General features: G+C 71.3%; 44 protein-coding genes (1 of these 44 running past the window's edge). 26 read left to right on the top strand and 18 right to left on the bottom strand.

Features of this window, described 5'->3' with window-relative positions; all coding sequences use genetic code 11:
- Together ABZ930_RS22645 and ABZ930_RS22640 are read left to right on the top strand one after the other, a co-directional pair.
- Nucleotides 1–190, top strand: partial view of an EamA family transporter gene (locus ABZ930_RS22645; protein ID WP_361550549.1) — the 3' end only. The gene continues 761 nt to the left of window position 1, outside the view; 190 of the gene's 951 nt are visible here — the last part of the coding sequence; its start codon lies off the left edge, out of view; it ends in the stop codon at nt 188–190.
- A gap of 69 nt (nt 191–259) precedes the next feature.
- Complete coding sequence (locus tag ABZ930_RS22640) at nt 260–937, top strand: HAD family hydrolase (protein WP_361550458.1); 678 nt, start codon at nt 260–262, stop codon at nt 935–937.
- 171 nt (nt 938–1,108) lie between these two features.
- Here ABZ930_RS22640 and ABZ930_RS22635 read toward each other — a convergent pair whose 3' ends face one another.
- From ABZ930_RS22635 to ABZ930_RS22620, 4 genes are read right to left on the bottom strand one after another with little or no spacing between them, the layout of a single operon-like run.
- On the bottom strand, nt 1,109–1,567 hold the full coding sequence (locus tag ABZ930_RS22635; protein WP_361550456.1) for a MaoC family dehydratase: 459 nt from the start codon (nt 1,565–1,567) through the stop codon (nt 1,109–1,111).
- Entirely contained in the window at nt 1,564–3,117 is a 1,554-nt protein-coding gene (locus ABZ930_RS22630; protein ID WP_361550454.1) for a long-chain fatty acid--CoA ligase, read from the bottom strand. Before ABZ930_RS22630 ends, ABZ930_RS22635 begins: the two co-directional genes overlap by 4 nt.
- Nucleotides 3,118–3,127: 10 nt before the next feature.
- Nucleotides 3,128–4,015, bottom strand: coding sequence for an amidohydrolase family protein (locus ABZ930_RS22625; RefSeq protein ID WP_361550452.1), 888 nt, complete (start codon nt 4,013–4,015; stop codon nt 3,128–3,130).
- A 1-nt stretch (nt 4,016) separates the two neighbouring features.
- On the bottom strand, nt 4,017–4,946 hold the full coding sequence (locus tag ABZ930_RS22620; protein ID WP_361550450.1) for an SDR family NAD(P)-dependent oxidoreductase: 930 nt from the start codon (nt 4,944–4,946) through the stop codon (nt 4,017–4,019).
- 109 nt (nt 4,947–5,055) lie between these two features.
- Between ABZ930_RS22620 and ABZ930_RS22615 the strand changes: the two genes are divergently transcribed.
- Nucleotides 5,056–5,916, top strand: a complete 861-nt coding sequence (locus ABZ930_RS22615) for a PaaX family transcriptional regulator C-terminal domain-containing protein (RefSeq protein WP_361550448.1) — start codon at nt 5,056–5,058, stop codon at nt 5,914–5,916.
- A gap of 42 nt (nt 5,917–5,958) precedes the next feature.
- On the opposite strand, the gene ABZ930_RS22610 is transcribed toward ABZ930_RS22615, so the two are convergent.
- Complete coding sequence (locus ABZ930_RS22610) at nt 5,959–7,416, bottom strand: amidase (RefSeq protein ID WP_361550446.1); 1,458 nt, start codon at nt 7,414–7,416, stop codon at nt 5,959–5,961.
- A gap of 187 nt (nt 7,417–7,603) precedes the next feature.
- Nucleotides 7,604–8,191, bottom strand: coding sequence for a TetR/AcrR family transcriptional regulator (locus ABZ930_RS22605; RefSeq protein ID WP_361550444.1), 588 nt, complete (start codon nt 8,189–8,191; stop codon nt 7,604–7,606).
- A 105-nt stretch (nt 8,192–8,296) separates the two neighbouring features.
- On the opposite strand from ABZ930_RS22605, the gene ABZ930_RS22600 reads away from it, so the two are divergent.
- The 7 genes from ABZ930_RS22600 (at nt 8,297) to ABZ930_RS22570 (ending at nt 15,865) form a co-directional block, all read left to right on the top strand.
- Nucleotides 8,297–9,997 (top strand): CocE/NonD family hydrolase, encoded by a 1,701-nt coding sequence (locus tag ABZ930_RS22600; protein ID WP_361550442.1) that lies wholly within the window; start codon nt 8,297–8,299, stop codon nt 9,995–9,997.
- 75 nt (nt 9,998–10,072) lie between these two features.
- Nucleotides 10,073–11,731, top strand: coding sequence for an ABC transporter substrate-binding protein (locus ABZ930_RS22595; RefSeq protein WP_361550440.1), 1,659 nt, complete (start codon nt 10,073–10,075; stop codon nt 11,729–11,731).
- Nucleotides 11,728–12,678, top strand: coding sequence for an ABC transporter permease (locus ABZ930_RS22590; protein ID WP_361550438.1), 951 nt, complete (start codon nt 11,728–11,730; stop codon nt 12,676–12,678). The genes ABZ930_RS22595 and ABZ930_RS22590 overlap by 4 nt, the downstream gene beginning before the upstream one ends.
- Nucleotides 12,675–13,550 (top strand): ABC transporter permease, encoded by an 876-nt coding sequence (locus tag ABZ930_RS22585; protein WP_361550436.1) that lies wholly within the window; start codon nt 12,675–12,677, stop codon nt 13,548–13,550. The genes ABZ930_RS22590 and ABZ930_RS22585 overlap by 4 nt, the downstream gene beginning before the upstream one ends.
- Complete coding sequence (locus ABZ930_RS22580; protein WP_361550434.1) at nt 13,547–14,554, top strand: ABC transporter ATP-binding protein; 1,008 nt, start codon at nt 13,547–13,549, stop codon at nt 14,552–14,554. The genes ABZ930_RS22585 and ABZ930_RS22580 overlap by 4 nt, the downstream gene beginning before the upstream one ends.
- Entirely contained in the window at nt 14,547–15,341 is a 795-nt protein-coding gene (locus ABZ930_RS22575; protein ID WP_361550432.1) for an ATP-binding cassette domain-containing protein, read from the top strand. The genes ABZ930_RS22580 and ABZ930_RS22575 overlap by 8 nt, the downstream gene beginning before the upstream one ends.
- Nucleotides 15,342–15,403: 62 nt before the next feature.
- The gene (locus ABZ930_RS22570) at nt 15,404–15,865 is read left to right on the top strand and encodes a DUF3237 domain-containing protein (RefSeq protein ID WP_361550430.1); all 462 of its coding nucleotides are present in this window, start codon (nt 15,404–15,406) and stop codon (nt 15,863–15,865) included.
- Between the two features lie 27 nt (nt 15,866–15,892).
- Here the strand turns inward: ABZ930_RS22570 and ABZ930_RS22565 are convergent, their stop codons facing one another.
- On the bottom strand, nt 15,893–16,888 hold the full coding sequence (locus ABZ930_RS22565) for an amidohydrolase family protein (protein ID WP_361550428.1): 996 nt from the start codon (nt 16,886–16,888) through the stop codon (nt 15,893–15,895).
- A gap of 6 nt (nt 16,889–16,894) precedes the next feature.
- Entirely contained in the window at nt 16,895–17,494 is a 600-nt protein-coding gene (locus ABZ930_RS22560; RefSeq protein ID WP_361550426.1) for a nuclear transport factor 2 family protein, read from the bottom strand.
- A 91-nt stretch (nt 17,495–17,585) separates the two neighbouring features.
- On the opposite strand from ABZ930_RS22560, the gene ABZ930_RS22555 reads away from it, so the two are divergent.
- Nucleotides 17,586–18,464 carry a LysR substrate-binding domain-containing protein gene (locus ABZ930_RS22555; RefSeq protein WP_361550424.1) on the top strand — a complete coding sequence of 293 codons (879 nt, stop codon included), beginning with the start codon at nt 17,586–17,588 and terminating at the stop codon, nt 18,462–18,464.
- Nucleotides 18,465–18,663: 199 nt separating this feature from the next.
- Here the strand turns inward: ABZ930_RS22555 and ABZ930_RS22550 are convergent, their stop codons facing one another.
- Entirely contained in the window at nt 18,664–19,629 is a 966-nt protein-coding gene (locus ABZ930_RS22550) for a pirin family protein (protein ID WP_361550422.1), read from the bottom strand.
- 189 nt (nt 19,630–19,818) lie between these two features.
- Between ABZ930_RS22550 and ABZ930_RS22545 the strand changes: the two genes are divergently transcribed.
- The 4 genes from ABZ930_RS22545 (at nt 19,819) to ABZ930_RS22530 (ending at nt 23,394) form a co-directional block, all read left to right on the top strand.
- On the top strand, nt 19,819–20,502 hold the full coding sequence (locus ABZ930_RS22545) for an ABC transporter permease (protein ID WP_361550547.1): 684 nt from the start codon (nt 19,819–19,821) through the stop codon (nt 20,500–20,502).
- Nucleotides 20,499–21,173: an ABC transporter permease gene (locus ABZ930_RS22540; protein ID WP_361550420.1), complete on the top strand. Its 675-nt coding sequence runs from the start codon at nt 20,499–20,501 to the stop codon at nt 21,171–21,173. The genes ABZ930_RS22545 and ABZ930_RS22540 overlap by 4 nt, the downstream gene beginning before the upstream one ends.
- The gene (locus ABZ930_RS22535; RefSeq protein ID WP_361550419.1) at nt 21,170–22,117 is read left to right on the top strand and encodes an ABC transporter substrate-binding protein; all 948 of its coding nucleotides are present in this window, start codon (nt 21,170–21,172) and stop codon (nt 22,115–22,117) included. Before ABZ930_RS22540 ends, ABZ930_RS22535 begins: the two co-directional genes overlap by 4 nt.
- A gap of 89 nt (nt 22,118–22,206) precedes the next feature.
- Entirely contained in the window at nt 22,207–23,394 is a 1,188-nt protein-coding gene (locus ABZ930_RS22530) for an FAD-binding oxidoreductase (protein ID WP_361550417.1), read from the top strand.
- 49 nt (nt 23,395–23,443) lie between these two features.
- Here the strand turns inward: ABZ930_RS22530 and ABZ930_RS22525 are convergent, their stop codons facing one another.
- The 7 genes from ABZ930_RS22525 to rhaI all read right to left on the bottom strand — a co-directional run bounded on the left by ABZ930_RS22525 (nt 23,444) and on the right by rhaI (nt 32,524).
- On the bottom strand, nt 23,444–24,607 hold the full coding sequence (locus tag ABZ930_RS22525; RefSeq protein WP_361550415.1) for a betaine/proline/choline family ABC transporter ATP-binding protein: 1,164 nt from the start codon (nt 24,605–24,607) through the stop codon (nt 23,444–23,446).
- 22 nt (nt 24,608–24,629) lie between these two features.
- Nucleotides 24,630–25,280, bottom strand: a complete 651-nt coding sequence (locus ABZ930_RS22520) for an LUD domain-containing protein (protein ID WP_361550413.1) — start codon at nt 25,278–25,280, stop codon at nt 24,630–24,632.
- Nucleotides 25,277–26,755 (bottom strand): lactate utilization protein B, encoded by a 1,479-nt coding sequence (locus tag ABZ930_RS22515; protein WP_361550411.1) that lies wholly within the window; start codon nt 26,753–26,755, stop codon nt 25,277–25,279. The genes ABZ930_RS22520 and ABZ930_RS22515 overlap by 4 nt, the downstream gene beginning before the upstream one ends.
- Nucleotides 26,752–27,525 carry a (Fe-S)-binding protein gene (locus ABZ930_RS22510; RefSeq protein ID WP_361550409.1) on the bottom strand — a complete coding sequence of 258 codons (774 nt, stop codon included), beginning with the start codon at nt 27,523–27,525 and terminating at the stop codon, nt 26,752–26,754. Before ABZ930_RS22510 ends, ABZ930_RS22515 begins: the two co-directional genes overlap by 4 nt.
- Before the next feature lie 84 nt (nt 27,526–27,609).
- Nucleotides 27,610–29,052: a rhamnulokinase family protein gene (locus ABZ930_RS22505; RefSeq protein ID WP_361550407.1), complete on the bottom strand. Its 1,443-nt coding sequence runs from the start codon at nt 29,050–29,052 to the stop codon at nt 27,610–27,612.
- A gap of 199 nt (nt 29,053–29,251) precedes the next feature.
- Nucleotides 29,252–31,291: a bifunctional aldolase/short-chain dehydrogenase gene (locus ABZ930_RS22500; protein ID WP_361550405.1), complete on the bottom strand. Its 2,040-nt coding sequence runs from the start codon at nt 31,289–31,291 to the stop codon at nt 29,252–29,254.
- Nucleotides 31,292–31,357: 66 nt separating this feature from the next.
- On the bottom strand, nt 31,358–32,524 hold the full coding sequence (gene rhaI, locus ABZ930_RS22495; protein ID WP_361550404.1) for an L-rhamnose isomerase: 1,167 nt from the start codon (nt 32,522–32,524) through the stop codon (nt 31,358–31,360).
- 365 nt (nt 32,525–32,889) lie between these two features.
- On the opposite strand from rhaI, the gene ABZ930_RS22490 reads away from it, so the two are divergent.
- From ABZ930_RS22490 to ABZ930_RS22465, 6 genes are all read left to right on the top strand, one after another.
- A complete protein-coding gene (locus ABZ930_RS22490; RefSeq protein WP_361550402.1) occupies nt 32,890–34,401 on the top strand; it encodes a sugar ABC transporter ATP-binding protein in 1,512 nt (503 codons plus the stop codon).
- Between the two features lie 109 nt (nt 34,402–34,510).
- Entirely contained in the window at nt 34,511–35,566 is a 1,056-nt protein-coding gene (locus ABZ930_RS22485) for an ABC transporter permease (protein WP_361550400.1), read from the top strand.
- The gene (locus ABZ930_RS22480) at nt 35,559–36,578 is read left to right on the top strand and encodes an ABC transporter permease (RefSeq protein WP_361550398.1); all 1,020 of its coding nucleotides are present in this window, start codon (nt 35,559–35,561) and stop codon (nt 36,576–36,578) included. The genes ABZ930_RS22485 and ABZ930_RS22480 overlap by 8 nt, the downstream gene beginning before the upstream one ends.
- 60 nt (nt 36,579–36,638) lie before the next feature.
- Nucleotides 36,639–37,724 (top strand): rhamnose ABC transporter substrate-binding protein, encoded by a 1,086-nt coding sequence (gene rhaS, locus ABZ930_RS22475; protein ID WP_361550396.1) that lies wholly within the window; start codon nt 36,639–36,641, stop codon nt 37,722–37,724.
- Between the two features lie 9 nt (nt 37,725–37,733).
- Nucleotides 37,734–38,054: an L-rhamnose mutarotase gene (locus ABZ930_RS22470; protein ID WP_361550394.1), complete on the top strand. Its 321-nt coding sequence runs from the start codon at nt 37,734–37,736 to the stop codon at nt 38,052–38,054.
- On the top strand, nt 38,047–39,084 hold the full coding sequence (locus ABZ930_RS22465) for a LacI family DNA-binding transcriptional regulator (RefSeq protein ID WP_361550392.1): 1,038 nt from the start codon (nt 38,047–38,049) through the stop codon (nt 39,082–39,084). Before ABZ930_RS22470 ends, ABZ930_RS22465 begins: the two co-directional genes overlap by 8 nt.
- Before the next feature lie 173 nt (nt 39,085–39,257).
- Here the strand turns inward: ABZ930_RS22465 and ABZ930_RS22460 are convergent, their stop codons facing one another.
- The gene (locus tag ABZ930_RS22460) at nt 39,258–42,359 is read right to left on the bottom strand and encodes a family 78 glycoside hydrolase catalytic domain (RefSeq protein WP_361550390.1); all 3,102 of its coding nucleotides are present in this window, start codon (nt 42,357–42,359) and stop codon (nt 39,258–39,260) included.
- A gap of 105 nt (nt 42,360–42,464) precedes the next feature.
- Nucleotides 42,465–45,416 (bottom strand): glycosyl hydrolase, encoded by a 2,952-nt coding sequence (locus ABZ930_RS22455; protein ID WP_361550388.1) that lies wholly within the window; start codon nt 45,414–45,416, stop codon nt 42,465–42,467.
- A gap of 342 nt (nt 45,417–45,758) precedes the next feature.
- Here ABZ930_RS22455 and ABZ930_RS22450 point away from each other — a divergent pair, with 342 nt between their 5' ends.
- The 5 genes from ABZ930_RS22450 to ABZ930_RS22430 all read left to right on the top strand — a co-directional run bounded on the left by ABZ930_RS22450 (nt 45,759) and on the right by ABZ930_RS22430 (nt 57,560).
- Entirely contained in the window at nt 45,759–48,326 is a 2,568-nt protein-coding gene (locus ABZ930_RS22450; protein ID WP_361550386.1) for a beta-L-arabinofuranosidase domain-containing protein, read from the top strand.
- Nucleotides 48,327–48,448: 122 nt separating this feature from the next.
- Nucleotides 48,449–51,814 (top strand): glycosylhydrolase-like jelly roll fold domain-containing protein, encoded by a 3,366-nt coding sequence (locus tag ABZ930_RS22445; RefSeq protein WP_361550384.1) that lies wholly within the window; start codon nt 48,449–48,451, stop codon nt 51,812–51,814.
- A gap of 14 nt (nt 51,815–51,828) precedes the next feature.
- Nucleotides 51,829–55,014 (top strand): family 78 glycoside hydrolase catalytic domain, encoded by a 3,186-nt coding sequence (locus tag ABZ930_RS22440; RefSeq protein ID WP_361550382.1) that lies wholly within the window; start codon nt 51,829–51,831, stop codon nt 55,012–55,014.
- Nucleotides 55,015–55,136: 122 nt separating this feature from the next.
- Nucleotides 55,137–56,165, top strand: coding sequence for a LacI family DNA-binding transcriptional regulator (locus ABZ930_RS22435; RefSeq protein ID WP_361550380.1), 1,029 nt, complete (start codon nt 55,137–55,139; stop codon nt 56,163–56,165).
- A gap of 42 nt (nt 56,166–56,207) precedes the next feature.
- The gene (locus ABZ930_RS22430; RefSeq protein WP_361550378.1) at nt 56,208–57,560 is read left to right on the top strand and encodes an alpha/beta fold hydrolase; all 1,353 of its coding nucleotides are present in this window, start codon (nt 56,208–56,210) and stop codon (nt 57,558–57,560) included.
- Nucleotides 57,561–57,671 lie beyond the last annotated feature (111 nt).

The raw sequence follows: 57,671 nt of genomic DNA, 5'->3' as shown, positions 1-57,671 counted from the left end.
GGTCCTCGCCGTGCTGGTCGTCGGGGAGCGGCTTCCGGCCTTCGGCTGGATCGGGATCGCTCTCGTGGGCTGCTGCCTGGCCGTCTTGATCACGCCCGCGCGCTCCGGCCGACGGCTGCGCGCCGGGAGGGCGACGCCCCCAGAAATGACGCACACGGAAGTGACACCCACAGAAGTGACGCCCACATGAGGCAGGGAGCCGCTGTGGCGCACGAGCTGCGGCAAACCATGTCCTCTTTCTGAAGAGCAGGAGAGTTCGATGAGCGAGAAGCGTTGGGTCACCTTCGACTGTTTCGGCACCCTCGTGGACTGGCGCCACGGCATCGCCACCGGCATCGAGCTGGTCGCCCCCGGCAGGGGCTGGGAGCTGTTGGACGTCTACAACCGTCACGAACCGCAGGTGCAGAGCGAGTTCCCCGCCATGCGCTACGGCGACGTCCTCACGGAGGCGCTGAAGCGGACGGCCGCCGAGGCGAAGCTCGACCTGGTGGAGGACGACTTCCGGTCCCTGACGGCAGGCATCCCCTTCTGGCCGGTCTTTCCGGGAACCCGGCAAGCCCTGCGCGAGCTGCAGGAGTCGGGCTGGAACCTCGCACTCCTCACGAACTGCGACCGCGTCATCATCGGCGAGACCCAGCGCCGTCTGCAGGTCCGGTTCGACGCGGTCGTCACCGCGGAGGACGTGGGTGCCTACAAGCCGGCCCACAACCACTTCGACCACTTCGAGAGATCCCTCGGTGTCACCCGTGACCGCTGGGTGCATGTCGCGGCGAGCTACTTCTACGACATGGTGCCCGCTAGCGAGTTGAACGTCACCCGCGTGTGGATCAACCGCCTCGACGAGGACAGGGATCCCTCCATCGCACAGGCCGTCCGCCCCGACCTCAGCGACCTGACGGCCACCGTCGACGAGGTCCATCGGACGTTCAACGGCTGACCCGCGGCCACCACCTCCTCGAGCCGGGCGCCGCCCCGCCTCCGCGGCATGGTTGTTCGCGAGTGTTGAAGCACGGGGCGAATACGGGCTCTTCGGCACCGAACTCGTCGGCGCGCAGGTGCCGTAGGGCAAGGGCGCGCATCGCGGACTTGCGCGCACCGCTCGAGTCGGTCAGGCGTAGTGGCGGTAGACGGCCTGTGCCACGCACGCCGGCTTCTGGCTGCCGTCGACCTCGACGGTGAAGGTGAGCTGCATCTGGACGCCGTTGCCCTTGACCTCCTCCACGGAGTCGACGACCGCGCCGAGACGGATCCGGGAGCCGACCGGCACGGGACTGGGAAAACGGGTCTTCTCCAGGCCGTAGTTGACGCTCATGGACGTGCCGGTGATCTCCAGCAGTTCGTTGAAGAGCGGGATGATGAGGCTCAGGGTGAGGTACCCGTGGGCGATGGTGGTGCCGAAGGGACCGCTCTTGGCTCTCTCGGGGTCGGTGTGGATCCACTGGTGGTCGCCGGTGGCGTCGGCGAAGGTGTCCACCCGGTCCTGGGTGATCTCCAGCCAACCGGTGCGGCCGAGGTCCTTGCCGGTCAATGCCTTGAGTTCGTCGAGGCCGTTCGTGGTGATGGTCATGACTGAAGGTCCCTTCGGGCGGGCGGAGTTGTGGGCGCGTAGGTGGTGCGGATGACGGGTTTGACGAGCTTGCCGGAGGCGGTGCGGGGCAGGTTCTCGGCGAAGACCACGGACTTGGGCACCTTGTACTTCGCGAGCCTGCCGTGGAGGTGCGCGAGGATGGCGGCTTCGTCGGCGTGGGTGCCCGGGGTGAGAACGACGACAGCACGTCCTACCTCGCCCCATGTGGCGTCGGGGACGCCGACGACCGCGCACTCGGCCACGGCGGGGTGCTGGAGGATCGCGCCCTCGACCTCGGCGGGATAGACGTTCTCACCGCCGGAGATGAACATGTCCTTCACCCGGTCGACGACGTACGCGTACCCGTCCTCGTCGAGCCGGGCGATGTCCCCGGAGCGCAGCCACTGGCCGTCCGTGGTGAAGGCGTCCGCCGTCGGCCCGGGCAGACCCCAGTAGCCCGTCATCACGTGGGGTCCGGAGACGAGGATCTCGCCCTTCTCTCCGGGGGCGGCGTCGCTGCCGTCGGGCAGGACGACGCGGATGTCGGTGAAGAAGTGCGGCACCCCGGCGGAGCCGGCCTTGGCCGTGGTCTGTTCCCGGTCCAGGTAGAGGATCCCGGGGGAGGCCTCGGTCATGCCGTAGCCCTGGCCGAAGGCGAGGCCGCGCGCCAGATAGGCGGCGATGGTGCGCTCGGGTACGGGCGCGCCGCCGCAGTTGAGGGTGCGCAGGCTGGAGAGGTCCGCGCTCGCCCAGCGCGGGCTGGCGGCCATGGCGTCGTACATGGTTGGGACGCCGAACATGTACGTCACGTGGTGCGCCGCGATGAGGTCGAGGACACGGTCGGGGTCGAAGGCGCCGAGGAGGACGACGCGGCCGCCCTTGAGGAGGGTGGGCAGGCAGGTCATGTTCAGGCCCGCCGTGTGGAACAACGGAGCGGTCACCAGTGTCACTTCGTCGGCGGCCAGATCGACGTCGATCAGGACGTTGACGCTGTTCCAGGTGATGTTCGCGTGGGTGAGGACGGCGCCCTTGGCGCGGCCCGTGGTCCCCGAGGTGTACATGATCATGCAGGGGTCGTCGGGGGAGACCGGCTCGTCGAGCCGCGCCGTGTGCTCGGCGGCGAGGAGTGTCTCGTAGTCCAGGGCGTTGTCGATGGGTTCGGCCAGCGCGATGCGGCGCACTGTGGAGCTCGGGTCGGCCGCGGAGGCGACATCGGTCAGCTCCGCGGCGTGGATCAGGACGGTGCTGCCTGAGTCGGTGACCTGGTGGGCCAGTTCGGGCGCGGCGAGGCGGGTGTTGAGAGGGACGAAGACCGCGCCGAGTGCTCCGGCGGCGAACAGTGTCTCCAGGAAGGTCGGGTGGTTGGGGCCCAGGTAGGCGACGCGGTCGCCCTTGCGGATGCCCAGTGCGCGCAGGGCGTGGGCGAGTCGCAGCACCCGTTCGTGCAACTCCTCGTAGGTCCACTGCTGGTCCTCGTGGACGATGGCGACGCGCTTCGGTGTCTTGCGAGCCCTGCGCGCGGGCCAGGGTCCGATGCCTTGGTTGCGCACGGTGTCCCTCTCATCCTTTGGTGAGTCCTAGCAGGCGGGCCGCGTTGTCCTTGAGGATCTTCGGGCGGACCTCGGGCTTGATGTCGAGTGCGGCGAAGTCCGCGAGCCAGCGGTCCGGGGTGATCACGGGGTAGTCGGAGCCGAAGAGGACCTTGTCCTGGAGCAGCGAGTTGGCGTAGCGCACGAGTTGGGGCGGGAAGTACTTCGGCGACCAGCCCGACAGGTCGATGTACACATGCGGTTTGTGGGTCGCCACCGCGAGGGCCTCGTCCTGCCAGGGGAAGGACGGGTGCGCCAGGATGATGCGCAGCTCGGGGAAGTCGACCGCCACGTCGTCGACCAGCATGGGGTTGGAGTACTTCAGCCGGATCCCGCCGCCTCCGGGAACACCGGCGCCGATTCCGGTCTGGCCGGTGTGGAACAGCGCGGGCACGCCGAGTTCCTCGATGGCCTCGTAGAGCGGGTAGGCGAGCCGGTCGTCCGGGGAGAAGGCCTGGATGCTGGGGTGGAACTTGAAGCCGCGTACGCCGTGCTCGGTCACCAGGCGGCGTGCCTCGCGGACGCCGGCGCGCCCCTTGTGCGGGTCGACGGAGGCGAACGGGATCAGCGCGTCGGAGTGGGCGGCGCAGCTCTCGGCGACTTCTTCGTTGGAGATACGCGGGTGTCCCGTGGCGTGCTCGGCGTCGACGGTGAACACCACGGCGGCCATGCGGCGTTCGCGGTAGTGGTCGGCCATCTCGTCGATGGTCGGGCGGCGGTGGCCGTGCGCCTTGAAGTACTTCTCGGAGGCGCCGAACAGTTCGGGGCTGAGGGAGTTGTGTCCGTCTTCGGAGACCTCGGCGTGGGTGTGCACGTCGATCGCCGTGAGCGCGTCCAGGTCGAGTATGCGGTCGGGCATGTCAGGCTCCCGGTACCGCGGGGGCAGGGATGCCGTAGGTCTCGGGTTCCGCGCCGACCTCGCCGTGCCAGCGTTCCGCGATGCTCTCGGCGCTCCAGCCTTTGTCGGCGTAGGCGACGGTCTTCTCCGTGGGGTGGGCCCACAGCGCGAGACGGTCGCCGCCGATGCCGATGGCCTGTCCGGTGATGTCCCCGGAGGCGTCGGAGGCGAGGAAGGTGATCAGGCCGGACACGTCCTCGACGGTGCCCAGGCCCTCGTCCTCGCGCATCCACGCGGGGAGCGGGGAGCCGGTGCGTTCGGCCTCCTCGATGGCGTGGGCGAACGCCGGGATGGTCCTGGTCATCTCGGTGGCCGCGACCGGCACCACCGCGTTGACGGTGACGGCGGACCTGGCGAGCTCCATGGCCCAGGTACGGGCCATGGCCACGATGCCGGCCTTGGCCGCGGCGTAGTTGGTCTGCCCGAAGTTGCCGCGCTGACCGGCCGGCGAGCCGATGAGGATCAGGCGGCCGCCCTCGCCCTGTTCCCGCATCCGTACGGCGGCCGCGCGGGCGCAGGTGAACGTGCCGCGCAGATGCACCTCGACGACGGCGTCGAAGTCGTCGTCGGTCATCTTCCACAGCACGCGGTCGCGGAGGATGCCCGCGTTGGTGACCATGACGTCGAGTCGGCCGAAGCTCTCCACCGCCCGGGAGACCAGAAGTTCGGCGGTGTCCGTCTCGCCGACGGGGGCGGTCACGCCGATCGCGCGGCCACCGGTCTCCGCGATCCCGGCCACCGCCTGCTCCAGTGTTTCGGGATCGACGTCGTTGACGACGACGGCCGCTCCCGCTGCGGCCAGGGCACGGGAGTAGGCAAGTCCGAGGCCGCGTCCGCTGCCGGTGACGACGGCGACCTTGCCGCTGAGATCCACGGGGTTCGACAGATTCATGATGAGTGCGTCCTTGCCTCGGGGTGCGGTGATCCCGCATGACGTTAGGCATTCTGGTGACGGCGGTCAATGTATTGCCGAATATTGCTGGTTGCCTAGACTGAAGGGCGTGACCAGCACGCAGACAGAGCCCGGGGCGGGCGAGGAGAGCGGCGCGGCGACGCCGCGGCCGCAATCGCTGATGCTGAGCTTCCTGGGGCTGTACGTCCTCAAGGGTGGCGGCGCGGTGTATTCGGGCAGCGTCATCGACGTGTTCTCACGCGTCGGTGTCTCCGAGGAGGCCGTGCGCTCCACGCTGGCCCGGATGGTGAAACGTGATCTGCTGGCCCGTCATCGCGCCGGCCGCCGCATGTACTTCGCGCTGACCGAGCGGGCGTACGACGTGCTGCGCGACGGGCACGAGCGCGTGTGGCGCGAGGGTGCGGTCAACCGGGACGGGGACGGCCGGTGGACCTGGGTGGGCTTCTCGCTGCCCGAGGCCTGGCGCAGCCGACGGCACGAGCTGCGCTCGCGGCTGGAGTGGGCCGGTTTCGGTCCGCTGCACAACGGGCTGTGGATCGCGCCGGGGCGCGTCGACGTGCCGGCCGTGATCGACGGCCTGGAGCTGGACGAGCACGTCAGCGTGCTGTGCGGGCAGGCGGCGCAGCCGACCGAAGCGGCCCAACTGGTCCGGCGGGCCTTCGACACGGACGGCATCGCCGCCCGCTACCGCGTCTTCCTGGACCGGTGGGGCCACTCGGATCCGCTGCCCGACGCCGTGGACGACCTGGCGCGGCAGCTGCTGCTGCACACCGACTGGCTGCAGTTGGTGCGCTCGGATCCCCGCCTGCCGGCGGAGCACCTGCCCGCCGAGTGGCCCGCCATCCCGGCCGAGCAGATCTTCCGGACGCTGTCGGCCCGCTACGACACTCCGGCCCGGCGCCTGGCGGACGAGGTGCTGGAGACCATTCCGGTCGGCACGGAGCCGTGATGCGGGTCATCTCGCCTCTGCGTAAGCTATTTTGACGGTTACTCAGAAGCTGGGCGCAAGGCGTGGTGCGCCGTCCTCGATGACCTGGGCGGCGTCCAGTGCCAGCTCCTCGGCGAACCGTCCGGCGATGAGCTGGACGCCTACCGGCAGCCCCTCCGTGTGGACCGCCGGCACGCTCACGGCCGGGAAGCCGAGGATCGGCACCGCTGCCATGGGCCACATCGCCGCGAGCATCTCGGACGCGCGCTCGGGGCCCTTCAAGTCGGCGTCCTGCTCGAAAGGCAGCTCGGCGGCGACGGGCGTGAGCAGGACCCGGCCCGCGCCGAGCAACTCCTGGAGCTCGCCGATCAGGGAGCCGCGTCGGGCCCAGCCCTGGATGTAGGCCTCCAGAGACGGGCGTTCCCCCCAGACGTCGGCAGCGGCGGCGAAGGAGTACTGAAGCGAGGTGCGGATGCCCTCGTCGCCGACCTGCTCCACCAGAGGCACCATGCCGCGGAAGTCCTCGTAGATCAGCAAGGCCCACAGGCGCGCGGCCTCGGCGAGCAAGGAAGCCGCCTCGAACTCCTCTACCTCGTACCCGGCCGCGGACAACCGGGTGGCGGCGGCGTCCAGCGCGGCGTCGACGGCGGGGTGGTTGCGGACGGTACCGATGTCGCGCACCAGGCCGATGCGGGGCTTCGTGCCGCCTGCCGGGCGGCCGGGTGCGACGGGGATGCCGAACGGGTCGCGCAGATCCGGGGTGGTCATGACGTCGAGCGCGAGGCGGGCGTCCGCCACGGTGCGGGCCAGTGGGCCCTCGACGGCGCAGGCCTGGGCGGTGAGCGGGAAGTCGAGCCGGGCCGGGCCCTCGGGGGTTTCGATGTGCACCGGTGGCATCCATCCGGAGACCCGGCCCACGGTCGGCCGGACGCCGACGACGCCGCAGCAGGCGGCCGGGTAGCGGATCGAACCGCCGATGTCGTTGCCCTGGGCGAGCGGCGTCATGCCCGCGGCGAGACTGCTCGACGCGCCGCCGCTGGACCCGCCCGGTGTGCGGTCGGGATCCCAGGGGTTGAGGGTGCGCCCGTGCAGGTCGTTCGTGGAGAACCAACGGTAGGAGAACGCGGGAGAGTTGCTGCGGCCGAGCAGGACGGCGCCGGAGTCGCGCACAGCCGCGACGCACGCGGCGTCCTCCTTCGCCGGGGGCCCGGCGAGGGCCACGACGCCATTGCTGGTGACGTGACCCCGCTGATCGGTATTGATCTTGGTGGAGACGGGCACGCCGTGCAGGGGGCCGAGACGTTCGCCCGCGGCCACGGCGGCGTCGGCGCGGTGCGCGTCGGCCAGGGCCTCGTCGGGACGCAGATCGACCAGGGCGTTCAGCCGTGGGTTCGTCTCTTCGATCCGGTCGAGACAGGACTGCACGACCTCGACGGACGAGACGTCGCCGGTGCGGATGGCGGCGGCCAGTTCGACGGCCGAGCGCTGCCACAGCGGGGCAGCGGGCTTCTGGGTTTCCATGATCGCCTCTGGGGATGGGGGTGCCGGCGGCGCGAGTGCGGGCCGGGCCGGCGCGGACACAGACATGGAGGGAGGGGGCTGCTGCAAGCGGAGGCCGCAACAGCGGCGAACGCCGTGATGAAACGGCGTTTTATTTTCGCTCACCTTCGTGTCCGGGTGGCGACTTGTCAAGGGTCTTCCGGCGGGCTCAGTCGGCGGGCAGGCCCCGGCGGAGCATCTCCAGGACGGCCAGGGTGACTTGGGTGCCGCGCTCGGCGGACCAGCTCTCCGGATCCTCCAGTGTGGAGAGCCAGTACCCCCGAAGCAGCAGGTGGAGGATGTCTCCCGCGTCCGCGGCGGAGGGGATGCCCGCCTCGGCGGCGAGCTCCTGAAGTGACTCGCGATGGGCGCGTGCGGTCGAATTGCGGACGTGTTCGACCTCCTGCCCGGCGGTCGGCCCCTCGCTGATGATCTCGAACAGCAGTCGCCGCATCACCTCGTCGTCGGGCGTCGTGGTGCACATCCAGCGCAGCAGCGCGGGCAGTCGTTCGTCGCCGTCGGCACCCTCCAGTGCCGCCTCCTCCTGCCGCCCCCACTCCTTGTCCGCGCGGCGCAGCGCGTTGGCCATGAGGGCCGACCGGCTGGGGATGTAGTTGGTGACCATCGCCGTGGATCCGCCCAGTCGTCCGGCGACGGCGCGGATGGTCACGGCGCGGACCCCGCGCTCGCGGGCGACTTCGATGGTGGCGGCGGCGATCTCGTCGAGCCGCTGAGCCTCGTCTACCTCGATCGGCATGTCCTCGACCTTAAGGGGTGTTGACCTGATGGCGAACCGGTGTCATCTTGTCACGCAACAACGTTATGCAACGCTGTTGTATCTCATCTGGCTGGAGACGCCCCCATGCCCTTCAAGTTCGAAAGGGTCGGCGCGGCGCCGGTCTCCGAGAACGCCCGGCAGTACATGGTCCGCATGCGCGACGGCGTGCGGCTCGCCACCGACGTCTACCTCCCCGGGGATCTCCCCGCGGAGCGACAGGACGCCGGCACGGTGTTCCCGGCGGTGCTCGTCCGCCTCCCGTACGACAAGAACAGCCGGTACGTGTACCTCGACCGGATCGCCCGCCTCTTCACCGCCCGCGGCTACGCCGTGGTGGTGCAGGACGTCCGCGGCAAGTTCCGCTCCGGCGGCCGGACCCTGCCCTTCCTGCGCGAGCCGCAGGACGGCTACGACTCCCTCGACTGGATCGTCCAGCAGCCCTGGTCCGACGGCCGGGTCGGCATGTTCGGCGACTCCTACTACGGCTTCACCCAGTGGGCGGCCGTGGCCTCCGAACACCCGGCGCTGCGCGCCATCGTGCCGCGTGTGACCGCCGCCGACTTCAGCACGATCTGGCGACCCGACGAGCAGCCCGCGCCCGTCTGGCTGGAGGGCATCGAGTACTTCGCCCACCACTGGGTCGACCACGACACCTACGAGTACGAGGTCGACCGCTCCGCCCGCCCCCTCCTCGACCAGTACGAACAGGTCTTCGACGCCATCGGCGCCCGCTCCGCCTGGTTCGACCTCATGGCCCCCCGGCAGGCCGAACTACCGACCCAGCCGGGGCTGCACCCCTTCGACGCCCGCCCCGTACCGGTCCTGCACTGCGTCGGCTGGTTCGACAACATCGGCGCCGCCCACATGCGCGACTACACGGAACTGGCCTCCCGGCCCGGCTGGCACGCCCTTCAGTACCTGTGGGCCGGCGCCGTCGACCACGAGAACTACCGTCTGGCCCACGCCCCCGTCTCTCCCGGGGACGACCATGGCCTCGACGAGGCGGCCCTCGACCGGATGCTGCCGGGATACGTCGACCCGGCCCTCGACTTCTTCGACGTCTTCCTCAAGGCGGTGCGCCCGGCCTCGTCGCTGGCGAGGGTGACCTGGGAACTCGGCCATGCGGAGTGGCGGACCGCGGCGGCATGGCCTCCCCCGGAGAGCGTCACCCGTACGTACTGGCTCGGTGAACCGGAGCTCGCGACCGGCGCCCTGCCCGGCGGACGACTGGCCGACGTGCCCGTGGACCGAGCGGCCGACGCGCTCTGGATCCACGACCCGGACGGTCCCGTGCCGTCCCTGGTCGGCGACTCCTTCGCCTTTCTGCACAGCCATCCCGACTTCGCGCCCGTCGCCGCCCGCCCGGACGTCCTGGCGTTCTCCGGCCCGCCGCTCGACGAACCGCTCGACCTGGCCGGGCCGATCGGCCTGCACCTCGACGTCACCGGCACCGCCCCCGCCTTCGACGTGTTCGCCAAGCTCCTCGACCTGGACCCGGAAGGCGAAGCCCGTCTGATCGCCCGCGGACAGGTCCTCGTCACCACGGCCACGTCATCCGACGAGGTCGCCGTCGATCTCGGGCACACCGGATACCGACTGCGCCCCGGACACCGGCTCGCGCTCATCGTCTCCGGCAGCGACCACCCGCTGTTCCTGCCCACCACCGGCACCGGCGAGAACCCCTGGACCGCCGTGGTCACCAAGCCCGGCACGCAAGGACTGCGCACCGGTGGCAGCCACGCGTCCCGACTGACCGTCACGCTCGCGCCGCCGGACGTGTCCTGACCGTCACGGCCGCGCCTCGGGCCCGTACGCCCACCATCCCGTTCCGCCCCGCCCATCCTCACGAGGAGCTCCCTCATGAAGGCTCCAAGAACCACCGTCCGCGTCGCCGGCGCCCTGTGCTTCCTGCTGGCCGCCACCGCCTGTACGTCGGGCTCCGGCGATGCCCCGACAGCGCCGCGTGCCCCCAAGCTGACCACGACGACCCCCAAGGCGGGCGGTTCCGTCGACCAGGTCGACTGGAACCTGCCCATGGGCGAACCGACGACCCTGGACCCGGCCAAGGTCGGCGACTACTCGCCCAGCACCGTCGAGGCCAATCTCTGCGACCCCCTGCTGCGGCTCAACGCCGACTACTCAGTGGCACCCGGCCTGGCCACCTCCTGGAAGCAGAAGGACCCGACGACCCTGGTCCTCGGCCTCCGCCACGGAGTCCACTTCTGGAACGGCCACACCATGACCGCCAAGGACGTGGTCGCCAGCCTGAAGCGCCAGGGCGAGCGGGCCACCCAGAGCGTCAACGCCTCCCTCCTGGCCAACGTGAAGTCCATCGAAGCCACCGGCGGTCACCAGGTCACCGTCACCTTCAAGGCCCCCGACGAACTGTTCCTCAAGGCACTGGTCAACGGGTTCGGCGCGGTCAGCGAGGCCGCCTACCTCGACAAGGCCAAGGCCTCGTACGGAACGGCCAAGGGCGGCCTCATGTGCACAGGCCCCTTCAAGCTGACGCGCTGGAAGCCCGGCGACTCCATCACGGCCGAGCGCAACCCCGACTACTGGGACACCGCGCTGAAGCCCAAGGTGAAGTCCCTGACCTTCCGGTTCATCACGGACCCGTCCACGCTCACCAGCGCGCTGCTCTCCGGCCAGATCGACGGCAGCTACGAGATCAGCACCTCGACCGCGAAGGCCGTCGCCACCTCCGACACCGGGACCGTCTACTACGGCCCCTCCGCCCAGACCAACTTCCTCACCGCCACCAGTCCGACCTCACCGCTGGCCGACGCCCGCATCGTGAAGGCGCTCTCCCTCGTCCTGGACCGCGACGCACTGATCAAGAACGTCTACAACGGCGCGGCGCAGAAGCTGAAGACCTTCATCCCGCCGCTGGTCTGGCAGAACAGCCCCGCCTCGGCCGCCTACGACAAGGCCTACGACGCGCTCCCCGCCGTCCCCGCGCCCGACGTGGACCGCGCGAAGAAGCTCGTCACGCAGGCCGACACCGCCCGGCGCACCATCACCGTGGCCGTGGCCGCGGGCGACCAGCAGTCCCTGCAGACCCTCACGTTCCTGCAAGCCGGTGCCAAGAAGATCGGCTTGAAGATCACCATCCGGCAGCTCCAGCCGACCCAGATGTCCGGGCTGTTCTACGACCCGTCACTGCGCAAGGGCCTGGACGCGACCATGGTCCTCGGCTACGTCGAGATCCCCGACCCGCTGTCCTACGCGGTCCAGATGATGACACCAGGGTCGCTGTTCAACTGGGCCGAGTACGACAACAAGCAGGTGACCGCCCTGATGCGGAAGGCCCAGGGCACGCTCGACCCCGCCGAGACGGCATCCCTGTTCACCCGGGCGCAGGCCCGGTACGTCAAGGACTATCCCGTCCTGCCCATCGCCTCTCCCTACGAGCGGTTGTTCGTGAACAAGCGTCTCAGCGGCCTGCCGGCCTCGTTCGCCTACCTGCACATGCCGTGGGCGGCCCACCTCGGCGGCACCGGCAAGGGGTCCTCGTGATCCTCAGGTTCGTCGCCCGACGTGCGGCCACCCTCGCCGTCACCCTGCTCGTCGCGAGCGTCGTCATCTACGGGGCCCTGTTCCTCGCACCCGGCGACCCCGCCACCTTGCTGGTCGGTGGAGGCAAACCGCCAAGTCCCGCACTACTGAGCGAGATACACCAGCAGTACCACCTGGACGACCCGTTCGTGCAGAGCTACTGGCGCTGGCTGGCCGGCATCGTGCACGGCGACGCCGGCCAGTCCCTCAGCTACAAGGACTCCGTCACCCACCTGCTCGCCGACCGGGCCGCCGACACCCTGTTCCTCATCGTCTACGCGACCGTGCTGATCGTCCTCTGCGGGGTCACGCTCGGCACCTTGGGCGGCCTGCGCGGCCGCTGGGTGGAGCACCTGACCACGGTGGTCACCACCACCCTCATGGCTGTGCCCGTGTTCGTGTCGTCCGTCCTGCTCATCTGGTGGATGTCGGTGCGCGTGGGCTGGTTCCCGGCCTACGGGTCCGGCACCGGATTCACCGGCCGGCTCGAACACCTCACGCTGCCCGCCGTGGCGCTCGCGGCCTCATGGATCGCCTACGTCGCCCAGGTCACCCGCTCGTCCGTGCGTGCGGAACTCGCCTCGGAACATGTGCAGACGGCACGCGGTCGTGGCATCCCCGAACGCCTCGTCGTCCGCAAACACATCCTGCGCAACGCCTCCGGGCCCGTCGTCTCGGTCTCCGGAGTCGCCGTCGCCGGACTGATCGCCAGCTGCTCCATCGTCGAACAGGCCTTCGGCATCAACGGCGTAGGGGCGCTGCTCGTCCAGAGCGCCGCCAAGCAGGACCTGGCCGTGGTCCAGGCAGTGGCGCTCCTGACGGTCGTGGCGTTCGCCGTGGTCAACACCGCCGTCGACCTCGTCACCGCCGCACTGGACCACCGCATCCCGTTGGGGGAGAGGGCATGAGCACCTACCAGATCGCGTCCGCGGCCCGCGAACGCCGCGGACCCGGGCGGCTGCGCACCCTCGCCCGCGGCCAAGCGGTCCAACTCGCCGCGGGAACCGTCGTCGCCCTCGTCGTGGTCGCCGCCGCGTGCGCCCCGCTCCTCGCGCCGTACGACCCGAACGCCGTCGATCCCCTCGCCGTCTCACAAGGCAGCACGGGCACCCACTGGTTCGGCACGGACGACACGGGCCGCGACATCCTCTCCCGCCTTCTGTACGGAGCGCGGCCGAGCCTGCTCGCCCCGGCGCTCATCACCGTGGCCGCCGGCCTGGTCGGCACCGCGCTCGCGGTGGCCGCCGCATGGCTCGGCGGCTGGTGGGACCGGCTGATCTCCGGACTGCTCGACGTCATCTTCGGCTTCCCCGGCCTCGTCCTGGCCGTGGTCGGCGCGGCGGTGTTCGGGGCCGGGCTCGACATCGCCGTGGTGACGCTGTCCCTCGCCTACCTGCCCTACGTCGCCCGCGTCGTCCGCAGCACGGCGATGCGCGAACGCTCGCTGCCCTACATCTCCGCACTGGAAATGCTGGGCATGTCCGGCCCACGGATCTGCCTGCGCCACCTGGTGCCCAATCTGCTGCCCCTGGTCCTGGTGCAGGCGACCACCGCCTTCGGCTACACCATGCTCGACGTCGCCGCCTTCTCCTTCATCGGGCTCGGCACCCAACCACCCACCGCTGAGTGGGGGTTGATGGTGGCGGGCGGCGCGCCCGGCATCCTCGCCGGACGCCCCGAGCAGTCGCTGTACGCGGGCCTCGTCATCGTCGTCTTCGTCGTGGCCTGCAACGTCCTGGGCAGCGGCCTGTCCCGACGGCTCCTGGGAGAGGACCGATGACCGACGACTCCTTGCTCCGGTTCGAAAACCTGCACGTCACCCTGCCCGTGAAGGGCGAACACCGCACCGTCATCCACCGCGTGGACCTCGACGTCCGGGCCGGCAGCTCGGTCGGCCTGGTCGGGGAGTCCGGTTCCGGCAAGTCCCTCACCGCCCGCTCGGTGCTGCGCCTGCTGCCGCCCGGCGCCCACGTCACCGGCGACGTCCGCTTCGACGGTGACTCCGTCCCCGCCATGAACCCGGCCGCTTTGCGCACCCTGCGCAGCCGGGACATCGCCATGGTGTTCCAGGACCCCCGCGCTCACATCAACCCCCTGCGCACCATCGGCGACTTTCTCACCGAAGGGCTGGTCAGCGTACGCGGAACGGTCCGGAGCAAGGCGGAGGCGCAAGCCACGGCGCTGCTGGAGGAAGTGGGCATCGCCGACGCCGCGCGACGCCTGCGCCAACGCCCCGCCGAACTCTCGGGAGGCCTGCTGCAGCGCGTCATGATCGCTTCCGCATTGCTCGCCGAGCCCCGGCTGCTGCTCGCGGACGAGCCCACCACCGCCCTCGACGTCACCACCCAGGCCGAGGTCATGGCCATCATCGACGAAGCCCGCACCCAGCGCGGCCTCGCGATGCTCTTCATCACCCACGACCTCGCACTGGCCGCGGCCGTCTGCGACCGCATCGCCGTCGTGTACGCGGGCTCGACGGTCGAAGAACTGCCCGCCCAGCACCTGCACAACGCCCATCACCCTTACACCCGCGCCCTGTTGTCCTCCCGGCCCGACCTCGGCGCGGACGACGAACCGCTGCGATCCATTCCCGGGAACCCCCTGTCGGCGTTCGAAGCCGGTCCGGGGTGCGCCTTCGCGCCACGCTGTCCCATGGCCCAGGACCGCTGCACCACCGAACGGCCGGCCCTGTCTCCGATACAGGACGTATACGCGGCCTGCCACTTCCCTCACCACACGCACGCGGCGGCCGGTGCCGCAGACAGGAGCGGGGACGATGCCTGACCCCACCGGTGCAGTCCTGGAAGCCGTGGACCTGTGCAAGTCATTCGGCGACTTCACGGCGGTCGACGGCGTCACCCTGAAACTCGACGCAGGCGCGTCGCTGGCCGTCGTCGGAGAGTCCGGATCGGGCAAGACCACCACGGCCCGCATGATCGCAGGACTCGAAAGGCCCACCTCCGGTACCGTCCGCTGGGCCGCGGACGAAACAGGAGACGCGCCGAGATCTCGACGCCATCTGGCCCGCAACGTACAGATGGTCTTCCAGGACCCCTACTCCTCCCTGGACCGGCGGCAACGCGTGGGCGACTGCATCGCCGAGGCCCTGAGACTTCACACCGACCTGCGCGCGAGCGCGCTGGATCTGCGCGTCGCCGAACTCCTCGACCAGGTAGGCCTCGACCCACGCCAAGCTCGATCCCTGCCCCGCTCCCTCTCCGGCGGCCAGCGCCAACGCGTCGCCGTCGCGCGGGCGTTGGCGGTCCAGCCCCGGGTGCTGATCCTCGACGAGGCGGTCGCCGCGCTCGATGTCTCCGTGCAGGCTCAGATCGTCGCTCTCTTGCACGAAATTCGCCAACGAACCGCCATCGCCTACCTGTTCATCACTCATGACCTGGGAATCGTCCGCCACATCTGCGACGACGTGGCGGTCATGCACCAGGGCCGAGTCGTCGAACGCGGTCCCACGAACACCGTCCTGACCGCACCGCGCATGCCCTACACGCGCCAGTTGGTCGACTCCATTCCCCGGCGAGGCTGGCGCCCGCGCCGCCGCACCGCTCCCGAGTGAGGCCCCTGCCTCGCCAGGCACCCACAGCGCATCACCACCGACCCGAGGAGCCACCCCGCACCATGTCCAGTACTCCTTTTCTCGCCTTCGCCTTCGAGATCCGGGCCGAGCTCGACCCGTCCCTGCACATCGGGCACGGTGACGGCGAAGCCACCGAGTTCACCCCGATCACCGGCGGCAGCGTGGACGGCCCACTGCTGCGCGGACGGGTCCTGCCCGGCGGCGGTGACTGGAGCAGTACGCGCGGCCGCGTCTGCCAGCTCGACGCGCGCTACCTCATAGAGGCCGATGACGGTGCCGTCATCGACATCGTCAACCGCGGCTACTACCTCGAGGTTTCCGACAGCCCCGACCAGTACGACGACGAACTCCAGGTGTCGCACGCCGGGATCTACTACCGCACGTCCCCCGTGTTCCGAACCGACGCCCCGGCCCACCGCTGGCTCGCCGCATCGGTCTTCGTGGGCCTCGCCAGGTCCGACGACGAACGGTCGGTGGCCATCCGCATGTACCTGGTGCGGTAGGCGCGCGCACGAGGAGGGCTCAGCCCGCTACACGCCCAGGAGCCGCTCGGCATTGCGGTGGGCGATGTCGAGCTTGGCTTCCGTGGGCAGGTCGCACTCCTCCAGGAAGCCGCGGGCGCCCTCGTTGCCGACGAAGGGGTAGTCGACCGAGTAGATCATTCGGTCGGTGCCCAGGACGTCGGTACAGAAGCGCAGGTGCGGTGTCGTGAACATCCCGCTGGGCGTGTAGTACACGTTCTGGCGCACGTAGTCGCCGATGGTCCGGTCGAGTCCCGTCGCGCGCTGGGGCAGTGCCTCGTCGAGTCGGTCCAGGAACCAGGGGACCATCTCGCCCCAGTGCCCGAGGACGAACTGGAGGTCCGGGTAGCGGTCCAGTGCTCCGCTGAGTACGAGGTGGAGGAAGTGGATGCCCGACTCGTTGTGCCACCCCCATCCGGCGGTGGCGAACCGCGTGGCGACCACGGGATCGAGGCCCGCCTCGTAGTTGACCGCGCTGGTGCCACGGGTGGGCGGGGCCGGGTGGAGATAGATCGGGACCCTCAGTTCGGCCGCCGTCCGCAGGATGGGGTCGAAGCGTTCGGCTGACAGGAACTCGTCGTCGGTGCGGCCGTGGATGAGTGTGCCGACGTGGCCGAGTTCCTCTACGGCGCGCTTCAGTTCGGCCGGCGCCCGGTCCGGGGCGGACGTGGGCAGCGAGGCGAACGCGGCGAAGCGGTCGGGGTGGCGTCCGACGGCTGCCGCCAGCCGGTCGTTGACTCCTCGCACCAGTTCGGGCGCTACGCCGGCGGGCAGGAACTGGGTGGTGAGGTTGGACAGCACCTGCATGTCGATGCCGTGCTCGTCCATGTCGGCGATGCGTCCCGCGTCGAGGTCCTCCAACTCCTCGGGGGTGGGGCAGTAGGGCAGTCCGCTGGCCGGCGAGTACGCCGTCCCGAAGTGCGGGCTCACTTCCGTCGCGCGCCCGGCCGAGGCCTTTGCCACCGCGGTGTCGAGCGTGTGCTCCTCGATGGTGATCAGCTTCATGGCGCGTCACGCTCCGGCTTCTGCGGAGAGCCAGGCGAAGGCCGACTCCTTGATGCCGCGTTCCAGTTCGCTGCCCCGGGTCGCGAAGGTGCGCTCGACGGGGAACCCGCTCTGGTCGAGTACGTAGGCCAACGCGCCGTACTCGCGGGGGTACCTGGCCACCACCTCGGCGTCGATCTCCGTGATCCCGGCCGGGAAGGTGAACGTGGCGAAGTCGTACACGCTCTTGCGGTCGACGATCCGCCAGACACCGTCCCGGCGCTCGATCCGGTCGATGAACCGGTTGTGGCCGTTGCAGCCCAGGTCGAGGCTGCTGTTCTCGGCGACGATGACCGCGTTGGTCTCGCCGACCGCCCGGGTGCCGTCGTCCGAGAACGTCACGGACGGCGCGGTGATGAGGTGCTTGGTGCGCAGGTCGGTGGTGGCCATGCGCGCGGACGCGTCGACGAAGTCCGAAGCCGCGCCCTCGAACCAGGTGATCTCGATCCGGGCGCCCGGGTGGAAGAGGCCGCGCAGCCGGTCCCACTGCCCCAGATCACGATGGATCCAGCCGGTCATGAGGTCGGCGATGTCCTGACGGTCCTGGAGTGTCGGTGTTCTAGGCATATCCATAGTCTCCGACCTCGGAATCGATAGGTCCAATTGATAGATCTGATCTATTGTTCGCTGTGAACGATCAGAGAATCGGAGAGGTCGCGTGGAACTTCGTCACCTGCGCTATTTCGTGGCGGTCGCCGAGGAGAGCCACTTCGGCCGTGCGGCGGCGCGCCTGCACGTCACACAGTCGACGCTGAGCACCCAGGTGAAGGCGCTGGAGCGCGAGGTGGGAGGCCCGGTCTTCGCCCGCACCAGCCGCCGGGTCGAACTGACGGAGGCGGGCGAGTTGCTGCTCGTCGAGGCGCGACGCACGCTGGCGCAGGCCGACCGGGCCATGGACGTCGCCCGGCAGTCGGTCAGGGGCGAGACCGGCGCGGTACGGATCGGGTTCTCCGGAATCGCCGTGCTGGAAGGCACTCTGGCCACGGACCTGCACCGCTTCCACCTGACGCATCCGCGGGTGGAACTGCACGTGAGTGAAGTGCCGCCCGCCGCACAGGTGCAGGGACTGCGCGACGGCACGCTCGACATCGGATACAGCCCCGACAACGGGCTGGGCGACGTGGACGACCTCGTGGTGCGGCGAGGCATGCGCACGACCCTGTCGATCGCCGTACGCCACGATCACCCACTCGCGACCGCCACCTCGGTCGGCCCCGCCGATCTGGAGGGGCAGAACCTCGTCGTGTACGCGGCCGACGAGAACGACGAGAGCGTGCTCGACCACCTGGGGGCGGAGCAGCGTACGCGCGTTCACCGGGTGACGGGCACCCTCGGCGCGCTCGTGCTGGCCTCGGCGGGCGTCGGCGTGGCAGTCGTCCCGGCCGCCACGGAACGCATCGGACTGCCCGATCTCGTCTACCGGCCCCTGCGTGACATGGCGGCCGACGTAGAGGTGCTGACGCTCAGCCGCCCCGACGAACTCGCCGGCCCGGTCCGTGCGTTCGTCCGCTCCTGGCATCGGGGCGAGGGAGCGTGAGCCGACCGATCCGCCCGCATCCACCGGAGGGAGGGCGGACCGTCCGGATCACGCAGTCTTGAAGCTGAGCCCGACCGGGAGCAGCTCGTCGGAGCCCTTGCACCGCAGGGTCGAGGCGCCCCGCTCGGTGACGTCCTGGGCCAGTGCGCCCTGCTTGACACCCTGGCTGAGCGATCGCGTTGTGCCGAGGGCAGGTCGTTCAGCGCACTCGACCTCGCGGTGTAAGCGGAACAGGCGGCAGCTCAGGCGCATCCAACCGCTCCCCGTCATACCCCTTCACCTCCCCGAACCGTGACCCGCTCATCCAGTCCTCCCGCGCCTGCGTGATCTCGGCCTGGTTGCGGCCGATGAAGTTCCACCACATCACCAACTCCTCCTCGAACGGCTCCCCGCCGAGCAGCATCAGCCCCGCGTCCGACGCGGCGCGCAGCGGGAGTTCGGTGCGGCCGCAGCCGAGGTAGAGCATCGAGCCGGGGAGGAGCGGGACGCCGTCGACGTGGGTTTCGCCCGACATTGACAGGACGGCGTACTCGAAGTCCGGCTCCAGGGGGACGCGGACGTCGGCGCCGTCGGCGAGGGACAGGTCCGCGCCCACGATCGGGGTGTACGTCGTGCCGGGGGAGACCGAGCCGTCGAGGGAGCCCAGGACGACGGTCGCGGTGAGGCCGGGGGCCGTCGCCGTCGGGAGGGCCGCGTGGTGCTCGAAGCGCGGGTCCACGTGGCGGTGCGCGTCGGGGAGGGCGACCCACAGCTGGGCGCCGTGGAGGAAGCGGGCGTGGGACGCCGGGGACTCCTCCGAGTGGGAGATCGCGCGGCCCGACGTCATCAGGCCCAGTTCGCGGGGGCGGATCGTCTGCAGGCTGCCGGTCGAGTCGCGGTGCAGGACCTCTCCCTCGTGCAGCCACGAGACCGTCTGCAGGCCCATGTGCGGGTGCGGCGGGACCTGCATCCCGGGCTCGTCGGCGATGTCGTCCGGCCCGTAGTGATCGACGAACGCCCAGGCCCCGACCATCCGGCGGCCCAGGTTCGGCAGCAGCCGGCGCACCTCGGTGGTCTCGCCCAGCCGCACCTGTCGCGGACTGAGGAGTTCGCGGACCGGTTCCGCCACGACGAAGCCGCGGCCGCCGCACACCGTGGGAACCGCCGCGCGATCAAGATTGCTCATGCCGGACAACCTAGCCCCGCCGCCGAGCCGCGTCAGTCGAGCGGCGGGAAATCGCCCACCCGGGCCCTCCCGGCGCCCCACAGGCCAGACGCGTACCGCCCGTACGGGCCATTCCAGCGCGCCAAGTCACACCCCTGCCACTGGAATGGTCGAGTGCCCTTCGTGATCGCAGTGCCGGCGACGACCGCGGTGTCCGGCGCGCCGCCGGACGACTGTCTCGCCCGCAACGACTGGATCTGCGGCGAATACCTGAGCACGCGCCGGCACATCCTCCTGGACGCCGTGCTCCAGCATCTGCAGATCACCGTCGTGGCCGTCGCGATCGCGCTCGTCATCGCCGTGCCGCTGGCCGTCGTCGCCCGGCGCTGGGGATGGGCCGCCGGACCCGTGCTCGCCCTGACGACCGTGCTCTACACGATCCCGTCCCTGGCCATGTTCTCGCTGCTGCTACCCGCCTACGGGCTGTCCGCGACCCTCGTCGTCGCCGGGCTCGTGCTGTACTCGCTGACCCTGCTCGTGCGGAACATCCTCGCCGGGCTCCGCGCCGTCCCCGAGGAGACCCGGCAGGCCGCCCGGGGCATGGGCTACGGACCCGTACGGCTGCTGCTCACCGTCGAACTGCCGCTCGCGCTGCCCGCCGCCCTGGCCGGACTGCGCATCGCCACCGTGTCGGCCGTGTCCCTGGTGACCGTCGGCGCCATCGTCGGGTACGGCGGGCTCGGCAACCTCATCTACTCCGGGATGAACACGTACTTCAAGGCACAGGTGCTGACCGCGTCCGTGCTGTGCGTCGTCATCGCGATCGCCGCCGACCTGCTGCTGCTCTGGCTCGGGCGGCTGCTCACCCCCTGGACGAGGGCGGGATCCGCGTGAAGACCCTCACCGACGCCTGGAACTGGCTCGCCGATTCCGCCCACTGGTCGGGCGACGACGGCATCTGGCACCGGCTCGAGCAGCATCTGGTGCTGACGCTCGTCTGCCTCGTCGTGAGCTGTCTTATCGCCCTGCCCGTCGCGCTCGTCCTCGGGCACCTCGGCAAGGGCGGGGCGCTCGCCGTGAACATCTCCAACGTGGGGCGGGCCGTACCCACGTTCGCCGTGCTCGTCCTGCTCCTGCTCACTCCGCTCGGGCAGTACGGGGAAGGGCCGACCGTCGTCGCCCTCGTCCTGTTCGCCGTGCCGCCGCTGCTCACCAACGCGTACGTGGGCATGCGCGGCGTGGACCGCGGCGTCGTCCGGGCCGCGCGGGGCATGGGCATGACCGGGCCGCAGATGCTGTGGAAGGTGGAGGCGCCGCTCGCCCTGCCGATGATCATGAACGGGGTGCGGATCGCCGCCGTACAGCTCGTCGCCACCGCGACCATCGCCGCCCTCGCGGGCGGCGGCGGGCTCGGGCGGATCATCACCGCCGGGTTCAATCTCGCCAGCACCCCGCAGGTGGTCGCCGGCGCGGTGCTCGTCGCCGGGTTCGCGCTGATCGTGGAGGGACTGTTCGAGATCGCCGAACGGCTCGCCCCGGCCTGGACGCGGGGGAGGGCCGGATGAAGCGCCTGCGGTGGTGTGTCGCGCTGGTGGCGGGGATGGTGCTGCTCGCCGGGTGCGGCGGCGGGCCCTCCCTGGAGAACCAGGGCGAGGTGACCGCGCCGCCGGGGGACAGCAGCCATCTCGTGATCGGATCGGCCGGGTTCACCGAGAGCGACCTGCTGGCCAACATGTACTCCCTGCTGCTGAAGAACGCCGGGTACGGGACCGAGATCCTGTCCGTCGCCAACCGCGAGCTGTACGAACCCGCCCTCGAAGCGGGGCAGATCGATGTCGTCCCCGAGTACGCCGCGACCTTCGCCGACTGGCTCAACGCAAAGACGCACGGCGCCGACGCCGATCCGGTCGGCTCGCCCGACCTCGACGCCACGATGAAAGCCCTGCGCACCCTCGCCGCACCCCGCGGCCTCATGGTCCTCGACCCCGGCCGGGCCGTCGACCAGAACGCCTTCGCCGTCACCGCCGCGTACGCGAAGGAGCACGGCCTCAAGACGCTCAGCGACCTCGGCGCCTCCGGACTGAAGGTGCGGCTCGCCGCGGGCGACGAGTGCGTGCAACGCCCGTACTGCGAACCAGGGCTGAAGAAGGTCTACGGGATCGACATCACCGGCGTCGACCCCAAGGGCGTCGGCACCACTCCGTCCAAGCAGGCCGTGCAGAACGGACAGGACCAGATGGTGCTGACCACCAGCACCGACGCCACGCTCACCGACTTCGGGCTCGTGCTCCTCGACGACGACAAGCACCTCCAGAACGCCGACTACATCGTGCCCGTCGTCAACCGCTCCAGGGCGGGCAGCGACAAGGTCGCCAAGGCGCTCGGCGCCCTCAACTCCGTACTCACGACGGACGACCTGGCCTCCCTCAACCAGCAGGTCGACAGCTGGCGGCGGCTGCCCGAAGATGTCGCGCGCACCTATCTGGAAGACAAGGGGCTGTTGAAGTAGACCGGTATCAGGCGGGTGTGCGGTGACCGGACCGGGGAACGCGGAACAGCCACCCTCCCCTCCTCGAGCACCGGAAACGGGGGTCACCGATGAATCGAGTCGTGGTCGTCGGCGCGGGCGTGCTCGGCGCCTGTGTCACCTACCACCTGGCCCGCGCGGGCGCCCACGTCGTCCTCGTGGAGCAGGCGCCGGGACCCGCGGCCGGGACCTCCGGCGCCACCTTCGCCGCCGACGTCACCCATCTCAAGACCCCGTACGCGTACTACCGGCTGAACCGGCAGGGATCCGAGGGGCACCTGCGGCTCGCCGAGGAGATCGGCGGGCCCGGCTGGCGCCATCCGGTGCCGCACGTGCAGTGGGCGGACGACGAGGACGGACGGCGGGCGCTGCGCGAGAGGACGTCGAGGGCCCGGCAGTGGGGCCGCGACTGCCGACTCGCGCCGGTCTCCGCGCTGCGCGACCTCGTCCCCGCCGTCGACCCGGCCGCCTGCCCCACAGACGAGATCGTCGTGCACGGTGACGCGGCCTGGTTCGACGCGCCCCGGTTCGTGCGCGCGCTGCTCGACGCCGCAGCCCGCCTCGGCACCGTCGAGACGCACTACGCGACACCGGTGACCGGGCTGCCGCGTGACGGGGAGCGGGTCACGGGCGTCCGGGCGGGCGCGCGTACCTGGCACGCCGACGCCGTCGTCAACTGCGCGGGCCCCGGCGCCGACCGCGTCGCCGCCCTGGCCGGGGTGGCGCTGCCCCTGCGACGGGTACCGGGCCTGATCGCGACCAGCGGGCCGCTGCCCGGCCGCCCGCTCACCGCGATCCTCTCCGTCCCCGGCCTCGACCTGCGGCCCACCGCCGACGGCGGGGTGCTCGCGCTGTCCTGGGAGGTCGACGGGCGGCTGCGGGGCGCCGTCGACGGGCTTCCGGAGGAACTGCACCGGCGCGCCCGCGCAGTCGTCCCGGGCGTCGCGGGCGCGGGGATCGTCGACGCCCGGATCGGGGTCAGACCCGTACCCCTGGACGGCCTGCCCCTGGTGGGCGAGGTGCCCGGGGCGCCCGGTCTCTACCACCTGGTGTCGCACAGCGGGGTCACCCTGGCCCCCGTCCTCGGCCGGCTCGCCGCAGGGGAGATCACCGGCGGAGCGTCCGCATCCGAGCTGGCCGGCTACCGGCCGGACCGGACGGTCGCCGAGGGCGTGGAGGACGAGAACCTGCGGGCCATGGACCGGCGAGGAGCCCGTCCGGCAGCCCGCCACGAGGCCAAGGCTCAAGCTGAAGTTTAGGGTGAGGGTTGCCCTCGGTGCCGGGGCGCGGGCACCCGGTCCGGCGGGTTCACGCGTCCGCGACCGAGTCGAACGTCACCTCGTCCCGTCCGACCCCCTGCGCGTCGGCGTCGACCGACCGGCGCAGCGCCTCGTGCAGCTTCGCCGGGGTCAGCACCCCGAGGAATCGGGAGCCGTCGAGGACCGCCACCCAGCCCGCGTCGTGCTGGAGCATCACACCGAACGCCTGCTTGAGCGGGGCGCCGACCGGAACCCAGGCGTTCATCCGGTGCGCGAGATCGGCGACCCGGCCGTCCTGCCCGGCCAGCGCGGCCTCGTCGAGCCCGACCCAGCCGTGCAGATCGCCCCCGGCGTCCAGCACCACCGCCCAGCGGGCGCCCGCCTCCCGCATCCCGGCGGCCGCCTGCACCGCCGACTCGTCGAGCCGGGCCACCGCGGGCTGTTCCAGGTCGTCCGGCTCGATCCGGGTCACCGACAGCCGCTTCAGACCGCGGTCCGCGCCGACGAACTCGGCGACGTACGGCGTCGCGGGCGTGCCCAGGACCGCGCCGGGGGTGTCGAACTGCTCGATGCGCCCCTGCCCGTACACCGCGATCCGGTCGCCGAGCCGGACCGCCTCCTCGATGTCGTGCGTGACGAGGAGGACCGTCTTGCGCACCGCCGCCTGCATCCGCAGGAACTCGTCCTGCAACTGTTCGCGCACCACCGGGTCGACCGCGCCGAACGGTTCGTCCATGAGGAGGACCGGGGGGTCGGCCGCGAGCGCGCGGGCGACGCCCACCCGCTGCCGCTGGCCGCCGGAGAGCTGCTCCGGATAGCGGCCGCCGAACGTCGACGGGTCCAGACCCACCAGATCGAGCAGTTCGGCGGCGCGCGCCCGTGCCTTGGCCTTCTTCCAGCCGATCAGGGCCGGGACGGTCGCGGTGTTGTCGAGGATCGTGCGGTGCGGGAAGAGGCCGACCTGCTGGATGACGTAGCCGATGCGGCGGCGCAGCTTCACCGGGTCGACCGTCGAGATGTCCTCACCGTCGACGTAGATGCGGCCCGACGTCGGCTCGATGAGCCGGTTCACCATCATCATCGTCGTGGTCTTGCCGCAGCCGGACGGACCGACGAGCGTGACCAGTTCGCCCTCGGCGACCTCGAAGGAGAGGCCGTCCACCGCCGTCGTGCCGTCCGCGTACCGCTTGGTGACCTGATCGAACCGGATCATGCAGTCACGCTAACCGCGCCGCTCAGTCCCCGCTCACCAGGATCACCTCGAGGGTGCGCGGTCCGTGCACTCCCTCGACCCGGTCCAGCTCGATGTCGCTGGTCGCGGACGGTCCCGAGATCCAGGTCAGCGGGCGCGTCGGGTCGAGCCGTTCGAGGGCCTGCGGGACGGCGGACACGACCTGGTCCGGGACCCGGACGACCACGAGGTGATGGTCCGGGACGAGGGTGATCCGGCGTCGGCCCTGGTCGGGGGAGGCGTCGAGGACGATGGTGCCCGTCTCGGCGACCGCGACCGCGCAGCCGGTGACCACGCTCTCGACGCGGTCCAGTTCCGCGGCTGTGCTGACCGCCCGGTCGTGGATGCGCGGCGGGTCGGCGGCGGACATCCACTCCGGCGGCAGCCCCGGCGGGACCAGCACGGTCTCCGGCCCGCGAGCGGAGAGGAGCCGCATGATCAGGTACGGCAGCTCCTCGGAGTCCGTGCGGTGCACGATCGCCCGGTAGTCCGCGAGGTTCTTCGCGAGCAGGTCGACCGTCTGCTCCACGGTCCGCTCGCCGTGCTCGCGCAGATAGTTCCGGTCGATGTCGGTGTCGTACGACACCGGTTCGCCGGCCGGGCCGCCGAGCGCCCGCCTCACCCGGCCCAGGACCACGTCCCTGCTGCTGCTCACTTGCCCGCTTCCTTTCCGCCGTTCGTCCGCTGCCACCAGTCGCGGAAGGGCTCCGCGGGCACCTCCGGGAGATCCCGGGTCGCCGTCCACGCCTTTCCGGGGCCCGGGATCGTCCGGGGGTGGAAGCGGCGGGTGCGCGAGGCGAGGCGCTGGCCGGTGGCGAGCACAGCCGGGTGGGTGAAGGTCCAGCGGGCGGCGCGCATCGCGGCGCGCTCCGCCGCGTGCCCCTTGGCGGGCTTGAGGGTGACCTTGGTGCCGCGCCGGGTCACCTCGCCGCCCTGCACGACCCGCTCGCGCAGATGGACGAGGACCTCGGGGATGTCGATGGCGACGGGACAGACCTCGTAGCAGGCGCCGCACAGCGAGGACGCGTAGGGCAGCGAGGCGTCGATGTCGCTCGCGGTGCCGCGCAGTTGCGGGCTGAGGATCGCGCCGATGGGGCCGGGGTAGACCGAGCCGTAGGCGTGGCCGCCCGCCCGCTCGTAGACGGGGCAGACGTTGAGGCAGGCGGAGCAGCGGATGCAGCGCAGCGCCTGGCGGCCGACCTCGTCGGCGAGGGTGTCGGTGCGGCCGTTGTCGATCAGGACGAGGTGGAAGGTCTGCGGGCCGTCGCCGTCGGTGGTGCCCGTCCACATCGACGTGTACGGGTTCATCCGCTCGGCCGTCGAGGAGCGGGGCAGGGTCTGGAGGAAGACCTCCAGGTCGCGCCAGGTGGGCACGATCTTCTCGATGCCGACGACCGAGATCAGGGTCTCGGGCAGGGTCAGGCACATCCGGCCGTTGCCCTCGGACTCGACGACGACGAGGGTGCCGGTCTCGGCGACCATGAAGTTGGCGCCCGAGACGCCGACCTTGGCGCGCAGGAACTTCTCCCGCAGGTGCAGCCGTGCGGCCTCGGCGAGTTCGGCCGGGGTGTCGGTGAGTCCGTCCGGGGCCGGGCGGCCCCAGCGGCCCATCTCCTTGTCGAAGATGTCGCGGATCTCGCCGCGGTTGCGGTGGATGGCGGGGACCAGGATGTGCGAGGGGCGGTCGTCGCCGAGCTGCACGATGAGCTCGGCGAGATCGGTCTCGTACGCGTGGATGCCCTCGGCCTCCAGGTGTTCGTTGAGGCCGATCTCCTGGGTCGCCATCGACTTGACCTTGACGACCTCCGTCTCGCCCGTGTCGCGGACGAGCCGGGTGACGATCCGGTTCGCCTCGTCGGCGTCGGCGGCCCAGTGGACGGTGCCGCCCGCCGCCGTGACCGACTCCTCCAACTGGACCAGATAGTGCTCCAGATGGCGCAGCGTGTGGTCCTTGATCTGCTTGCCGGCCTCGCGCAGCAGCGCCCAGTCGTCGAGCTCGGCGACGGCGCGGGCCCGCTTGTCGCGGATGGTGTGGGTGGCGTGCCGCAGATTGGCGCGCAGGGTGGTGTTCCGTACGGCGTCGTGCGCGGCCTTCGGGAAGGCGGGCATGCCGACAAAAGTGCCGCTCATGACAGGGGGTCCTCCTCCGTGCTCGCCAGGATCTCCGCGATGTGCACCGGCCGCATGCCGACCTTTAGGCGCGACAGGGTGCCGCCGATGTGCATGAGGCAGGAGTTGTCGGCCGCGCAGAGCGTGTCGGCGCCGGTCGACTCCGCGTTGCGGACCTTGTCGGTGCCCATCGCCGCCGACACGTCGGAGTTCTTCACGGCGAAGGTGCCGCCGAAGCCGCAGCACTCCTGCGCCCCCGGCAGCTCCACCAGCTCAAGTCCCTCGACCGCTCTGAGGAGTTGGGTGGGGCGGTCGCCGAGGCCGAGCGAGCGCAGGCCGTGGCAGGTCGGGTGGTACGTCACCTTGTGCGGGTAGTACGCGCCCACATCGGTGACGCCCAGCACGTCCACCAGGAATTCGGTCAGCTCGTACGTCTTCGGGATCACCGGCGCGAGGGTCGCCGCGAGGCGGTCGCCACGGCCCTCCGCGCGCGCCCGTTCCCCCATGCGCGGGTACAGCTCGCGCACCATCGCCGCGCACGAACCGGACGGCGTGATGATTGCGTCGTAATCACCGGAGGCGATCCCCGGCCCGAAGACATCGGAGTAATGGCGGGCCAGCGGCTCGGCCTCGCGGCGGTACCCGGTGTTGTAGTGCGGCTGCCCGCAGCAGGTCTGGGCGGCCGGGAAGTCCACCTCCACGCCCAGTCTGGTCAGCAGTTTCACCACGGCACGGCCCGTATCCGGGTACAGCGTGTCGTTGACGCAGGTCAGGAAGAGCGCGACACGCATCGTGGCCCCTTCAGTTGTCGGTGCGGCTCGGTCATCGGATGGGTACAGCGGATGCGTGCAGCGTACGTGGTCGGCGGCGCCCGGTCACGAGGTGGTGACCCGGACGTGCGCGGACGTCCATGCCGCACGATCGCCGCGCGGCTCGTACCGGGTCAACGGCTGGGTACTGGCGAGGAGTTGCCGCATCGCCGCGAGATCGCCCACGACGCCGTCGGCGCGCGCCTGCACGAGGACGTTGCCGAGCGCCGCCGCCTCGGCGGGACCCGCCACCACCGGCAGGCCGCAGGCGTCGGCGGTGAGCTGGCACAGCAGGGCGTTGCGGGCCCCGCCGCCGACGATGTGCACGACGTCGACCTCGCGGTCCGCGAGCCGTGCCGCGTCCATGACGGCCCGGCGGTGGGCGAGGGCGAGCGAGTCGAGGATGCAGCGGGTCGTCTCGGCGCGGGTGCGCGGCTCGGGCTGGCCGGTCGCCCGGCAGGCGGCGGCGATCCGGCCGGGCATGCCGCCGGGCGCCAGGAAGTCGCTGTGGCCCGCGTCCACCACCGACCGCAGCGGCTCCGCCCGCGCCGCGGCGTCGAGGAGGGCGGTCACATCCGGCTCCCCCCAGTCGCGTTGGCACTCCTGGAGCAGCCACAGGCCCATGATGTTGCGCAGGTAGCGGACCGTGCCGTCGATGCCGAGTTCGTTGGTGAAGTTGGCCGCGCGGCTCTCCTCGGAGCGCACGGGCGCGGTCAGTTCGAGGCCCGCGAGGGACCAGGTCCCGGTGCAGATGTAGGCGAAGTGCGGGGTGGTGGCCGGCACCGCCACGACCGCCGACGCCGTGTCGTGGGAGGCGACCGTCGTCACCGGGACCGGACCGGTCAGGCCGGTCTCCTCCAGGACGTGCGGCAGAAGTTCACCGGCCGGGTCGCCCGGGCGGCGCAGGGCGGGGAAGAGCCCGAGGTCGATGCCCGCGCGGGCCGCCAGGCCGTGCGCCCAGTCCCCGGTGCCCGGGTCGATGAGCTGGGTGGTGGAGGCGTTGGTCAGCTCGGTGCCCGCCCGGCCGGTGAGCCAGTACGTGAGCAGGTCGGGGATCAGCAACAGCTGCTCGGCCGAACGGAGTTGGACGGTGTCGCGGGCCGCCGCGAGCTGGTAGAGGGTGTTGAAGGGCGCGTACTGGATGCCCGTGGCCGCGTACAGCTCGGACGGCGGGACCGTCGCCCAGACCCGCTCCGCGATCTGTTCCGTACGGGTGTCGCGGTAGTGGAACGGGTTGCCGAGAAGCCGCCCGTCGGCGTCGAGCAGGCCGAAGTCGACGGCCCAGCTGTCGATGCCGAGGGAGCGCACCTGGCCCGCCGCGCGCAGCCCGTCGAGGACGCCCGCGTACAGGGCGAGGATGTCCCACTGGAGGGCGTCGCCGGTGCGGACCGGCCGGTTGGGGAAGCGGTGGGACTCCGTCAGGGTGAGGGTGTCCGGGGTGACCCGGGCGGTCATGACGCGGCCGCTCGATGCGCCCAGGTCTATCGCGGCGTAGGGGAGTTCGGGCATGTGTGGGCTCCGGGGTGGTGCTGGGGACGGTAGCGGGGACGGGTGGGCTGAGGTCGGGGGCGTGTGAGGTCGCCCCCGCCTCCCCTTCCCGTTCCCGAACCGGGGGCTGCCCCCGGACCCCCTTGCGGATCGTGTTCGTGTGCGGGTGCGTCGTGGTGGCTCGCGCGGTTCCCCGCGCCCCTGGCGGGGCGTGTCCGGGTCAGCGCAGGAAGGCGGCCGCCACTCCCGCGTCCACCGGGACGTGCAGGCCCGTGGTGTGGGTGAGGTCCCCGCCGGTGAGGGCGAACACGGCGTTCGCGACGTGTTCGGGCAGGACCTCCCGCTTGAGCAGGGTGCGCTGGGCGTAGAACTCGCCGAGCTTCTCCTCCTCGATGCCGTACGTCGCCGCGCGCTGCGCGCCCCAGCCGCCCGCGAAGATGCCGGAGCCGCGCACGACCCCGTCGGGGTTGACGCCGTTGACGCGGATGCCGTCACCGCCCAACTCGGCCGCGAGGAGCCGTACTTGGTGGGCCTGGTCGGCCTTGGTGGCGGAGTAGGCGATGTTGTTGGGACCCGCGAAGACCGCGTTCTTGGAGGCGATGTAGACGATGTCGCCGCCCATGCCCTGGGCCTTCATCACCCGGGCCGCCTCGCGGGAGACGAGGAAGGAGCCACGGGCCATGATGTCGTGCTGGAGGTCCCAGTCCTTGGCGGTGGTCTCGAGCAGTGGCTTGGAGATGGAGATGCCGGCGTTGTTGACGACCAGGTCGACACCGCCGAAGGCGAGCGCGGCGGCCTTGAACGCCTCGGCGATCTGCTCCTCGGAGGTGACGTCCACCTCCACCGCGATCGCCCTGTCGGTGCCGCCCAGTTCCCCGGCGACCGTGGCCGCGCCGTCGGCGTTCAGATCGGCCACCACGACACACGCGCCCTCGGCCGCGAGCCGGTGGGCGATCGCCCGGCCGATACCGCTGCCCGCACCCGTCACCAGGGCCACGCGGGTGGCGAGCGGCTTGGGCTTCGGCATCCGCTGGAGCTTGGCCTCCTCCAGGGACCAGTACTCGATGCGGAACTTCTCCGACTCCTCGATCGGCGCGTACGTGGAGACCGCCTCGGCGCCCCGCATCACGTTGACGGCGTTGAGGTAGAACTCGCCCGCCACGCGCGCCGTCTGCTTGTCCTTGCCGAACGAGAACATGCCGACGCCGGGGACGAGGACGATCGCCGGGTCGGCGCCGCGCATCGCGGGGGAGTCGGGGCTCGCGTGGCGCTCGTAGTAGGCGGAGTACTCCTCGCGGTAGGCGGCGTGCAGTTCCTTCAACCGGGCTGCCACGGCGTCGAGTTCGGCCGTCGGCGGCAGGTCGAGGACCAGCGGGCGGACCTTCGTGCGCAGGAAGTGGTCGGGGCAGGAGGTGCCGAGCGCGGCCAGCCGCGGGTGCTCGGCGGAGGCGAGGAAGTCCAGCACCGGGGCGGAGTCGTCGAAATGGCCGACCTGCGGGCGGTCCGTGGACGCCAGCCCGCGGATCAGCGGGGCGAGCGCGGCGGCCCGTGTCCGCCGCCCGGCCGCGTCGAGCGCCGCGTACCCGTCGATCGCCGGGCCGAAGGGCTCGTCCTTGCCGTGCTCGGCGAGGAACGTCTCCGCGGTACGGATGATGAACAGGGAGTTCGCCTCGCACTGTTCGGTCGTGTCGCCCCACGCGGTGATGCCGTGGCCGCCGAGTATGCAGCCGATCGCCTGCGGGTTCGCGGCCTTGATGGCGGCGATGTCCAGGCCGAGCTGGAAGCCGGGCCGACGCCACGGCACCCACACCACCTTGTCGCCGAAGACCTGCGCGGTCAGCTTCTCCCCGTCCGCGGCGCAGGCCAGCGCGATACCGGAGTCGGGGTGCAGGTGGTCGACGTGGGCGGCGTCCACCAGACCGTGCATGGCCGTGTCGATGGAGGGCGCCGCGCCGCCCTTGCCGTGCAGGCAGTAGTCGAACGCGGCGACCATCTCGTCCTCGCGCTCCACGCCCGGGTACACCTCGGTCAGCGCGCGCAGCCGGTCGATGCGCAGCGCGGCGAGGCCGGTCTCGGTGAGTGTGCCCAGGTCGCCGCCCGAGCCCTTCACCCACATCAGCTCGACGTCGCCGCCGGTCACCGGGTCGGGGGCGAGCGCCTTCGCGGAGGTGTTGCCGCCGGCGTAGTTGGTGTTGCGGGGATCGGCGCCGAGCCGGTTGGAGCGCTCCAGCAGAGCGGCGACTTCAGGATGCACAGCCATGAAAGGTCCTAGAGGTTGCGGAGAGGAGGGGAGTCGGGTGCCGTCGATGACGGGGCCGGGCAGGGCTCAGGCGCCCCAGCCCGCCTGTTCGCCGCCCACCCGCTCGGCCACGATCCGCTCCTGCCACCCGCAGGCCGCGTATCCGGCGACCGGGTCGGGGTTGAGGCCCCGCTCCTCGCGCCACTCGGCGAGCAGCGGCCGTACGTCGGTGTTGTAGGCGTCCATCAGCGCGGCGTTGGCCGCCAGCACATCACCCGCGGCCTGCGCCGCGCGCAGCGCCTCGCGGTCGACGAGCAGCGCCTTCGCCGTCGCCTCCTGCACGTTCATCACGGAGCGGATGACCGCCGGGATCTTCGCCTCGATGTTGTGGCACTGGTCGAGCATGAACGCCACGTTCGTCGCCGGGTCGAAGCCGCCGTTCCCGGCGACCTCGAACAGGATCCGGAACAGCTGGAACGGGTCGGCGGCGCCCACCATCAGGTCGTCGTCGGCGTAGAAGCGGGAGTTGAAGTCGAAGCCGCCGAGCTTCTTCTCGCGCAGCAGCAGCGCGACGATGAACTCGATGTTGGTGCCCGGCGCGTGGTGGCCGGTGTCCACGACGACCTGGGCCTTGTCGCCCAGCTTCACGCACTGGAGGTAGGAGGTGCCCCAGTCCGGCACGTCCGTCGCGTAGAAGGCCGGCTCGAAGAACTTGTACTCCAGGAGCATCCGCTGGTCGTCGCCGAGCCGCTCGTAGACGGCCGCGAGCGATTCGGCGAGGCGGTCCTGGCGGGCCACGATGTCGTCCTGGCCGGGGTAGTTGGTGCCGTCCGCGAACCACAGCTTCAGGTCCTTCGACCCCGTCGCGTCCATGATGTCGACGCAGGTCAGCAGGTGCTCCACGGCCTTGCGGCGGATCTTCGGGTCCGGGTGGCAGACACTGCCCAGCTTGTAGTCGTCGTCCTGGAAGGTGTTGGAGTTGATCGCCCCCAGTTCCAGGCCGCGCTCCTTCGCGTACGCGCCGAGCGCCGCGTAGTCGTCGACCGTGTCCCAGGGGATGTGCAGCGCGACCTTCGGGGCGATGCCGGTGAACTCGTGCACCTTCGCCGCGTCGTCCAGCTTCTCCCGGGCGGTGCGTGGCACGCCGGCCTGGGCGAACACCTTGAACCGGGTGCCGGAGTTGCCATAGCCCCAGGACGGTGTCTCGATCCGCTGGTTGGCGAGTGCGGCCTTCACGGCAGCGATGTCAGGCATGTCCACCTCTGAGTGCGCGGGTAGCCGCATGCCGCCGGTCGGAGCGGGCATGGGCGAGGAGCGGGAAATCGTGAGCCATGGTGCGTGAATCGATTCACTTCGGTGGGGAAGTTAGCCCCGGGGGCGGCGGCCGTCAAGAGGTCGCGCGTGAGGTCAACTGCGTTACGCAATCGTGTCGCACGTCGTACGATCCCTCTGGCCCGTACCTCTTGACCTCTTCGCCGGGGCGGGGCTAGCTTCCGGGCAACTTCACTGAAACATTTCACGCCGGATGGCCGGGACGTCCGTCCGATGCCCTCGGCCACCGCTCGTGCACGCGGCACGGCACCGGTCCACCCCCTCTCGCAGACCCACGGAGACATGTCATGACGCATCCCGAACCGGAGACGACTCCGGTCCTCGCGCTGGAGGAGGTGAGCAAGTCCTTCGGCGCCGTACGCGCCCTGCGCGGCGTCGGCCTGCGCCTGTACCCCGGCGAGGCGCACGCCCTGGCCGGTGAGAACGGCGCGGGCAAGTCGACGCTGATCAAGACCCTGGCCGGGGTGCACCGGCCGGACACCGGGAGGGTGCTGCTCGACGGCGCGCCGGTGGAGTTCCACAACCCCGCCGACGCCCGGGACGCCGGCGTCGCCGTCATCTACCAGGAGCCGACGCTCTTCCCCGATCTGTCGATCGCCGAGAACATCTTCATGGGCCGCCAGCCGCGCCGCTCCCTCGGCCGCGTCGACCACCGCGCGGTCAACGAGGCGACGGCCGCGCTCTTCAAGCGGCTCGGCGTCGAACTCGACCCGGACCAGCCCGCCCGCGGTCTGTCCATCGCCGACCAGCAGCTCGTCGAGATCGCCAAGGCGCTCTCCTTCGACGCCCGCGTCCTGATCATGGACGAGCCGACCGCCGCCCTCACCGGCAGCGAGGTCGCCCGCCTCTTCGGCGTCGTAAGGACCCTGCGCGAGCAGGGCGCCGCCGTGCTGTTCATCTCGCACCGCCTGGAAGAGATCTTCGAGCTGTGCCAGCGGGTCACCACCCTGCGCGACGGCGCCTGGGTGAGCAGCGAACCGCTCGACGGGCTGAGCGAGGACGACCTCGTGCGCCGCATGGTCGGCCGCGACCTCGACGAGCTCTACCCCAAGCAGGACACCGAACTCGGCGAAGTCGCCCTCAGCGTGCGCCGGCTGACCCGCGAGGGCGTCTTCACCGACGTCTCCTTCGAGGTCCGCCGCGGCGAGATCGTCGGCCTCGCCGGACTCGTCGGCGCCGGCCGCAGCGAGGTCGCCCGCGCCGTCTTCGGCGTCGACCGCTTCGACGGCGGCGAGGTCGAGGTGCTCGGCAAGAAGCTCAAACCCGGCGCCCCGAGCCTCGCCATGCACGCGGGCCTCGCCCTCGTCCCCGAGGACCGGCGCGCCCAGGGCCTGGTGATGGACCTGTCCATCGAGCGCAACATCGGACTCACCGGCTTCGCCGACACCAGCCGGGCCGGCCTGATGAACCGCAGGGCGGAGCGCAGCCGCTCGCTGGACTGGGCGGTCAAGCTCCAGGTGAAGTACGCGCGTCTCGCCGATGTCGTCGGCACCCTGTCCGGCGGCAACCAGCAGAAGGTCGTCCTCGCCAAGTGGCTGGCCACCGGACCGCAGGTACTCATCGTGGACGAGCCGACGCGCGGCATCGACGTCGGTACCAAGGCCGAGGTGCACCGCCTCCTGTCGTCGCTCGCCGCCGAAGGCGTCGCCGTGCTGATGATCTCGTCCGACCTGCCCGAGGTACTGGGCATGGCCGACCGGGTGCTCGTCATGCACGAGGGGCGGCTCGCCGCCGAACTCTCGCGGAGCGAGGCCAGCGAGGAGTCCGTCATGGCCGCTGCCACGGGGAGGGCCGCGTGATGTTCGCCGTATCGCCGTCGGGGGGCGTCCGTTCGTCGGCGGGTGCGCCCAGTGCGTGGTCGCTCGCGCAGTTCCCCGCGCCCCTGAGCTCCCTTGAGGTGGCTGGATCATGACCGTAACCGCCCCATCTGTGCGGGAAGACGCCGTGCCCGCGTCCACTGCCGGACGGCGTTTCATCGACAAGGTGTTCAAGGCCCGCGAGCTGGCCGTGGCCGGCGTGCTCGTGGTGATGCTGCTCGCCACCGAGCTGTCCAACACCGAGTTCCTGTCCGAACAGGGCGTCAAGGACCTGCTCCTGAACGCCACCATCCTCGTCCTCGTCGCCACCGGCCAGGCCGTCGTCGTCATCACCCGCAACGTCGACCTGTCCGTCGGCTCGGTGCTCGGCATCTCCGCCTTCGCCGCGGGCAACTACCTTCAGGGCGGCGGCAGTTCGCTGATCGCCGTGGTCTACGCCGTCGTCATCGGTGCCGTGTTCGGCGCCCTGAACGGCGCGCTCGTCAGCCTCGGCAAGGTGCCCGCCCTCGTCGTCACCCTCGGCACGCTCTACGTCGTCCGCGGCATCGACTCCATCTGGGTCGGCTCCGAACAGATCGTCGCCGCCGACCTGCCCGACGGCTTCGTCGACTTCGGCCACGACGGCCTGTGGGTCGTGCCCTACCTGGCGCTGCTCGCCCTCGCCGTGCTGCTCTGCGTCGGCTACTACCTGCGCAGCTTCCGCAGCGGCCGGGAGATGTACGCGCTCGGCTCCAGCCCCGAGGCCGCGAACCTCGCCGGCATCCCCGTCCGCAAGCGCATCATGACCGCCTACGTGCTGTGCGGCGCGCTCGCCGGACTCGCCGGCGCCCTCTACCTGGCCCGCTTCGGCAACGTCGACTCCGGCACCGGCAACGGATACGAGCTCACCGTCGTCAGCGCCGTCGTCGTCGGCGGCGTCGCCTTCACCGGCGGCTCCGGCACCGTCTACGGCGCGGCTCTCGGCGCCCTGCTGCTGACCTCCATCAACAGCGTGCTGCCCGCCATCGGCGTCAGCTCCGTCTGGGTCACCGCCATCAACGGCGTCCTGCTGCTGCTCGCCATCGCCGTCGACCGGATCCTGGCCCTGCGCGTCGCCGCCGTGCTCCGCAAGCAGGCCGCACAGATGAGGAGCGCCCGCCATGCGTGACACCTTCAAGGCTGAATCCCTGAGAAGCGTGGTGCGCTGGGACACCGCCGTCGGCGCCCTGCTGATCGTGCTGCTGCTCTGCTCGTTCTCGTTCGTCGACAACTTCGGCAACGCGCTCAACGTGTCGTTCCTGATCGGCAACACCCTGCCGATCGCCCTGATCGCCCTGCCCATGACGATGCTCGTCATCTCGGGCGAGGTCGACCTGTCGGTCGGCTCCACGGCCGGTCTGTCCGGCGCGGTCATGGGCGCCCTGTGGAACAACGGCATGGCCATCGAGACGATCATCCCGGTCTGTCTGCTGCTCGGCGTCGTCTGCGGCCTGGTCAACGGCCTGCTCGTGACCCGCCTCGGGCTGCCGTCCCTCGCCGTCACCATCGGCACCATGGCCGCCTACCGCGGCATCGCGCAGATCGTCCTCGGCTCCGACTCGGTCACCGACTTCCCCTCGCAGTACCTGGACTTCGGCGCGGGCCGGTTCGGCGACACGTTCATCCCGTACGCCGCGCTGCCGTTCGTGATCCTCCTCGCCGTCGCCGTCGTCGTCCTGCACGCCACCCGCGTGGGCCGCTCGCTGTTCGCGATCGGCGCCAACGAGGAGGCCGCCCGGTTCGCCGGCGTCCGTGTCAAGCGCCTCAAGCTGTCCATGTTCGTGACGACCGGCCTGCTGTCCGCCCTCACCGGCGTCTTCTGGGCCCTGCACTACGCCAGCGCCCGCTACGACAACGCCACCGGCCTCGAACTGTCCGTCATCGCCGCCGTCCTCCTCGGCGGCATCGACTTCGACGGCGGCAAGGGCACTCTCGGCGGCGCGATCGCCGGTGTCTTCCTGCTCGGCTCGCTGCAGAACGTGATGAGCCTGCTCAACGTCTCCTCGCAGTCCCAGATCGTCGTCACCGGCGTCCTTCTCGTGATCTCCGTCCTCGCCCCGCGCGTCGGCCGGCAGATCGCCCAGACCAGGGCCCGCCGCAGGACCGCCGCGGCGCCACCGCCCGCGCCCGCGGCCACCTGACCCGCTGCCCCCTCGCTCCTCGCACGTCCGTCCCGTCCACACCAGCGCTAAGGAACCCTCATGTCCGTCACCGCCCGAACCCGCCGGCTCACCGCGGCGCTCGCCGTCACCACCGCCCTCGTCGTCGGCGCCACCGCCTGCGGCGGCACCACGAAGGACGACGCGAACAAGGAGTCGGTCAAGTCCAACGCCGCGGGCAAGGCCGACCCGAACGCGGCCACCAAGAAGGGCCTCACGGTCGCCTTCCTGCCCAAGCAGGTCAACAACCCGTACTTCACGACCTCCGACAACGGCGGCAAGAAGGCCCTCCAGGAGCTCGGCTCGACGTACAAGGAGGTCGGCACCAGCAGCGGCACCGACACCTCCGGCCAGGTCTCCTACGTCAACACCCTCACCCAGCAGCAGGTCGACGGCATCGCCGTCTCCGCGCAGGACCCGGGCGCCCTGTGCACCGCGCTGAAGCAGGCGATGAAGAACGGTGTCAGCGTCGTCACGTACGACTCCGACACCAAGGCCGACTGCCGCAACGTGTTCGTCTCGCAGGCCTCCGCCGAGGACCTCGGCCGCACCCAGGTCCAGCAGATCGCCAAGCAGATCGGCAACAAGGGCGAGATCGCGATCCTCTCGGCGGCCCAGACGGCCACCAACCAGAACACGTGGATCGACTACATGAAGGACGAGCTGAAGAAGCCCGAGTACAAGGACATCAAGCTCGTCAAGACCGCCTACGGCGACGACGACGCCCAGAAGTCGTTCCAGCAGACCCAGGGCCTGCTCCAGGAGCACCCGAAGCTGAAGGGGATCATCTCCCCGACCACCGTCGGCATCAAGGCCGCCGCCCAGTACCTGTCCGGCTCCAAGTACAAGGGCAAGGTCAAGCTGACCGGCCTCGGCACCCCGAACGACATGCGGGCCTACGTCAAGAACGGCACCGTCGACGCGTTCGAGCTGTGGGACCCGGCCAAGCTGGGCGCGCTCGCCGCGCACACCGCCGTCGCCCTGCAGTCCGGCCAGATCACCGGCAAGGAGGGCGAGACGTACAAGGCCGGTGACATGGGCGAGTTCACCATCGGCAAGGACGGTGTCGTCTCGCTCGGCAAGCCGACCGTCTTCGACAAGGCGAACATCGACCAGTTCAAGTTCTGAGGAGTGTCGATGCAGCGCGTCTGCTTTCTGCTCAAGGTCAAGGCGGACCGGATCGACGAGTACCGCGCCCGCCACGAGAACGTGTGGCAGGAGATGCGGGACGCCCTGACCGCCACCGGCTGGCACAACTACTCCCTCTTCCTGAGGGACGACGGACTGCTCGTCGGCTACCTGGAGACGGAGGACTTCGACAGGGCCCGGGCCGCCATGGACGCCACGGACGTCAACGCCCGCTGGCAGGCCGAGATGGGTTCCTTCTTCGAGGAACTGGACGGGCAGGCACCGGACGCCGCGATGCGGCCGCTCACCGAGGTCTTCCACCTTGCCTGAGCGGCCGGGCCGCCGGTCCACGGCAGGCATCAAGGACGTGGCGCGCGTCGCGGGAGTCTCCGTGGGTACCGTCTCCAACGTCCTCAACCAGCCGCACCGGGTCTCCGAGGCGACCCGGCGGCACGTCCAGCAGGTCATCGCCCGCCTCGGCTACGTCCGCAGCGAGTACGCCCGTCAGCTGCGCGCGGGGCGCAGCCGCATGATGGGCCTGCTCGTGCTCGACATGGGCAACCCGTTCTTCGTCGATGTCGCGCGCGGCGCCGAGCGCGCCGCGCGCGACGCCGGGCTCGGCGTCATGGTCTGCAACAGCGGCCAGGACCCGGCGGAGGAGAGCGAATACCTCTCCCTCTTCGCCGAGCAGCGGGTGCGGGGCGCGCTGATCACCCCGGCCGACCCCAGCGGCAGCACCCTGCGCGACTTCCGGCGGCACGGCATCCCGTACGTGGTCGTGGACCGGGTCGCCGGCGACGAGGAGGGCTGCTCCGTCGCCGTCGACGACGTGTCGGGCGGCGCCCTCGCGCTGCGCCATCTGGTCGCGGGGGGCCACCGCTCCCTCGCGTACGTCAGCGGGCCGCCGCACCTGCGCCAGGTGCAGGACCGCAGGGAGGGCGCCCACAAGGCGCTCGCCGAGGCGGGGCTGCCGTCGACCCTGCTGCGCGAACTGCCCACCGAACGCCTCGACGTGGCCGCCGGCCGCGACGCGGGGGCTCGCCTCCTCGGGCTCGCTCCGCGCCCGACCGCCGTGTTCTGCGCGAACGACCTTCTCGCGCTCGGGGTGCTCCAGGCGTTGTACGCGGCCGGAGTGCGGGTGCCCGAGGACATGTCGATCGTCGGCTACGACGACATCGAGTTCGCGGCGGCCGCCACGGTGCCGCTCACCTCGGTGCGTCAGCCTGCGCTCACCCTGGGCACGATCGCGGCCGAACTGTTGCTCCAGGAGACCGGGGAGCGGGCCGCTGAACATCGGCATCAGCATGTCGTGCTGCGGCCGGAGTTGGTGGTGCGGGGGTCCAGCCGGGGGGTTGGCTGAGGCGGTCGGGTGGGTGCGGCTCCGGTGGGGGCTGGTCGCGCAGTTCCCCGCGCCCCTGAAGGCATGCGCTGCGCGCAGCCTCCCCTGGGCGAGCGGAGCTCGCTTCCAGGGGCGCGGGGAACTGCTTGACCAGCCCCCACCGGCCGGCAGCCGACCCCGCACCCCCAGCCCGGTCAGCGCACGGTGCTCGTCAGCCGGTACCGCCCCGCGGGCACCGTGAACGTCGCGACGCCGTCCGCGAAGCCGGTCGCCCGCACCCCGGCGACCTTCGCCAGCGGTGTGCGCCCCTCCCGCACGGAGTCGGCGGACACCGCGGGCAGCTTCAGCGTCGCCGTGGTGTTGCCGGGGACGGCCGCCTCGTAGGTCAGCGTCCCGTCCTTGGCCAGCGACCACGCGCTGCTGATCTCGCCGTACGGCGACAGGAACCGGCCCTCCGCCCGCGTGATCGTGCCGGTCGGGTCCAGGTGCGGCTGGAGGGTGAAGCGCTGGAAGCCGGGGTGGTCGGGGTCGCCCGCGATGCCGGCCATGTACGCGTACATCCACTCGGCGATCGCGCCGTACGAGTAGTGGTTGAACGAGTTCATCTCGACGGGCCCGAAACCGTCCTCCTTCGAGTACGAGTTCCAGCGCTCCCAGATCGTCGTGGCGCCGTTCTTCACCGAGTACAGCCACGACGGCATCGCGTCCTGGTGCAGCAGCTTGTACGCGAGGTCGGCGCGGCCCTCGTCGGTGAGGACCGGCGCGATGACGTTCGAGCCGAGGAAGCCGACCGAGAGGGTGTTCTCCGCGTACTCCACGCGGGCGCTGTCCGGGTGGGCCGCCTTGTACGCGGCGTCGTTGCCGATGTTGTCCGCCAACAGGCCCACCAGGGAGCGGCGTTGGGCTTCGGTGTCGTAGAAGCCCAGCTTCAGGACCCACAGCAGCGCGGACTGGCTGTTGTCCTCCGGGTCGCCGCCCATGGGCGGCTTGCCGCCGATGCTCGACTTCACGGTGATCGTGTCGCCGTCAACCTGGACGTACTTGGCGAGGAACGCCTTGCGGATGCTCCCGAAGAGGCCGTCGTACGCCTTGGCCTCGCTGTCGCGTCCCGTGGCCCGGCCCATCTGTGCCATCAGGCGGACGCTGTACGCGTAGTAGACGTCGCTCATCAGCTGCGTGCCGGTGTTCTGGAACGCCAGCCAGTCGGCGAAGATCGCACCCTGTCCCGCGTAGGTGTCGCCGCCCTTCTCCTTGATCCAGTCGAGGTAGTGGGCCATCGCGTCCCAGCTGCGGTCGATGATCGTGGCGTCGCCGCTCATCTGCCACACCGTCCACGGCACGATGACCCCGCAGTCGGCCCAACCGCTGCACGGAGCCGCCGCGTTGTACCGGTTGCCGGGTGCCACCGCCGTGAACTGGGCGCCGTCGACGCCGTAGATCTTCTGCGACTCGATGAGGATCGACTCGAAGTGGCTGAGGAACGGGACGGCGTCGCGGGTGTTGTACAGGCCGGTGTGCGAGAAGACCTGGGTGTCGCCGGTCCAGCCGAGCCGCTCGTCGCGCTGCGGGCAGTCGGTCGGCACCCACAGATAATTCCCGCGCTGGCCCCAACGCACGTTGCTGATCAGCTGGTTGATGTCGTCGTCGTCCGTGCTCAGGCTGCCCGTGTCGTGCAGCGAGGACGTGCCCACCCTGCCGACGAGCCCGGAGAAGGTGACCTCGGTGTCGGCCGTCGTCACCTCCACGGACACGTACCGGAAGCCGTAGAAGGAGAGCGAGTCCTCGTGTGTCTCGCCGCCGTCGGCTCCCTTGAGGACGTAGGTGCTCGTCGACTTCGCGGAGCGCAGGTTGGCCCGGTAGAGCGAGCCGGCCGGGCCGTCCGCGCCCGCGCTGTCGTCGTTGAGCATCTCGCCGGTCTTCACGACGAGTCGAGCGCCGGACGGACCCCGCACCGTGTAGCGGGGGACACCCACCATGTTCTGACCGAGGTCGAACACGGCCGTGTCGCCGGTGCGCAGGGTGACCGGCCCGGGTTCCTTCGTCGTCGAGCGGTCCGGGTCGGGGACGATCTCGCCCTTGCCGTTGGCGCTGGACGATTCGCCGGTCACCTTGTCGTAGACGGTGACGGACTGCGGCGTGCGGTCCCAGGCGTCCATCAGGCGGGCGGTCTCGCCAGGGTAGGCGACGAGCTTCGCGTCGGGGAACTTCGCCCCGTAGCCGACCTGTTCGACGTCCGCCCACTTCGCGGCGTCGAAGCCCGCGGCCGCCCAGCCGTCGAGTTCCTCGCGGGCGTCGTAGGTCTGCCCGTCGTAGATGTCGTCGGCCCGGTAGGGGCCCGTGTCCGTGGCCTTCCAGCCGCTGCCCTCCTTCGTGACCAGGGACTGCGTCGACCCGTCGGTGTAGCGGACCAGCAGCCTGGCCTTGAGGGCGAGGGGGTTGCCGTCCTTCGAGTAGTACGTACTGCCCTCGGATATCCGGGCGTTGTACCAGCCGTTGCCGAGCACCGCGCCCAGCGTCACCGTCTCGCCGCCGCCCGCGACCAGGTCCGTGACGTCGTACGTCATGTAGTTCACGGTCATGTCGTAGTTGGTCCAGCCGGGCGTGAGCAGTTCGGTGGCGGGGCGCCCGTCCTGCGCCACGGTGACGCGCTCGCCGTTGACGTACGCCTCGTAGACACCCAGCGCCGACACGTACAGCCGGGCCTCACGGACCTTCTTGCGCGCGGTGAGCGCCGCCTCGGCGCGCAGCTGCGGTGCGCCCGCCGAGTTCGGGGCCTTGCCCTTCATGCCGACCCACTGCGCGCCGTCCCAGTGGGTGACGCCGTCGGTGCTCAGCAGGCCCGTCTCGAACCAGGAGGGCTTCGAGGTGCCGACCGGGCGGCCCTTGTCGTCCCAGGCGGACACCGCCCAGAAGTACCGTGTGGACGGCTTGAGTCCGGGCCCGTCGTACGCGACGGCGACCGAGTCGGCCGAGGCCACCCGGCCGCTGTCCCAGACGTCGGCGCGCCCGGCGGCGAGCCGGGCCGCGGAGGACGCCACCTTGATCCGGTAGGCGCCCTGCGCCAGGCCGCGCCGCTGCGAGCCGAGCCGCCAGCCGAAGCGCGGACGGGTGGCGTCCGTGCCGAGCGGATCGACGCGGTGCTCGACGGTCAGCCCGGTCACGGCGTCGCCGTCGTCCGGTGCGGTGGGCGCCGCCTGTGCGGGGGAGGCGGTCGCGAACGTGCCCGCCGCGGCCATGACGGGCACGGCGCCCGCGGTCGCGGCCAGGACGGTCCTGCGACGGATGTCGCTGCTCATCTTTGAGGTTTCCCTTCGACGGTGAAGGTGCTCTGGATGGTGGGGGAAGCGATTTCCAGGGGTGTGGCAGGGATGGGTGTGTGGGGGTGGGTGTGGGGGCGCCGGTCAGGTGCGTACGGTCGCGCGGGCGTACGGGACGACGCGCACGGGGCCTGTCAGCCCGTAGTCCTGCCGCTTGCCCGCGCCGAACACGGCGGGCTGGGCGACACGGAGCCGGTTGAGCAGGGTCGTCGCCACCTCGACCTCGATCGTGTTGGTGCCGCGGCGCAGCCGGGTGCCGAGGTCGGCGACGCGGGTGAGCTGGTCGACGGGCGGCAGCTCCCGTCCGTTGACGGTGATCCGGAACGTGTCGAAGACGGCGCCGAGTTCGAGCAGCGCGCCGTGCCCGGCGGGGTCCCAGTCGTCGCCCAGGGTGAGCGTCGTGCGGTAGGTGCCGATGCCGGACACGTCCTCCAGGCCGGGGATCTGCGACCAGGCGGCCAGTGTGCCGAGCGTCAACTCGTGCCGTTCATGAGTGGTTTCGGTGGCGCTCCGGCCCGGCTGCCAGTCGTCGACCGTCAGCGTCCAGGAGGTGAGCGGGACGGGGGACGGGACCGCGCCGACGGTGGTCGTGACCGTGCGGCCGGTGTCGAGGGTGGTGGTGTAGCGGCCCGCGGCCGACGCCCTGATCTCCAGGCGGCCGCCCTGTCCCGCGCGGACGTCGTCGGCCTGCGTGGCCGTCGCGTGCCGCTTCGGCGTGCCGCCGGACGGCCGGGTGAGGACGACGACGGTGACCGCGCCCGGCTGGAGGTCCACCGTGAGCCGGATCCGGCCGTCGTCCGTGCGCGTGTACAGGGCGACGGGCGTGACCTCGCCCGTCCACGGGTCCAGGCGGTACGGGACGGCGCCCTTCACGTGTGAGGCGAGGGTGACGTCGTGCGTGATGCGGGTTCCGGTCGAGCCCTTCTTGCTCACCGCGTCGTTGGCGAAGAAGTACAGGTCGGTGTCGCGGTCCGCGCGGTGGGCGTGGAGCAGCATCGACGTCTCGGCGTACTCGACGTCACGGCGCAGACCGAGCGCGGCGATGGCCTCGGGCACGTCGGGGCGGTCCGCGACCGTGTGGACGGTCTTCAACGTCTGCAGTTCGGCGAGGAGTTGACGCAGGCGGTCGTCGTCCCCCGGACCGGCGAGGCCCGGGACATGCGCGTCGGACCAGTCGCCGATGAGGATGACGGGCAGGCCCGCGCGGGCGTAGGCCAGCAGTTTGCGGGCGACGTCGAGCTGGAGCGTGTGCTCGCGGTTGATCATGATGTCGCCGTCGACGACCAGGGCCTTGAGCGCGGGGCCCTCGGGAGCCAGGCGGCCGTCGCGGACCACCGCCGACGGCAGGTCGAGCAGGCGCGGGCTGAGGAACGTGTGGGTCCAGCCGACCGGCACGCCGTCGCTGGTGAACCAGGGCGCCCCGAGACCGGATCCCGCGTAGCCCTTCTGCCGCAGCACGCCGATGTCGACCTTGTTCACACCGGTCTGCAGCACCTCCTGCACCCGGGAGAGGAAGCCGGCGACCTGCGGGGTGTGCCGCCACAGCGGCTGGCGCGGCCCCCACGCCTCGCCGTACCCGGCGGCGCCCTTGTACGGGGAGAACGCGGCGAAGCCCGGCCAGGCGGCGCCCGGCGCCTCGGCGTACGCGAAGCCGTGGAAGACGGCCTGGTTGACCCCCGCCGCGTACTGGGTGACCAGCTTCTTCAAGGTGTCCGACCATGTGGTCGCGTAGGCGCCGCCGGCCGTGCCGCCCGCCTCGTTCGACACCAGCGGGCGCCCGCCGAAGTCGCGGCCGCCCGCCAGGCAGCGGAAGTCGTCGAGGTTCTTGAAGCCCAGCGACTCGCCCTCCGTGACGTCCAGGAGCGCCGACTTGTAGATCGCGTCGGTCTCCAGGCCGTACGGCTGGATGCGCAGCTTCAGGCCGAGGGTGTGCGCCCACGTCTGCAGCGGGCGCAGGTGATGGGCGACGTACAGCTCGGTGACGACCTCCATCACGTCGCGGCGGACCGGCTTGTCGAGCGCCGACCCGAAGCTGAAGACGTACTTCTCCTTCTTCTCGACGAACGCCGCCAGGTAGGGCAGCAGCGAGTAGCCCATGCGGCGCTCGAACTCGGCGGGCAGGGCGGGGGTCCACAGCGTGGCGTCCGTCTCGATCTCGATCGAGTCCTCGAAGAGGGTGCCGCCCGTCTCCTTCAGCAGCCGTCGGATCGACGGCGTGAGGATGTGCTGCTCCCAGAAGTCGGTGACGGCCCGGGTGCCCGCGTCGCTGAAGTGGTCGACGACGTAGGCGAGGGGAGTGGTGTGGTCACGGCCCTCGGGGCGCTGACCGGAGCCGCGCTCCCAGTAGGCGACGATCAGCCAGGTCCCGCCGTCGTCCGGCGCGGTCCATGACAGGCGACCGCCCGTGACCCGGTCGCCGAGGTCGGTGACGGTCGACTGGTCGAGGACCACCGGCACGGCCGTCGGCGCACTGCCCGACGCCACCCGCGCCGCCTGCACCAGCAGCAGCCGCTCGTCCTTCACCCCGTCCTCGGCCGCGGTGACGGCGGCCGGAACCGCGCCCTCGTAGGTCGCTCCCGACGCCAACTCGGCCACACCGTGGGCGAGCTCCTTGGAGGCCGCGGCGCTGTCGGGCGTGATCGACGGCACGGCGGCCGGCCAGGCCGGGCCGATCGTCAGGTCCACCACCACGTCCCGCTTCGCCGCCTCGCGCAGCGCCGCCTCCACCGCCGCGCGCCAGGCCGGAGTGCCCCAGCCGTAGCGGACCGTGTCGAGCTGCCGGTCCATGCTGTGGGTGACCGCCGCGATCTCCACCCCGCCGAACCCGGCCGCCGCGATCTGCCGGATCTCCCGGGCGATCTCCGCGGTGTCGACCAGCGCGTCGGGCCACCACCAGCGGAACTTCGGGCGCACGGCCGGCGCCGGAGAGCGCGGCAGGCCGAACGCCGCAGCGGATCCGTCCGAGGACGCCGAAGCGGTTGCCTCACCGGTCGCGGCCAGCGGCAGCGCCGTCGCGGCCCCGGCCAGGGCACTCATTCTCAGCACGGTCCGGCGGCGCAGGCTCATGGCTCTCCTCGTCCCTGGTCACAGGGCAGTTGAACGGTTTCAAACGATTCAATGCGGGGTGGAGGAACCTACGTGCCCCGGTGGCCAGTGGCAAGAGGTGTGCATCAAACGCACCTGTGCAAGTGGATTGACAGGCGATGCGGCCGCGCGCAAAGTTACCGACGGCGCTGAGCGAAACGATTCAACTCACCAAGGTCGCGCCGCTGTTGACGCCGTCGCCACGCCGCACTTCCCGTCACTTCCCCCGTCGCTTCCCCCGTCACTTTCCCCCGTTACTTTCCCCGTCGTCAGGACGCGCGAAGGAGCCGCCGCATGCCCGGACCACAGCTGACGAGACGCACCTTCGTCGCCGCATCGGGCGTGGCGGCCGGTGCCGCCCTGGGGGTGGCTCCCGCAGCCGCCACCACCCGTGGGGGCGCCGCCCCGGCCGGGCCCGCACTCGACGAGTTCCCGCTGGGCGACGTGACGCTCCTCGACAGTCCGTTCCGCGCCAACATGCTCCGCACCTGCGCCTACTTGAAGGCCGTGGACCCCGACCGGCTGCTGCACACCTTCCGGACCAACGTCGGCCTGCCCTCCGACGTCGAGCCCTGCGGCGGATGGGAGGCGCCGGACGTCCAACTGCGCGGCCACACCACCGGCCACCTCCTGTCCGGACTCGCCCAGGCGCGGGCCGCCACGGGGGACGACGCGTACGCCGACAAGGCCCGGTACCTCGTGGAGTCCCTGGCGGCATGCCAACGGGCCGCGCCCGCCGCCGGATTCACCCCCGGCTACCTCTCGGCCTTCCCCGAGCAGGTCTTCACCGATCTGGAGGGCGGCGGCAAACCCTGGGCGCCGTACTACACGATCCACAAGATCATGGCGGGGCTGCTCGACCAGTACCGGCTCTGCGGGAACCGGCAGGCCCTCGGCGTCCTCGAAGGGCTCGCCGGCTGGGTCGAGGCGCGGATGGCCCCGCTGGACGAGACAGGGCGGCGCAATGTGCTGCGCGTGGAGTGGGGCGGCATGAACGAGGTGCTCGCCGCCCTGCATCTCGCCACCGGCGACGAGACCGCCCTGCGCACCGCGCGCCGCTTCGACCAGGAGGACCTGTTCGGGCCGCTGGCCGAGGGGCGCGACGAACTGGACGGGCACCACGCCAACACCGAGATCGCCAAGATCGTCGGCGCCGCCCGGCTGTACGACGCCACCGGCGAGGACCGCTACCGGGCGATCGCCGCGCACTTCTGGGACATCGTCGTCCACGACCACTCGTACGTCATCGGCGGCAACGCCAACCAGGAGTTCTTCGGGCCGCCCGGCGAGATCGTGAGCCGGCTGTCCGAGGAGACCTGCGAGAACTGCAACACGTACAACATGCTCAAGCTGGGCCGCCGCCTCTTCCTGCGCGACCCCGGCAAGGCCGCCTACATGGACCACTACGAGTGGGCCCTGTACAACCAGATGCTCGGCGAGCAGGACCCCGAATCGGCGCACGGCTACGTCACGTACTACACCGGACTGTGGGCCGGTTCGCAGCGACAGCCCAAGGGCGGCCTCGGGTCCGCGCCGGGCAGCTACAGCGGCGACTACGACAACTTCTCCTGCGACCACGGCACCGGCCTGGAGACCCACACCAAGTTCGGCGACACCGTCTACTTCCGGTCGGCGCGGGCCGAAGGATCCGAGTCCACCCTGTACGTGAATCTGTTCATCCCCTCCGAAGTGCGCTGGAAAGAGGCAGGGGTGACTGTGCGTCAGACCGGCGGGACGCCGGACGGCGACGGGCCCGTCCGGATCACCGTCACGCGCGGCGCGGCCCGCTTCCGCCTCAAGGTGCGCATCCCCGGCTGGCTCGCCGACGCGGACCGGCCGCTGAAACCCCGCGTCACGGTCAACGGACACAAGGCCGACACGTCCGGCGCGGTGCCGGGTGGCTATCTGACCCTCGACCGGCACTGGCGTACGGGCGACACCGTCGAACTCACCTTCCCCCGGGCCCTGACCTGGCGCCCCGCCCCCGACAACCCGCACATCCAGGCCCTCTCCTACGGGCCGCTGGTCCTCGCCGGCGCATACGGCACCACCGACTCGCCCACCATTCCCGCCCTGACCCCCGCCTCCGTACGCCGGACCGCACCGGGCGGCACGGAGTTCACCGCGACCGGGACGGACGGCACGGAGATCGCGCTGCGCCCCTTCCACGGGATCCACCACCAGCACTACAACGTCTACTTCGCGACCGCGCCCCGCCCCGGCCGATCCCGCGAGACCGCCCGCTACCTCCTGGCCGAGGGCTCGGGCGACATCGTCGCGGACGCCACCGGCACGCACCCCGACGGCCGGCTCACCGGCGGCGCCACCTGGGCCACGGGCCGCGACGGGCACACCGCCGCCGTCGCCCTCGACGGCGTCGACGGTCACGTCGCCCTTCCACGGGGCCTGATCACGGGACTCACCGAACTGACGGCCAGTTGCTGGGTGCGCGTCGACACGCAGAGCAACTCGGCCCGGATCTTCGACCTCGGCTACCACAAGGCGACGTACCTCTTCCTCGCCGCCCGCACCGGGACGGGGCGCCCCCGCGCCGCCCTGAAGATCGCCGGGATGGAGGGCGAGGACTTCGTGGACGCCAACGCGCCGTTGCCGACCGGCAGTTGGACCCACGTCGCGCTCACCGTCGGCGACGGCAGCGGGGTCCTGTACGTCGACGGCGTCGAGGCGGGCCGCAACGACGCCTTCGTCTCCTCCCCCCTGCTCCTCGGCGCGACGAGCCGCAACTACCTGGGCCGCTCCCAGAACCCGACCCACCCCTACCTGCACGGAGCCGTCGCCGGCTTCCGCGTCCACAACCGCGCCCTGCCCGCCGCCGCCATCGCGGCGCTCGCCCGCGCCTGACGACCCCCGCGTATCCGAACCTCACGCGCCTGAAGGCGCCTGTCTCCGAACCCCACGCGCCTGGAGACGTCACGAGCCCGCAGACTCCGCACGCCTTGAACACCCCAGCAGAAAGCCTCGCCATGCCTGAACACCTCTCCGTCCTGTCCAGACGCGGCTTCGTCGCCCTCTCCGCGCTCACCGCCGCCGCGGCCACCGGCGGCCTGCCCGCACCCGCCTTCGCCGACCGCGGCACCACCGGCTTCGACGCGAAGGGCTTCGCCGATCCGCGCCACGACAGCCGGCCCGCCGTGTACTGGTACTGGAACGGGCCCGTCACCCACGAACTCGTCGACACCCAGCTCGCCGACCTGCGGTCCAAGGGCTTGTACGAGGTCGTCGTCTTCCCCTTCGACAACGCGGAGATGCAGCCCGCGTTCTTCACCGAGGACTGGTTCGACGTCGTCGGGCACGTCCTGGAGACCGCCGAGAAGACCGGCATGAAGGTGTGGCTGTTCAACGACAACCACTTCCCGAGCGGTCGCGCCGGCTACTTCGTCACCAATGGCGGCACCGTCGGCAGGCGCACCTACGAGCCGCGCCACGACCTGCGCCTGAAGGGCCTGTGGCGGTCGACGGCCGTCGTCCGCGGACCCGCCACCGTCAGACTGTCGGAGACGACGGGCGTGGGCGTCGACGCGGGTCAGCTCGTCGCCGACGCCGCCGTCCTCGCTGGAGGAGCCGTGCTGAGCGCGGGCGCCGACTGGGGCGACTGCACCGTCACCACGAGCGCCAAGCCCGACGTCCTCGCCGCCGGACTGCTGGTGCGCGCCGCACCGGACGGCCGCGACGGACTGCTCGTCGAGTTCGACCAGACCGGCGTCGTCACCCTGTCCCGCCTCACCGACGGCACCGCGACCCAACTGGCGAAATCCACCCGCACCGACGGCTTCAACAAGACCAAGTTCCACACCCTCGCCGTCACCGTGCGCGGCACCACCGCCACCGTCACTCTCGACGGCAAGGACAAGGGCGGCGTCACCGACGACACCCTCACCCACCACAGCGTCGGCGTGCACGCCCGCGACGGCCAGCGCTCCCTGTGGGAGGACCTGAAGATCACCGGCGCCGACGGGACCGTCCTCCACACCCAGACCTACGAGGAGTCCTCCGCCGCCGGGGACTTCGCGACCAGGACCGCGCCGAAGAGCGCACCCGCCCCGGCCGCGGCGACCGCCCGCCCTGCCGGTTCGGCCGACGCGCGCGACCTCGTGGAACTCACCGGCCGCATCGCCGGGGACACCTGGCGCGTCCCGGACGGCCGCTGGCAGATCGACCTGTTCGGCGGCGTCGACCTCGTCGACGACTCGGTGGGCTACGCCCGCGGCTACGTCGATCTGCTCGACGACGAACCGGTCGAGCTGTTCCTCGACATCGTGCCCGGCGAGTACCACCGCCGCTTCCGCCGCTACTTCGGCACCGTCATCAAGGGCTTCTGGGACGACGAACCCTTCATCGCCTCCGCCCAGCCGCACTCCTTCAAGCGCCGCCCCTGGTCACCCACGCTCGCCAAGGCCCTCACCGCCGTCGACGCCGAACCGGGACCGGCGTACGCGAGCGCCTTCGACGACCTCGGCGAGAAGGGCCGCGTCCTGCGCGGACGCTACTGGCAGGCCGTCTCCGACCGGTTCTCGCGCTACTTCGAGAAGCAGTCCGAGTGGTACGCCGAGCGCGGCGTCCGCCTGATCACCAACCCGCTGTACGACGAGACGGCCCCGTCCAAGCGGATCGAGTCCACCGGCGACCTCCACAAGATCAACCAGTGGGCCCAGGTTCCCGGCGGCGACTGCATCACCGCCGAGTACGAGCTGAACACCCCGACCATGGACCCGCGCAACCCGGCCTCGGTCGCCCACCAGACCGGCCGGCCGCGCGTCCTCATGGAGATGTTCGGCAACATGGGCTGGCAGATCGCCCCGGACTTCATGCGGGCCCTCGTCGGCGCCTACGCCACCCGCGGCATCAACCTCGCCGTGCTGCACGCCCTGTGGACCGACGAGACCCACGTCTACTTCGCGCCGCCGTTCGGCCCCCGCAACCCCTGGTGGTGGGCGATGCCGCCGGTCTCCGCCTGGATCGGCCGCGTCATGGAACTGGCCCGCGGCACCTCCGGCGCCCGCACCGCGCTGCTCCAACCCCAGCGCGCCGCCGAGCAGTTCACCGGCTCCGACCGGATGGACGAGGTCGACGGCACCTTCGCGGAGGCCGCCTTCGCCCTGGAGCGGGCACAGGCCGACTTCGACCTGGTCCACGAGGGCGCGCTGAGCGGCGACAAGGCGCTGCTCGCCCACGCGGAGACCGACCACGGGGTCCTGCGCGTCGGCCGGGCGGCCTACGAACTCGTCGTCGTGCCCTCGACCCCCGTACTGAACACCGCGACCGTGCGGACCCTCGCCCGCTTCGTACGGTCCGGCGGCACCGTCGTGACCGTCGGCGAACCGCCCGCGCTCGCCGCCGACGGGGACGACACCGCCCTCGCCAAGGAGCTGGACGGGCTCTTCCGGCACCCGCGCGCCCGGCGCGTCGCGGACCCGGAAGGACTCGCCGGGGAGACGAGCAGGGCCGGCGTCCGCGCAGCCGTCCTCGAACCCGCCGCCGACGCCGTCCGCGTCCTGCGCTCCACGCGCGGCAACGACACGGCGTTCCTGTTCAACAACGAGAGCGGCAGCCGGGTCAGCACCACCGCCCTGCTGCCCGCGCACGGCGAACCCGAGCTGTGGAACCCGGCCACCGGCACGGTCCGGCCCGCTCCCGTCCGCTCCTCGCCCACCCGCGACGGCGTCCGCCTGCCGCTGATCCTCGACCCGTACGAGACGCTGGCCGTCGTCGTCCGGCAGCGCGCCACGGCCGCCCCCTTCCTCACCGGCACGGACGGCCTGCCCGCCACCGCGGTCACCGCCGTCACCCGCCGCGGGAAGCAGCTGCGCGTTACCGCCCTCGCCGACACCCCCGGCACCCACCGCCTCACCGGCCGCGACGGCGACACCACCTACACGGGCACCGCACGCGTCACCGACCCGCTCACCCCGATCCCCGTCGACGGCGACTGGACACTCACCCTCGCGGCGGACGGGGCCGAACCCGTCACCCGCCCGCTCGGCAGCTGGAGCGACCTCGCGCCGCTCCACTCCGGCAGCGGCACCTACACCAAGGACATCAGGCTCGACGCCGCCACCCTCCGCGGCCGCCGCCTCGTCCTCGACCTCGGCACCATCCGTGAGATCGCCGAAGTGACCGTCAACGGCACGGAGTTCGGGCCCGCGCTCTGGTCGCCGTACACCGTGGACGTGACGGACGGCCTCAAGCCCGGCGTCAACCGGATCGCGGTCCGCGTCTCCAACACGCTGTCCAACGAGCGCAACAAGCCCCTGCCGTCCGGCCTCATCGGCCCGGTCGTCCTGCGCCCGCGCCTTCCCCTCACCGTCGACCTCGCGCCCGCCCGCGCCTGACCGGAGGCTCCGCCATGACCCGACGCAGACACTCCCTCCTGCTCGCCACCGCGCTCACCGCCCTGATCACCGCCGCGCCGTCCGCCGTGGCCGTCCCGGCCGCGGGCGGCACCGCGACCGCGCTGCGCACCCAGCACCTGAGCAGCGCCCTCGGCATCGACGACACCACGCCCGAACTCAGCTGGCAGCCGCGCGGTGGAGGCCAGAGCGCCTACCGCGTCCAGGCCGCCACCAGCCGCGCCGCCCTCGCGGCGGGTCGCGCGGACCTCTGGGACTCGGGGAAGGTCGTCTCCCGCGTGCCGCAGACCACTTACGCGGGCCACGGCATCGGCTCACGGACCCGCGTGTACTGGCGGGTGCAACTGTGGTCGCCCGGCGCGGCCCGCCCCGCCGCCTGGAGCGCACCCGCCGTCTTCGAGACCGGCCTCACAAAGGCCGGGGACTGGTCCGCCGACTGGATCACCCACAAGGACTGGGAACTCGGCCGACGCACCGTCCAGCCCGTCACGGTCGAACTCCCGCGCACCACGGCCCGCTTCGTACGCCTCGACGTCACCCGGCTCGGCCTCCCGCTCGCCGACGACTTCCCCGCCCTCTCCCACCGCCTCCAGCTCGCCGAGATCGAGGTCCGCGACTCCGCCGCCCCGGACGCCGACCTCGCCCAGGGCGCCACCGTCACCGCGTCCGAGACCGACACCGAACGCAAGGTGTGGGAGCCGAAACTGGCCGTCGACGGCGTCACCAACAGCGCCTGGAACCAGGCCGCCGGCTACGCGAGCCGGCCCCACGACAGCGCCGACGCGCCCGTGACGGTCACCCTCGACCTGGGGGATGCGAAGACCTTCGACCGGGTCGTCCTGTACCCGCGCGCCGACGTCCTCACCGACGACGGCCGCGTCCCGAACTTCCCCGTCGACTACTCCCTCGGCACGTCCGACACGGCCGACGGCCCGTACACGACGGCCGCGACCGTCTCCGGCCAGAAGCCCCCCGAGCCCTATCTGCCCGCCGGACTCCCGGTGTTCGCGAAGGACTTCACCCTCCCCAAGGGCATCCGCTCGGCACGGCTCTACATGTCGGGCCTCGGCGTGTACGACGCGCAGCTCAACGGCAAGCCCGTCGGGGACGCCGTCCTCGAACCGGCCAACACCGACTTCGCCGACCGCGTCCAGTACGCCACCTACGACGTGACCCGCCAACTCCGCTCCGGCGCCAACGCGTTGTCGGTCGAACTCGGCAACGGCATCTCCAACCAGCTCTCCACCGCCGACCGCTACCGCAAGCTCTACGGGAACCAGGCCGACCCCAAACTGATCGCCCAGCTGGAGATCACCCTCGCCGACGGCAGCGTGCGCCGCATCGCCTCCGGCACCGACTGGCGCACCACGCTCGGCGCGACCACCTCCTCCAACTGGTACGGAGGCGAGGACTACGACGCCCGCCGCGCACCCTCCGCGGACCACACGAAGTGGGCCCGCGCCGAAGAGGTCGACGCGGCCGACGCCCCCGCCGTGCTCAGCGCCCGCGAGACCGAACCCGTCCGCGTCGTCGAGACCCTCGAAGGGACCGAGGTGTCCGGCGCCGCCGAGGGCAGCCGCGTCTTCGACCTCGGCCGCAACATCGCGGGCTGGCCCGAACTCACCGTCACCGCCCCCGCCGGCACCACGATCCGCGCCTACCCGGCCGAGAGCCTCAAGGACGGCCACGCCAACCAGTCCATCAGCAACGTCGGCGCGCCCCTCTGGGACAGCTACACCACGGGCGGCAAGCGGACCGAGACCTGGCACCCCAAGTTCAGCTACCACGGCTTCCGTTACGTCGAGATCCGCGGCCTGCCCGCAGGCGCCACCGTCTCCGTGCGCGGCAAGGTGCTGCGCACCGACAACGCCTCGGCGGGCACCTTCACCAGCTCGAACGACCTCATCAACGGCATCCACCGCATCACCCGCCGGGCCGTCGAGGGCAACATGATGAGCGTCCTCACCGACTGCCCCAGCCGCGAGAAGCTCGGCTGGCTCGAACAGGACCAGCTCGTCTTCCCCACCCTCGCCGCCAACTACGACATGCGCTCCTACCTCCGCAAGATCGTGCGCGACATGGCCGACGCCCAGACGACCGACGGCCTCGTCCCCTCCACCGTCCCGGACTACGTCCAGCTCCCCGGCACCTACCGCAACGACGCCAACTGGGGCGGCGCGTTCGTCCTCGTGCCCTGGCAGCTCTACACGACCTACGGCGACCAGGAGACGCTGCGGTCCTACTACCCGCAGATGAAGAAGTACGTCGAGTTCCTGGAGCAGAAGGTCTCCGGCGGCATTCTCGACTACTCCCTCGGCGACTGGTTCACCCCGGACACCACCTTCCCCAAGGCGGTCTCCGGCACCTACGGCTACTGGCGGATCGTCGACGCCCTCAGCGACATCGCCCGCGTACTCGGCGACGACGGCGACGCCGCCACCTACCGGGCGAAGGCCGACACGAGCGCGCGGGCGCTGACGGAGAAGTACTACGACCAGGAGAGCGGCACCTTCGGCGGCGGCGGACAGGGCGCGGAGGCGCTCGCCCTCGACATGGGCGCCTATCCGGAAGGCCAACGGCAGCGGCTGGTCGATCACTTGGTGGCGAGCGTCGAGGCCGCCGGCGACCATCTGCTGCTCGGCGAGATCTCGCTGCCCGCGGCGTTCCGCGTGCTGTCGCAGGCCGGCCGCGACGACGTCGTCTACAGGATCGCGACACAGGCCACGTCGCCCAGCTACGGCTACCAGGTGCTCGCGGGCAACACCACGCTCGGCGAGAGCTGGGACGGCGGCTCGGGCCAGTCGCAGAACCACTTCATGCTCGGCGCGATCGACGCCTGGTTCACCCGGCGCCTCGCCGGACTCGACCAGACCTCGGACTCGGTCGGCTACCGCGAACTGCGGATCGCCCCGGCCGTCGTCGGCGACCTCACCGCCGCCTCGGCCACCTACACCACCCCGTACGGCGAGGCCGCGAGCCGCTGGCGGCGCGACGGCGACCGGCTGACCCTGACCGCCCGCGTCCCGGCGGGCAGCACGGCCCGCGTCGAACTGCCGGTCACCACCGGCCGCGCCGAGGCGCCGAAGGGCGCCCGGCTCGTCGGACAGGCCGACGGCGTGGCCACCTACGAGGTCGGATCCGGCACCTGGACCTTCCGCTCCACGTACACGCCGGGACGGTGACGCCACCGTCGGACGGGACGTCGTCACCCTCGACGGCGTCCCGTTCGGCGGACCGGACACGGGCCGGGCCGCCCCACGTACACTCGCGGGGCCGCACCCGTTCACCTGGAGGATCACACCCGATGGCACAGTCCGTGGGGATCAAGGACGTCGCCCGCGTCGCCGGGGTGTCCGTGGGCACCGTCTCGAATGTGATCAACCGGCCGGAGACCGTCGCCGAGGAGACCCGCGCCCGCGTCCTGTCGGCCATCGACCGGCTCGGCTACGTCCGCAGCGAGTCGGCCCGCCAACTGCGCGCGGGTCGCAGCCGCATCATGGGGCTGCTCGTCCTCGACATGGGCAACCCGTTCTTCGTCGACGTCGCGCGCGGCGCCGAGCGGGCCGCCCGCGAGGCGGGCCTCGGCGTCATGGTGTGCAACAGCGCGCAGAGCCCCACCGAGGAGGCCGAGTACCTCTCCCTCTTCGCCGAGCAGCGGGTGCGCGGCGTGCTGCTCACCCCGGCCGAGGCGACCGGCCGCACCGTCGAGCAGTTCCGGCGCCACGACATCCCCTTCGTGCTCGTCGACCGGGTCGCCGAGGGCGCCACCGAGTGCTCCGTCTCCGTCGACGACGTCAACGGCGGCGCGCTCGCCGTACGCCACCTCGCCGACGCGGGACACCGGCGGATCGCCTACGTCAGCGGCCCGCCCGCCCTGAACCAGGTCAAGGACCGGCGCCAGGGCGCGCTGCGCGCCCTCGACGAGGCCGGACTGCCCGCCACCGCCCTGCACGAACTGCCCACCGAACGCCTCGACGTCGCCGCCGGACGCGACGCGGGCGCCCGGCTCCTCGGCCTCGCCGACCGCCCCACCGCCGTCTTCTGCGCCAACGACCTCCTCGCCCTCGGCGTCCTGCAGTCCCTGTACGCCGCCGGGGTGCGGGTCCCCGAGGACATCGCCCTCGTCGGCTACGACGACATCGAGTTCGCGGCCGCCGCCGCGGTGCCGCTCACCTCGGTGCGGCAGCCTGCCGTCACCATGGGTGCCCTCGCCGCCGAGCTGCTCCTGGAGGAGATCGAGGCCGCCGACCGGCCCGGCGGCGGACACGAGCACCGCCGCGTCGTGCTCCAGCCGGAACTCGTCGTCCGCGGCTCCAGCCTGGGCCCGCGCTGACCGTGCCCGACCCCATGTGCTGAACTGGTCCGCAGATCCGGAATGTCCGCACTCCGGACACCCCGTACCGCCCTGCGCACAGGAGCCGAATTGAGCGCCGCCCGCTACCGCCAGCCCGGAGTCGTCCTCACCGACCGCCGCTTCACCGTTCCGCTGGACCACGACACCCCCGACGGCGAGCGCATCGAGCTGTACGCGCGCGAGGCCGTCGCCGCCGGACGCGAGGACGACACGCTGCCCTGGCTGGTCTACCTCCAGGGCGGCCCCGGCTTCGGCGCCAACCGGTTCTCCGGGCAGCAGGCATGGCTGGGCCGGGCCCTCCAGGACTACCGGGTGCTGCTCCTGGACCAGCGCGGCACCGGCGCCTCCACCCCCGCCAACCGCCAGACGCTCCCGCTGCGCGGCGACGCCGAACAGCAGGCCGCCTACCTGACCCGGTTCCGCGCCGACTCGATCGTCCGCGACTGCGAGACGATCCGCCCCGAGGTCACCGGCGGCGCGCCCTGGACCGTCCTCGGCCAGAGCTTCGGCGGCTTCTGCGCCACGCACTACCTCTCCGCCGCGCCCGAGGGCCTGGACGCCGCGCTCATCACCGGCGGCCTGCCCACGCTGGACGGCCACGCCGACGACGTCTACCGCGCCGCCTACCCGCGCATCGAGCGCAAGGTCCGCGCGCACTACGCCCGGTACCCGATGGACGTGGAGCGGGCCCGCGAGATCGGTGCGTACATCGCCGAACACCGGCCGGAGCTGCCCGGCGGCTACACGCTCACCCTCGAAGCCTTCCAGTCCCTCGGCATCTGGCTCGGCGGCAGCGACGGCAGCGACCGCCTGCACTATCTGCTGGAGGACGCGTTCGTCCGCACCCCCGCGGGCCGCGAACTCTCGGACTCCTTCCGGGAACAGGTCGCCGGCGCCCTGTCGTACGCCGCCCACCCGCTGTACGCCCTCCTCCACGAGGCCATCTACGCGCAGGGCGGCCGGGCCACCGAGTGGGCCGCCGAGCGGGTCCGCGCCGAGTTCCCCCAGTTCGACGGCGAGCAGGCACTCGCCTCGGGCGGGCCGCTCTACTTCACCGGGGAGTCCATCCACCCCTGGCAGTTCGACTGCGACCCGGCGCTGCGACCGCTGCGGGACGTGGCGGCGGCGCTGGCCGACCGGACCGAGTGGGCGCCGCTGTACGACCCGGCGCGGCTCGCCGCCAACGAGGTGCCGGTGGCCGCAGCCGTCTACCACGACGACATGTACGTGGACACGGAGCACGCGTTGCGTACGGCTCGTTCGGTACGGGGGCTGCGGCCCTGGGTGACGAACGAGTTCGAGCACGACGGTCTGCGGGCGGGCGCTCCGCGCGTCCTGGACAGGTTGCTGGCGATGGTGCGCGGGGAGGTCTGAGTCTTCGGCTGCGGGTGCGTCGTGGCTGGTCGCGCAGTTCCACGGCGCCACCTGGCGCCCGTCGGTGCGCAGCATCACCGACGTCCCCTCGAACCTGCCGAACCCACCGGG

Source organism: Streptomyces sp. NPDC046716, from assembly GCF_040645755.1.
In the GTDB taxonomy this organism is placed as follows: Bacteria; Actinomycetota; Actinomycetes; order Streptomycetales; family Streptomycetaceae; genus Streptomyces.
This window is presented reverse-complemented; position numbering and strand designations above follow the sequence as displayed.

Excerpts from the sequence above, each read along its gene's own strand:
- ABZ930_RS22640 (WP_361550458.1), top strand. The coding sequence starts at position 260 with ATGAGCGAGAAGCGTTGGGTCACCTTCGACTGTTTCGGCACCCTCGTG.
- ABZ930_RS22635 (WP_361550456.1), bottom strand. The coding sequence starts at position 1,567 with ATGACCATCACCACGAACGGCCTCGACGAACTCAAGGCATTGACCGGC.
- ABZ930_RS22625 (WP_361550452.1), bottom strand. The coding sequence starts at position 4,015 with ATGCCCGACCGCATACTCGACCTGGACGCGCTCACGGCGATCGACGTG.
- ABZ930_RS22620 (WP_361550450.1), bottom strand. The coding sequence starts at position 4,946 with ATGAATCTGTCGAACCCCGTGGATCTCAGCGGCAAGGTCGCCGTCGTC.
- ABZ930_RS22610 (WP_361550446.1), bottom strand. The coding sequence starts at position 7,416 with ATGGAAACCCAGAAGCCCGCTGCCCCGCTGTGGCAGCGCTCGGCCGTC.
- ABZ930_RS22605 (WP_361550444.1), bottom strand. The coding sequence starts at position 8,191 with ATGCCGATCGAGGTAGACGAGGCTCAGCGGCTCGACGAGATCGCCGCC.
- ABZ930_RS22600 (WP_361550442.1), top strand. The coding sequence starts at position 8,297 with ATGCCCTTCAAGTTCGAAAGGGTCGGCGCGGCGCCGGTCTCCGAGAAC.
- ABZ930_RS22595 (WP_361550440.1), top strand. The coding sequence starts at position 10,073 with ATGAAGGCTCCAAGAACCACCGTCCGCGTCGCCGGCGCCCTGTGCTTC.
- ABZ930_RS22585 (WP_361550436.1), top strand. The coding sequence starts at position 12,675 with ATGAGCACCTACCAGATCGCGTCCGCGGCCCGCGAACGCCGCGGACCC.
- ABZ930_RS22580 (WP_361550434.1), top strand. The coding sequence starts at position 13,547 with ATGACCGACGACTCCTTGCTCCGGTTCGAAAACCTGCACGTCACCCTG.
- ABZ930_RS22575 (WP_361550432.1), top strand. The coding sequence starts at position 14,547 with ATGCCTGACCCCACCGGTGCAGTCCTGGAAGCCGTGGACCTGTGCAAG.
- ABZ930_RS22570 (WP_361550430.1), top strand. The coding sequence starts at position 15,404 with ATGTCCAGTACTCCTTTTCTCGCCTTCGCCTTCGAGATCCGGGCCGAG.
- ABZ930_RS22565 (WP_361550428.1), bottom strand. The coding sequence starts at position 16,888 with ATGAAGCTGATCACCATCGAGGAGCACACGCTCGACACCGCGGTGGCA.
- ABZ930_RS22560 (WP_361550426.1), bottom strand. The coding sequence starts at position 17,494 with ATGCCTAGAACACCGACACTCCAGGACCGTCAGGACATCGCCGACCTC.
- ABZ930_RS22550 (WP_361550422.1), bottom strand. The coding sequence starts at position 19,629 with ATGAGCAATCTTGATCGCGCGGCGGTTCCCACGGTGTGCGGCGGCCGC.
- ABZ930_RS22535 (WP_361550419.1), top strand. The coding sequence starts at position 21,170 with ATGAAGCGCCTGCGGTGGTGTGTCGCGCTGGTGGCGGGGATGGTGCTG.
- ABZ930_RS22530 (WP_361550417.1), top strand. The coding sequence starts at position 22,207 with ATGAATCGAGTCGTGGTCGTCGGCGCGGGCGTGCTCGGCGCCTGTGTC.
- ABZ930_RS22525 (WP_361550415.1), bottom strand. The coding sequence starts at position 24,607 with ATGATCCGGTTCGATCAGGTCACCAAGCGGTACGCGGACGGCACGACG.
- ABZ930_RS22515 (WP_361550411.1), bottom strand. The coding sequence starts at position 26,755 with ATGAGCGGCACTTTTGTCGGCATGCCCGCCTTCCCGAAGGCCGCGCAC.
- ABZ930_RS22510 (WP_361550409.1), bottom strand. The coding sequence starts at position 27,525 with ATGCGTGTCGCGCTCTTCCTGACCTGCGTCAACGACACGCTGTACCCG.
- ABZ930_RS22505 (WP_361550407.1), bottom strand. The coding sequence starts at position 29,052 with ATGCCCGAACTCCCCTACGCCGCGATAGACCTGGGCGCATCGAGCGGC.
- ABZ930_RS22500 (WP_361550405.1), bottom strand. The coding sequence starts at position 31,291 with ATGGCTGTGCATCCTGAAGTCGCCGCTCTGCTGGAGCGCTCCAACCGG.
- rhaI (WP_361550404.1), bottom strand. The coding sequence starts at position 32,524 with ATGCCTGACATCGCTGCCGTGAAGGCCGCACTCGCCAACCAGCGGATC.
- ABZ930_RS22490 (WP_361550402.1), top strand. The coding sequence starts at position 32,890 with ATGACGCATCCCGAACCGGAGACGACTCCGGTCCTCGCGCTGGAGGAG.
- ABZ930_RS22485 (WP_361550400.1), top strand. The coding sequence starts at position 34,511 with ATGACCGTAACCGCCCCATCTGTGCGGGAAGACGCCGTGCCCGCGTCC.
- ABZ930_RS22480 (WP_361550398.1), top strand. The coding sequence starts at position 35,559 with ATGCGTGACACCTTCAAGGCTGAATCCCTGAGAAGCGTGGTGCGCTGG.
- rhaS (WP_361550396.1), top strand. The coding sequence starts at position 36,639 with ATGTCCGTCACCGCCCGAACCCGCCGGCTCACCGCGGCGCTCGCCGTC.
- ABZ930_RS22470 (WP_361550394.1), top strand. The coding sequence starts at position 37,734 with ATGCAGCGCGTCTGCTTTCTGCTCAAGGTCAAGGCGGACCGGATCGAC.
- ABZ930_RS22460 (WP_361550390.1), bottom strand. The coding sequence starts at position 42,359 with ATGAGCAGCGACATCCGTCGCAGGACCGTCCTGGCCGCGACCGCGGGC.
- ABZ930_RS22455 (WP_361550388.1), bottom strand. The coding sequence starts at position 45,416 with ATGAGTGCCCTGGCCGGGGCCGCGACGGCGCTGCCGCTGGCCGCGACC.
- ABZ930_RS22450 (WP_361550386.1), top strand. The coding sequence starts at position 45,759 with ATGCCCGGACCACAGCTGACGAGACGCACCTTCGTCGCCGCATCGGGC.
- ABZ930_RS22445 (WP_361550384.1), top strand. The coding sequence starts at position 48,449 with ATGCCTGAACACCTCTCCGTCCTGTCCAGACGCGGCTTCGTCGCCCTC.
- ABZ930_RS22440 (WP_361550382.1), top strand. The coding sequence starts at position 51,829 with ATGACCCGACGCAGACACTCCCTCCTGCTCGCCACCGCGCTCACCGCC.
- ABZ930_RS22435 (WP_361550380.1), top strand. The coding sequence starts at position 55,137 with ATGGCACAGTCCGTGGGGATCAAGGACGTCGCCCGCGTCGCCGGGGTG.
- ABZ930_RS22430 (WP_361550378.1), top strand. The coding sequence starts at position 56,208 with ATGTCCGCACTCCGGACACCCCGTACCGCCCTGCGCACAGGAGCCGAA.